Below are 50,323 nucleotides of genomic sequence, written 5' to 3'. Positions count from 1 at the left end.
GCTCTTTTTCCAGCGACGAGGAGACTGAAGCCAGGCCCGCGGAACGCGTCCGCCTGAAGCGAAATGTATAACAACCATCTAAATTTCTCGACAGCCTGACAGCCCCGCCATCCCGGCGGGGCTGTTTTTGTTTGATGTTAACCCTTTTCATTACGCTCCAACGCACTTTCATGTGCCGAAGCTTTTTTGCAGAATATCGATTGCTTAATTTAAATAAAAATAAGCTAATTGCGCTTAATTTAAAAATATTTCAATAATTAAATCTATTTAACTTTGTTTTAACCTTGCCTCTTTAGTATTAGGTCAAATGATTGAGAATAAAGGAGGAAAAGAAAATGGTTGAAAACAATTTTAAAATCACAGACGATCGGCAGCTTGGCAATTTCGATAGCCAGACTGTATTTAAACGCCCAGAAGCGCTAAGAGCTTCCGGCCCCACTGGTACAGCCATCGGGCTGAGCGAAAATCATGCCGGATCGCTGGCTTACCTATTCGGTTTTGTAACCGGGTTCCTGCTCCTTATTGTCGAAAAAGAAAATCGCTTCGTGCGTTTTCATGCGCTGCAGTCGATTTTGCTGTCAATCGCATTCGTAACTGTATTCACCGTCCTTGGGATGCTTCCAGTCATCGGCTGGTTATCAGGAGTGATCTTATTGCCAATTGGTTTGGTGCTTTGGATCATCCTTATGTTAAACGCCTCTAACGGCAAATATTCAAAAGTCTTCTACATTGGACAATTTGCTGAAAAGCAATTGCGTTAAAAGCATCACAAAATTCATTGGAAACAGAGGTGTCAGGAAATGGAGAGTACATTCAACGTCAAAGAATTTTTAAAGGCTTTGCGCAAGCGGCTTCCACTGATTATTATGGTGACTTTGCTGTTCGTTGCGTTAAGCGGGCTTGTCAGCTACACCATGATGAAGCCGATTTATCAGGCTTCGACGCAAATTCTGGTCAACCAGAATACAACGGCGGCGCAGCCGTTCAATACGCAGGACATTGATGCAAATATCCAATTGATCAGCACGTATAATGTCATCATCAAAAGCCCGACCATTTTGTCAGCGGTCATCGAAGAGCTTGGCTTAAACGAGACGGTCGCCGAATTGAACGAACGCATTACGGTATCGAATATCGAAAATTCACAGGTAGTGACGTTGGATGTGGAAGACGCCTCGATGGAAAAAGCGGTCTTGATCGCTAATACGACGGCATCCGTATTCCAGGCTGAAATTAAGAACTTGATGAAAGTCGATAATGTCAACATCCTGGCGCCGGCTATTGTACCGATTGATCCAGAACCAGTTAAGCCGGACCCGCTATTCAATATGGGTGTCGGGGCCATCATCGGGCTGATGCTCGGAACAGGGCTTGCCATTTTACTTGACCAGATGAACACCACAATCCGTACTGAGGAAGACATCGAAGCGATAGTCGGCCTTAATGTACTGGGCATCGTAAGCCGCACTGAGGGCGGCAAGGAAGAACGCAGATCTTCGACATTAAAAGATAAGAAGGAGTTGTTGGTAGATGTGGACAGCGAAAAAATCAAATCGATCGGTGGGACGAAAATTGGTGGTTCGTACTAACCCCCAATCCATAACTACTGAACAATACCGTACGATCCGGACGAATATCAATTTCTCTATGCCAGGCCCTGATACACAGACAATCCTCTTTACATCGGCAGCGAAAGAGGAAGGGAAATCGACAACTTCCTGCAATATGGCAATTGTGTTTGCCGAAGCCGGAAAACGCGTGCTGCTTGTCGACGCAGATATGAGGCGCCCGACATTGCACCATACCTTCCAGCAAGCGAATAAAGTCGGCCTGTCGAATCTTCTGCTGAAAAAAGGCAGGCTCCAGGATAGCGTGAAACGAAGCGGTGTGGTGGGGCTCGACTTGCTGTTATGCGGCCAGATTCCGCCAAATCCAGCTGAATTGCTCAGCTCTCCGGCGCTTGACTCATTAATCGAAGAGATGAAGGAAAAATACGATTTGATCATTTTCGACTCGCCGCCGCTATTGTCGGTAACCGATTCGAAAATCCTGGCGAATAAATGCGACGCTACTGTATTGGTCGTCAATACCGGCAGATCCGAGAAGGAAAGCGTCACTAAAGCAAGAGACGCGCTGGTGACTTCGAAGGCGTTCATCATGGGTGTGGTCATGAATAATTATGAAATCAGCAAAGATACTTATTATTACCAAGCTTACGGGGATTAATAGCAGCAGTAAAAAACAGAGATGAGATGGGGTAATTCAATTGACGATTAAGAAAAGATACCTTTCATTATTCTTCATCGATTCGTTGATTATTATTTCTTCTATCTATGCCTGTTATTTATTCTTATATCCGTATGCCAGTGTATTAACAAACGAAATGCTGTTCATCAGCACAATCACGCTGTTCATCGCGTGGCACTCGTTTGCCTGGCATTACGGTCTGTACCGGAAAATTTGGGCATATGCTTCAATCGATGAACTCAAGTCGATTGTCATGGCAGTGACGTTTACCATTTTTGTAGCAGCGGTCATGCAGTATACGTATTCTGCACAATTATATGTGAGAACGCTGATGCTTTCGTGGCTGCTGCTGGTTTTCTTTTTCGGAGCTTCGCGGCTTTCGCTGCGCTTGATCCAGGAACAGGCGATCAAACGTAAAGCGGTTTTGACTAGCCGGACAATGGTTATCGGTGCAGGACAGGCAGGAAGAATGATAGCAAGGCATATGAAGGATAATCCGGAATGGGGAAGAAATCCGGTAATTTTTGTGGATGATGACAAGAAGAAATGGGGACTTGAGATGCTCGGCATCGAAGTTGTCGGCTCAATCGACAATATCCCAGCTTATGTCGTAGACCACCGCATTGATCAAATCGTTATCGCGATCCCTTCATTATCCAAAAAAGCGATGGCGGAACTGACAAAAAAATGTTTGGATACCGGCGCGAAAACACAGACCATTCCGAGAATCGAGGATTTGATGACCGGGAAAATCCAGGTCAGCGATATCCGCGATGTGAAAATCGAAGACTTGCTCGGCCGCGAGGAAGTCAAGCTGGATATGCAAGCGATCAGTGAACAACTGAGCGGCAAGTCGATCATGGTAACAGGTGCAGGCGGCTCGATCGGTTCTGAAATCTGCCGGCAAATCGCCAAATTCAATCCTGCAGAAATCCTGCTTTTGGGGCATGGCGAGAATTCCATCTACACCATTGATATGGAATTGCGGGCAAAAGTGCCGAAAACGACGAAAATTGTGCCAATCATTGCGGATGTCCAGGATAGGGAGCGCATCTTCCACGTCATCAAAACACTCAAACCGGATCTCATCTATCATGCTGCGGCACATAAACATGTACCGTTGATGGAAGCGAACCCGCTGGAAGCGGTCAAAAACAATGTTTTCGGGACCAAAAACGTGGCTGAAGCCGCTGATAAGTTCGGTGTAGGAAGTTTTGTCATGATTTCCACAGATAAGGCCGTCAATCCTCCGAATATTATGGGGGCGACGAAACGCTTTGCGGAAATGATCGTACAGAATTTGGCTGTCAACAGCAAAACCACTTTTGCAGCAGTCCGCTTCGGCAATGTTCTGGGTTCACGCGGCAGTGTCGTTCCGTTATTTAAGCAGCAGATTGCAGCAGGCGGGCCGATCACCGTAACGGATGAAAATATGACGCGGTATTTCATGACTATTCCGGAAGCTTCTAGGCTGGTAATCCAAGCTGGGCTGCTTGCTTCTGGCGGTGAGGTGTTCGTTCTGGATATGGGCGAACCGGTGAAAATCGTCGATCTTGCACGGAACTTGATCAAACTTTCAGGATTCGAAGAAAACGACATCAAAATCCAATTTTCGGGCATGCGTCCGGGAGAGAAACTATACGAGGAATTGCTTGATGAAAGTGAAATACAGACAGATAAGATTTTCCCGAAAATCTATATCGGCAAGGCGACTCCAATCAGCCAAGTCGAGATGAGCCGTGTCCTGAAACAGCTTCCGGATTTAGGTCCTGAGGAAACGAAGGAGATCCTGCTGAAACTCGCTAACCGCAAGCGGCCGGAAAATGGCCAGCCGCCTGAATGGCAAGATCAATGGAAAGCGAAAGCAGAGGGCAAGTTCGCATAGGTTTTTGAGAAACCGTCTGCCATCCTTGATGAAGCACCAATACTACTAGAGAAAATACATTAAAGGAGGAAGTGCGGATGCGTGATTTGCCCATGAGAATATACGACAATTCGCCGATTTACTTCCAAAACCTTTTTGCGAGCGTGGAGGGATACAGAAGGACAAAAAGCCGATATGGCAACATTTACTTCAAATACCTGAAAGAATTGGGCAAACGGGATTATTCTGATGCGGTTTATGAAAAAAACTATCAGCAGCAGGAACTCCAGAAGCTAGTCAAACATGCCTTTGAAAAGAGCCCATTTTACCAGGATTTCTACAAAGGGATCGACATCAGCTCAATAAAAACAGTAGATGACTTGAAGAGATTGCCAGTGCTGGAAAAGGAGATGGTCCGGGAGAACATCACTTCCATGTACACCATCCCCGAAAACTCCGCCATCGTTTCCCATACCTTGGATTCAGCGGGCATTCCGCTGAAATTCCTGTTCACTAAAGAGGACATGCAAAAGCATATGGCGTTTCTGGATTTTTTCAAAAAACAGCATGGCGTCACCAACTTGGAAATGAAAAGAGCTTCTTTCAGCTCCAATCGCTTTATACCAAAGCGGCAGCAGAAAAAGGTGTTCTGGCGCGACAATTATTCAAGCAAACAGCGCTTGTATTCCGCTTATTATTGCAATGAAAAGAACGCAGGTTTTTTTGTGGAGAACCTGGATGGCTATCAGCCGGACTTCATCGATGGGCTGCCTTCAGCCCTTTATGAAGTGGCGAAATACATCAACCAGCACCGGATCATCTTGTCGTTCCATCCTATTGCGATTTTTTCTACCGCTGAAACCTTGACACCGCAGCACCGCCGGGAAATTGAAATGGCATTCGATTGCCCGGTCCGCAATCATTATGCTTCTACAGAAGGCGCGCCGTTCATAACGGAATGTCCGAAAGGCAGGCTGCATTATAATTTGAGCTCAGGCATCATCGAAACAACAATTGACAAGGAAATGATCATAACGGGCTTCAATACGTATGGAACGCCGCTGATCCGCTACAAAACCGGAGAACGCATCGATATGGCGAAAGATGGTGGATATTGCGAATGCGGCAGCTCTCATCCGGTCGTCCATCCTTTACAGGACCGGGGGGATGATTATCTCCAATCGAAAAGCAAAGGCAAATTCACGGCTTTGTATATGTCTATGGCCAGCAGCCGTTTTTCCGACAGCATCCGGAAAATACAATTTATCCAAAATTCGCCGGATGTCATCGACGTCATGATTGAAGCGGCGGAAAGCTATACGAACGCCATGACAGAATCGATTCATGAAGAAATGGTTTATATTTTTGGCAGCGACATGCGATTTAATATGCGCATCGTAGAAGAGATTCCTGTGCAGCCGAACAGTAAATTCCGGCTGGTGATCAACAACCTGAATGGATAACGAACTGCTTGCAAGAAAAATAGGCGTAATGCTGGAATTTGATGGGGTGATTTATTGATGAAGATTTTACCGATTGAGCAAAACCAAAGCACAAATCTTTTCATCCAGGCACCATACCAGAAGGAAAAGATTTTCCTTTCTTCTCCTCATATGACCGGAAACGAAATGAAATACATCAACGAAGCATTCGATACCAATTGGATTGCTCCAATCGGACCGAATGTCGACAAGTTCGAGGCTGAACTTGCTGCGTATACAGGAGCGGCAGCCGGGGCTGCACTGAGTTCTGGCACGGCCGCAATCCATTTGGCTCTTCATTTATTGGGTGTCGGCAAAGGGGATCGCGTATTTTGTTCATCACTGACATTCGTTGCCAGCGCAAACCCTATCTTATACGAAGGGGCAGAACCGGTATTCATCGATGCGGAAGAACAGACATGGAACATGTCTCCGGCTGCACTCCGCAAAGCCTTTGTGGCATCGGCAGAAGAAGGCAAATTGCCTAAAGCGGTCATTGTCGTCAATTTATACGGCCAAAGCGCGCAGATGGACGAATTGCTTGAAATCTGCAACGAGTATGGCGTTCCCATCATAGAAGATGCAGCGGAATCGCTTGGCTCTCTTTACAAAGGCCGCAGCAGCGGAACCCTTGGCAAGTTTGGCATCTATTCCTTCAATGGCAATAAAATCATCACGGCATCAAGCGGGGGAATGCTGATTTCCAATGATGCCCAAGCGCTGGTGAAAGCCAGATTTCTTGCTTCCCAGGCAAAGGATCCCGCACCGTATTATAAACACCATGAAGTTGGCTATAATTATCGGATGAGCAACATTCTTGCAGGAGTCGGCAGAGCGCAATTAGAGGCGATCGAAGACCGCGTCAATGCCCGGCGTGCAATTTATGCTAGGTACGCGGAAGCCTTCAAGGACATCGAAGCTATTGAATTCCAGCCGGAACTGGAAGATACGCGTTCGAACCGCTGGCTGAGCGCCTTCACGCTTAACACCGATATTACCGCATTGACGCCTGAAAACATCAAGCGCGCCCTTGAGACAGAGGAAATCGAATCCCGCAATATTTGGAACCCGCTGCACCAGCAAGAATTATTCAAAGATGCGCCATTCTACAAAGATGGCGATGGCGAAGCAGTCAGTGAAAAGATTTTCCGATGCGGCTTGTGCCTGCCATCCGGATCGAATATGACGGCCGCACAGCAAAATCGAGTGATCCGTGTCATTAAAAACCTGTTCAATAATTGATAAGGGAGCTGAGGGGACATTCCGTTGAGGGATGGCCCTTTTGCGATTCAAGTAAGCCATAGCCAAAATGAAGCAAGCGCAGCTCAACAGCTAGACTTGCTTTTTATTGGCGTCTTATTCTGAGAAATGGGGAGATGGCTATGAAATTTACTCAGCTTATAATGATGTTGTTATTGGTCATGCTGCTCGCGGCGTGTGGAGCGGAAACGCCGCCTGAACCGGAAGTGCCGGAAAATGGCGGGCAGCCGCCGGCAGAAGAACCGGAGGAACCCGCAGAAGAGCCGGTGGTGGAACCAGAAGAACCAGAAGAACCAGAAGAACCGGCAATCGAGGAAAGCGACCCTTACAGCTTTTTCATGAAAGATGGCACCACCGCTCATTTTAGAGGAGACGGAAACGAATATGCGCAGCTTACGGTCCGCACTGTTTTTCTGGAAGAGAACCATATCGCGGTCTACGAAGACAATGGCGGAACCACAATTCTAAAAGTTTTCCGGATTGCAGACAGCGCGGCCGACTTGGTTCTTGAGAAACCGGAATTCTATGAAGAATACAATCCGCCGCTAGAAGAGCTCAAATCCTTGCAACCGATTTCCCGCTACTTTGAATTGCCGATTGAAGCTGGTGATAAAGTTGACGGCTTAGAGGTGGTAGAGATTGATGTTGCTGCGGAAACACCTTACGCTAATTTCGAAAATGCAATTATGACCGAGAAACTTGAAGATGATGGTGCGACAATCCGCAATTATTACGTCGAAGGGCTCGGTGAAGTGAAACGGGAGTTTATCATGGGAGAAGGAGCGGATGAGTTCCGGGTGACGTCTTCTTTGGAGTCGATTGAATAAACCAGTAACCGGCCTGTGTGTTTACAGGCCATTTTTTATGGGATTATCCAAGAAATAAATGCCAAAAGCAGGAAAATGGTGTATTCTAGAATTCGATATCAAGCGCAAAGGAATGAAGAATATGAAGCACATGGTTACAGCGAATGATGTGGCGAAACTGGCCGGAGTATCCCAATCTTCCGTTTCACGGGTCTATTTTGAAGGAGCAAAAGTATCGGAGAAAACCCGTGCCAAAGTGCTGGCAGCGGCTGAACAGCTTGGCTATCGGCCAAATGAATTTGCGCGCAGCCTGATCACCAATAAGACCAAAATCATCGGCTTGGTGATGAAAGGGGTCGAGAATCCCTTTTATCCGCAAGTTTTGAAGCAATTCACGACCGCGTTTAAAAAACTGGGCTATAGTGTCTTATTTGTGCACACCCAAAATGAGGAAATCCAACCCGAAGATGTGGAAACATTGTTGAATTACAATGTAGCGGGCGTCATTATCACTGACGCTGCGATGTCGTTGAAAGTAGCTGAGGACTTCCGCTCAAACCGCATTCCGCTTGTGTTTTTCAACCGCAAATTAAACACGGATGAATTTTATTCGGTGTGCTGCAATAACCTGGATGCCAGCAGGAAAGTTGCGGAATACCTGATCAGCCAGGATGTAAAAGATATGGTTTATATTTCTGGCAATGGCAACACGTCGACGAGCCTGGAACGGGAAGCCGGTTTCATGGAAATCCTGCAGAAAACAGGGATTCCACATCGCAAATACGCTTCGGATTATACGTATACAGGCGGCTTTCAAACAGCTTTGGGCATCGTGGATGAAGGACGCGCTCCATCGGCCATTTTTGCAGCGAACGACATCATGGCGCTTGGCGTGATTGATGCATTAAAAAAGAAATCGCTGCGCATTCCAGAAGACGTAAAAGTGGTCGGATTCGACAACATCGATATGGCAGCATGGCTAGGTTACCAATTGACTACCTGGGAGCAGCCGATTGAAGAAATGGTGAAAAAAACAATCGAATACATTATGGCTGAAATCGCTGATTACACGGGGTTGGCGAAGGCTGTGGAAATCGATGGAAAATTAATCAAACGAAAAACTGCCTGAAAATTATTGACTTTCAAGATTAATTGCAATATTCTTCTTGTTAGCACGTGTTTTGCATACGTATTCAAAAAATGGAGGGAACTATTATGGTAAAAGTATTTAAAGCAGGTAAATCGCAAGAAGAAGTAAGTGCCAACGATTTTAAAGTATCTCAGATTGTTTCTGAAGCATTGAAAGACGTGGAAACGCGAGGTGACGAAGCAGTTCGTGAATTGTCGGAAAAATTCGATAAGTGGTCTCCTGAAGCATTCCGTCTCACTGAAGCGCAAGTAAATGAAATCGTTTCCAAAGTTCCTGACTCCGTGATTGAAGACATCAAATTCGCCCAAAAGAATATCAAGGCTTTTGCAGAAGCGCAGCTTGCTTCATTGAGCGATGTCGAAGTCGAACACATTCCCGGCGTTATTTTAGGCCATAAAAATATTCCCGTGAACAGCGTCGGCTGTTACATCCCAGGCGGCCGCTATCCGATGGTGGCATCTGCACACATGAGCGTGCTTACTGCAAAAGTTGCTGGCGTTAAACGTGTAATCGCTTGCACGCCGCCGATCAATGGAGAAATTCCGAATGCAACGATTGCTGCTATGTCATTAGCAGGCGCGGATGAAATCTATTTGCTTGGCGGAATCCAAGCAATGGCTGCAATGGCAATTGGCACTGAAACAATCGAAGCCGTCGACATGATTGTAGGGCCGGGCAATGCGTTTGTTGCAGAAGCAAAACGCCAATTATACGGCAGAGTCGGAATTGATTTATTCGCAGGCCCTACTGAAACTTTGGTTGTAGCAGATCATACAGCAGATGCTGAAATGGTCGCGACAGATATTCTTGGCCAAGGTGAACACGGACCGACGTCCCCAGGCGCGTTGATTACCACTTCTGAGAAATTGGCTGAAGAAACGGTCAAAGAAATCGAACGCCAGCTCGAAACTTTGCCGACTGCCGATGTCGCGCGCGTATCATGGGAAGATTATGGCCAGATCCTGATCGTCGACTCGATCGAAGAAGCACGCATCGAAGCGGATCGCCTGGCATTTGAACACGTAGAGATCCTGACGGAAAATCCGGATTATTTCCTGGAGAACATGACGAATTACGGTTGCTTATTCCTGGGGCCAGAAACCAACGTCGCTTACGGCGATAAAGTCATTGGCACCAATCACACTTTGCCGACAAAAGGCGCGGCACGCTACACAGGCGGCCTGTGGGTTGGCAAATTCATCAAAACCGTCACATACCAAAAAATCACGACACCAGAAGCAAGCGCATACATCGGTGAATATGCAGCACGCTTATGCCAGCTTGAAAACTTTGCAGGCCATGCAGAACAAGCATTATTGCGCGTAAGACGATACGGGAAAAAGTAATAGTTAATTAGGTGAGCTGATATTCTGCCAAACAGTCCCGCAAGGAAATGCGTTGCTCTTTGGCGGAATATCAGCTATTACAAAAACCCCATATTACATAAAAGCTATTTGGTATATCCCAAAGCTTGATGGAGGAAATTATATGATTGGCATGATTGGTTTATTTGGCGGATTGGCGCTATTGATTTACTTGACGATGAAAGGCATGAACTTGCTGATTGCGGCACCGCTGACTGCATTATTGGTGGGGATCATGAACGGGCTGCCATTGTTTCCGCAGCTTGCAGAAGAGGGCGCGGCCAACTTTCTGACAAATTACATGACCGGCTTCACGGGCTTTATCGCTTCGTGGTACCTGATGTTCTTGACAGGTGCGATTTTCGGTAAAGTGATGGAAGACAGTGGTGCAGCCGATAGTGTCTCGAAATGGATCGTCGGCAAGCTCGGCATGAAACGGGCGGCGCTCGCTGTCGTTCTTGCCTGTGCGGTATTGACGTATGGCGGCGTAAGCTTGTTCGTCGTGGCGTTCTCGGTGTACCCGATGGCACTCAGCTTGTTCAAGCAAGCAGACTTGCCGCGCCGCTTTATCCCGGCTGCCTTGGCTTTCGGTTCGACGACTTTCACAATGACGTCAGCGGGTTCACCTGAAATCCAGAACTGGATTCCGATTGAATTTCTCGGAACGACGCCGTACGCCGGCTGGGAAGTCAGTGCGATTGTCGCTGTGTTCATGATGGTCTTCGGCTATTGGTGGCTGAAAAAGATGATTGCAAAAGCCGTTTCGAAAGGCGAACGCTTCGTTTCGAGAAAAACAGATCCAACAGCGGATGCGCGGACGGAATTGCCGAACCCGCTACTCAGCATGGTACCGTTGCTGGTGGTTTTGATCATTTCGTTCATCTTCCACGATTCACTTGGCACATCGGCATTGATCATCGCATTAAGCGGCGGGATTGCCGCTGCATATGTGATCAACCGCAAATATTTCACGAATATCGGCAAAGCGTTTGGTGATGGTGCCCTTGGTGCAGTTATTGCCATAGCCAATACAGCAGCAGTAGTAGGATTTGGTGGTGTCGTCAAAGCGACTCCTGCATTCGAATCGGCTGTCGGCGTCATTACTGGAATTCCAGGCAGTCCGCTGATCGGCGGAGCGCTTGCCGTTGCCGTCATCGCAGGATTGACGGGTTCGTCTTCAGGTGGACAAGCAATTGCCTTGCCGCTGCTGGCTCCGCATTACCTGGATCTAGGCGTTGACCCTGAAGCGCTTCACCGGACGGTTGCCATTTCATCAGGCTCTTTGGATTCCTTGCCGCAAGGCGGTTATGTGGTCACGACAATCCGTTCGATTGCCGGCGAGACCCATAAGGATGCCTATCCGGCATTCGGAGCACTTTCTGTCGTGGTGCCACTTCTCGGCGCGGTTTTGGCAGTGGTGCTGTTCTCTTTAGGTTTATAAGATTCACGTGCCCAATGAGCTAGTTTTCAGCTAGTTTGTTGGGTATACTTTTTTTAGACTGACTATTTGGAAGAGGTGCAAAACATGGAAAAGATTTCGATTCTCGGCAGCGGCACGATGGGGCATTCCATCGCATTATCAGCCGCGTGGGCAGGCCAGACTGTGAAAGTCTATGGCATTAATGAGCAAGACCTGGAAACTGCAAACAACGGCCTCGCCAATAAACTCGGTGTGATGGTCGACAATGATTTATTCGATGAAGCGGATGCGAAGCGCATTAAAGACAGCATCCATTTCTCGACGTCTCTTGAAGAAACGGTCGAAGGTGCGACGTTCATCATCGAAGTGATCCCGGAAGTGCTGGAATTGAAGAAAGAAATGTACGCGAAGCTTGAGAAGCTGGTAAGTGAAGACGTCGTCATCGCAAGCAATACGTCGGGCTTCATGCCGAGCCTGCTGTCTGAAGATATGATCCATCCAAACCGGTTCGTCGTGACGCATTTCTGGAATCCGGGGCACCTGATTCCATTGGTCGAAGTGGTGAAAGGCAGCAAAACGGATGAAAAAACCGTACAGCGTGCGATGCAAGTTATTGCCGATATGAATAAGAAACCGATTTTATTGCAAAAAGAACTGCCTGGCTTTATCGGCAACCGGCTGCAGTACGCGTTGTTCCGTGAAGCGCAGGCGCTGCTGGATTCCGGAGCTGCATCAAAAGAAGATATTGATGCTGCGGTCACCTACAGCATCGGCCGCCGCTTGCCGGTGACTGGGCCGTTGATGACCGCCGATATGGGCGGCTTGGATGTATTCTCGGCAATTTCGAATTACCTGTTCGAGGATTTGGCGACGGACCAGCGTTCAGGCAAAATTTTGTCGGAACTTGCGGCAGACGGCAATCTGGGCGACAAGAGCGGCAAAGGTTTCTACGACTGGGAGCCTGCCGTATCCCGCAAACTCAATGCGGAGCGGGAACGGACGCTGATCCATTTCCTGAAAAACGATCTGCAGGCATTGGGGGAGGGCGAATAATGGGCGCATACTTTTCCGAACTTGCCGGCAAGACCGTCATTGTAACCGGCGGCAGCAAAGGGATCGGCCGGGACATTGCCCGGACTTTTGCGGAACTGGGGGCGAATGTGGTCATCTCCGGACGTAATCAGCAAGCGCTGGACGACGCGCTGCGCGAGCTGCATGGCTATAATCCGAGCTGCATCGCAGTGGCCGGTGATTTGAGCGAAGTTGCAGAAGTACGGAGGCTGATTGATACGGCAGCGGACACTTTCGGCACAGTCGATGTACTGGTGAATAACGCAGGCGTCAATATCGCAAAACCTGCAATGGACGTGACAGAGTCGGATTGGGATACGGTCCTCGATTTGAACTTGAAATCCGCCTTTTTCGCCAGCCAGGCAGCCGCTAAGTATATGCTGGCACAGAAAAGCGGTCGAATCATCAACATCGCTTCCCAAATGGCGTTTGTCGGCTATATCAAGCGTGCGGCCTATTGCTCGAGTAAAGGCGGCATGGTGCAGATGACCAAAGCGCTTGCTGTGGAATGGGCGAAAGACGGCGTGAAGGTCAATGCCGTCGCGCCGACGTTCATCGAAACAGAACTCACGGCGAAGATGTTCGAAGACGAAGCATTCAAGAAAGACGTCGAAAACCGCATCCTGTTGGACGGATTGGCGCGGCCGAAAGACATTTCAGGAGCAGTGCTGTACCTGGCATCTGATTTGGCGAATTTCGTGACCGGCGAAACGATTAAAGTAGACGGAGGCTGGACCGCTATTTAAAGCATAAAGGTGCAGCCAGCCAATTACTCATTATTGAAAAGACGGTGAAAACGATTTGTTTTCACTGTCTTTTTTGTTTTTATGTGCCTGACTGTAAAGGGTGGCTTCAAGGACTCTTTTGAGATAAATGCGCTTTCATGGGAGATTCGTCTCAGCCTAAAGTCCGAATATTACAAGAAAAATCAGAAAAGTCTTTCAATTGGTGTTAAACGCTTTATAATGAACAATTATAAACAAAGGGAGATGAGGCAATGGCGAACCTAAGAAACGACTCTTTGCATCTGCATCGGGAACATCAGGGAAAACTCGAAGTCCGTTCAAAAGTGGCGGTCGGAAATGAAAGGGAGTTAAGTCTCGCCTATTCTCCTGGGGTAGCAGAACCGTGCAAGGAAATTGCGCAGGACACGGGGAAAGTCTACGAGTATACGATGAAAGGCAATACGGTGGCAGTGATTACAGATGGCACTGCAGTGCTCGGGCTTGGCAATATCGGCCCTCATGCAGCGCTGCCGGTGATGGAAGGGAAAGCGGTGCTGTTCAAGGAATTCGCAGGTGTTGATGCTTTTCCAATCTGCTTGGACACGACAGATGCGGAGACAATCATCCAAACCGTTAAACTGCTGGAGCCCGGTTTTGGCGGCGTCAATTTGGAAGACATTTCAGCGCCAACCTGTTTTATCGTCGAGCAGCGTTTAAAAGAAGAAATGGGCATCCCGGTATTTCACGACGATCAGCATGGAACGGCCGTCGTGACGCTTGCCGGATTGATCAATTCCTTGAAGCTGGTAGGCAAAAATGTCGACGAAGTGAAAGTGGTCGTCAACGGCGCAGGAGCTGCAGGGATTGCAGTCGTCAAGCTGTTGAGCAAGTATGGTTTCAGCCAATTGATCATGTGTGATACGAAAGGCGCGATTTTTAAAGGGCGTTCCTACGGAATGAACCCGTTCAAGGAAGAGGTCGCAGAAATGACCAATTATGGACGTTCTGAAGGCAAACTTGGAGAGGTTATCAAAGGGGCGGACGTCTTTATCGGCGTATCGGCAGAGGGAGCTTTGAGCGAAGAAATGGTGGCGTCGATGAATGCTGAACCGATCATTTTTGCGATGGCGAACCCGAATCCGGAGATTCTGCCCCACGCGGCAAAACGTGCAGGGGCTCGCATTGTAGGCACGGGGCGATCCGACTTCCCGAACCAAGTCAATAACGTTCTGGCGTTCCCAGGCATCTTCCGGGGTGCACTGGACGTCCGCGCCACTGAAATCAATGATGCGATGAAAATTGCGGCAGTGGAAGCGATTGCCGGGCTGTTGGAATTTCACGAACTCCACGACGAATACGTCATTCCAGCGCCATTCGACCTGCGCGTTGCGCCTGCAGTAGCAGCCGCAGTAGCGCAAGCGGCGATTGATACGGGAGTGGCTAAGCGGCCAATTGGCACGAATGCCTCCGCTGCACAGGAAGCTCTTTCAGGAAAAAGTATATAATAGAAGAAAGCCGCCCATTCATCTTTTAGAATGGGCGGCTTTTTTCTGGAATTTTGGATTGCATCAGCATGTGTGAATTTATTTCACCAGCTCAGGAGTCTTTGTTGCGCGTCGGACTTTTTGCAGAGCCTGTTCGAGGTCTTCCAGCAAGTCGTCACGGTTTTCAAGGCCGACCGATAACCGCAGGACGCCGTCTGTGATGCCGCGCTTTTCGCGGTATTCTTTCGGCATTGACGCATGGGACATCGTCGCCGGATACGAAAGGATGGTTTCGACGGCGCCTAAACTTACCGCGAAAACCGGAATTTCGAGGCTTTCCACAAAAATGCGTGCGGCATCTTTGTCCTTCAGGCGCAGCGATACGACTGCGCCTGCATCGCGTGCCTGGCGCTCATGGATCGGATTGCCGGGATGGAACGTGAATCCGGGATAATAGACTTCTTCCACGGCGGGATGGCTATGCAGATATTCCGCAATGACACGAGCGGAAGCAGATGATTGCTTCAAGCGTGCGCCAAGCGTTTTGATGCCTTGGATCAAAGTATAAGAATCGTGTGCTCCTAAAACCGAACCGAAGGTATTTTGAATAAAACCAAGGCTATCCGCCAATTCCGGATCTTTGACGACTGCGAGCCCTGCGATAATGTCACTATGGCCTGAAAGGAATTTCGTCGCACTGTGCAAGACGACGTCTGCCCCCAAAGCAAGCGGGTTCTGATACATCGGCGTCATGAATGTATTGTCGACGAATGTCAGGCAGCCATTGGCTTTTGCTAATTTAGCTGCAATTTCAATGTCGGTGATATTCATGACCGGATTGGAAGGTGTTTCAATGTATACGACTTTCGTATTGGGCTTGATTGCTGCGGCCATTTCGCTGAGGTCAGTCATGTCGACAAAGCTGTAGGAAATGCCGAATTTGGTAAGCACTTCCGTTACAAAACGGTAAGTGCCGCCGTAGACATCTTCCGATACAAGGACGTGATCGCCAGCCGACAGCAGCATGAATGCGGAGGAAATGGCAGCCATGCCGGAAGCGAAAGCGAATCCGCGTGTACCGCCTTCGAGTTTGGCAATGGTTTCTTCCAGTTTTAACCGTGTAGGGTTCCCGGAGCGGCTGTAATCGAACGGTCCGAATTCGTCAAAACTTGGCTGATGGTAGGTGGAAGACAAATGAATCGGAACATTGACCGCTCCGGTTTCTTTGTCGACGCCGGCAGCGTGGATGAATTGGGTTTCCAAATGTGTCATAGATGAAGGACCTCCTTGTCCAGTTTTGCGAATGCTTGCGTCAGATCGGCTGTCAGGTCTTCACTTTCTTCGATGCCAACGGAAAAGCGCAGCAGGCGGTCGCAAATTCCGCGGCGCGTCCGCTCTTCATAAGGGATATCGGCGTGCGTCTGGGTGGCAGGATAAGTGATGAAACTTTCCACACCACCGAGGCTTTCAGCGAACGTGATCAGTTCCAGGTTTTCCAGAAACGGCCCGACTAATGCGGCGTCTTGCAAGCGGAATGACAGCATGCCGCCTTTGCCGGGATACAGGACATCCGTAACTGAAGGATGATGTTCCAGAAATGCGGCAGCTTCGCGTGCATTTTTTTCGTGCTGTTTCATGCGAAGCGGCAGCGTCTTCAAGCCGCGGATCAACAGCCAGGAATCGAACGGCGACAACACTGCGCCAGCTGAGTTGTGGAGTACGCCCAATTTCTCGCAAAGCGCTTCGCCTTTAGCGGCAACCAGGCCGCCGAGCACGTCATTGTGGCCGCCGATGTACTTTGTCGCGCTGTGCAAGACGATATCTGCGCCTAATGCGATCGGCTGTTGAAGATAAGGCGTTAAGAAGGTGTTGTCGGCAATGAGCAGCAAATCATGTTTTTTAGCCAGTTTTCCGTAAGCGGCAAGGTCGATTTCCTGCATCAATGGATTAGTCGGCGTCTCGATGAACAACGCTTTCGTTTTATCGGTGATCAAGCTTTCAGTATGGCTGACGTCATGGAAATCTGCGTAGACGGTGCGGATATTGTAAATTTCCGAATAATGCTGGAGCAGGCGATAAGTGCCGCCATAAATATCTTCAGGCACCAATAATTCGTCTTCCGGCCGGAACAGCGACAGCACCAGCTGGATTGCCGCCATTCCGGAACTACAGGCAAAGCCGGCATCCGCACCTTCAAGAGCGGCGATGCCTTCTTCCAGCACGGAACGCGTCGGATTTTTCGTGCGCGTATAATCATAGCCGGTCGATTTGCCGAGCCCTTCGTGTTCATACGCAGTCGATAAATAAATGGGGGTGCTGACAGCGCCTGTCGTTTTATCTGTTTTATTGCCTAATTGCACTAATTGGGTTTCAATGCCGAATTTTGTCATGGGAATCATCCTTTCAAAATGAAAAAACAGGGGCTTTCTTCTCGAATAAAGAAGAAAGCCCCTGTTTGGGAACAAATTCTTCTCATCTTCTAAGCCGAAGCCTATTGGAATTAGCACCGTAGCCAAAAGGCTGGTTGCTGAGACTTCACAGGGCCAAATCCCTCCGTCTCTCTAGATAAGAAATAAATTATGAAATTTTATGTGTGTTATTTGGATAAAGATTACTTTAATACACTAGAGCAAATATTACAAGAGAAAAGTGGAAATTGTTAAAAAACTAACAGCCAGCAGGCAGAAATAAAGGAACTGAAAGTGCACAGCTTTTCGAAGAAGCTTTGTATTGCTGTTAATTCGTATGTCGAAAGGGTATACTATACAGTAGAATTTAGCGGAAAGGGGCTTTTCGATGTATATTGTAACGTCCACTGTAACGGTGCCGGAAGAGAAAACAGATGATTTGATCGCCATTTACCAGCAACGGTCCCGCCGTGTGGATAAGGCTGAAGGATTTGTTTCTTTCCGGCTGATTCAGAATACGAAAAAATTGAACGAATTGACGGTGCATCTTGAATGGGCATCGAAAGAAGCATATCTCCAATGGGTGAGAAGCGACGAGTTCAAGGAAATCCATGAGCTTGAAAAGCATTACCCGGACCAGCAATTGGCAGGCATAGCGCCGAAAGTCCGCCAATACGAAGTGGTGGCCGAATGAACCGGGATGTAAAAATACAAATTGCTTCGAATACGGCTAAAAGCATCTACGAAGCGTATCCGAACTTATGGGAAAGATTCGGGGAGCGCGGCTTTTTGCGCACCGAAGAAGATAATATGCATCATCTTGATCATCTGGAAACTGCGTTCGAACTGCAGGACCAACAGGTTTTCATTGATTACAGCAAATGGCTTGAAACGGTGTTGACAAGCCGCAACGTTGAAACAGCTTTGATTGTCGATAATTTTGAACGGCTCATCAATGTTTTGCCCGGAAATGTGAATGCCAAAGAGGAAGAGTTTATGATTGCGTGCTTAGCGTGTGCAAATAAAGAGCTTTCCGCCCGGTAACCTTAAGGAGGTGGAATCTATGATTCATCCAGTGCAATTAGCGGAATTATTTCTAGAAGGCAATGATCGGGACGCTATCGGACATATCCGTACATTCCTGAAAACCCATAGCCAAAAAGATTTATATGATCAATTGCTGACGCCGGCGATGTACCATGTCGGCGAGCTGTGGGAAAATAATGAGATAACCGTTGCCGATGAACATTTAGCAACGGCGATCTGCGATTTCGTCGTAACTGCGGTTGAAAATCGTGGCCAGGCCGAAGTAGGCGAGGCGCGGAAAGTGATGGTGCTCGGACCTGAAGGCGAAGACCATTATATCGGTTTGAAGATGGTTTCTAGCTTGTTCAGGGAAAATGGCTGGTCAGTCAAATACCTGGGGCCGAACATGCCGCTCAGCCACGCTGTCGAAGCGGCAACTCGCTGGCAGCCGGATGTTATCGCGTTATCCGCAGCACTTGTCTACAGATTGCCGACGATTAAAGCGTATATCAAGGAATTTCTTGCACTTGAACCGGCGCCGACGGTCGTATTTGGCGGCAGAGCAGTGTCAAAAGCCAATATGGCTGCGCTGCATGAACAAGGTGCAATTGTCATTAAAGATTTAGACCAGTTGGAACGCTGGCTGACGATGGGAGAGGAACCGCAAGATGAATACGGGATATCAATTTGACGGTTTGCCACTCCCGGCGATTCAATTGAACAATAGCCTTTCCGTAATAAGCTGCTCGCAAGAGGCAAGCAGCTTATTCGGAGATTTCACCGCCTTAAGAGACATTGTCGATGAAGGCAGCCTGAAAAAAGCAGGGAATTTGTTGAAGCCTCAAAAGACACCGATTAAATTCGAATTGAATTTCGTGACAAAAGACTTAGAATTGATTTTGGCTGATGTTTATGGGAAATGGGACAGCGACTTCAGTTTATCTGTCATCATTGTTCCGAAGATGGATGAAATGTCTGGTGTTTCAACTCAGCTGCGCCTTTTGCAGAATCGGCTCCGTGAAACGGATTATGATTTATTCCAGGAAAAGGAGCTGACGCTCAAGCTTTTGGAGCGGGTACGCCTTCTTTCTGCGCCATGCATCCAATTGAACCAACAGCAAGTGCTGATTCCGCTGTTCGGCGATCTGACAAAGGCGAAAGTGATTGCCATCAGGGATCCGCTGCTTGAAAGCATCCATAATTTCAAAGCGGAAACGGTGCTGGTCGATTTTACAGCAGTCGACCGGATAGATGAGAAAGGGCTCGATGAATGGGAAGCGCTGCTCCAATCCTTAAAAGTGATGGGCAAAGAATGCATCATTACAGGATTGAAGCCCGAGCACGCGAAAAGCTTGCACTTGATGAACTCACGGCTGACGATGCGTTTTTCAGCGTCGCTGCTGGGTGTGCTCTCGGGTAATAGATAAAACCGGCTCCTGGAAAGAGGGCCGGTTTTTCTATGCGCTGAGCAGGAACTGTGAAGAAAAAGGCAAATACCGCTACACTTGTAAAAGTGAGGAGTGATGAACAATGGCAAATAAAAAATTTGAAAACATCCCGTTGGGAGTGTTGGACTTGGCACCTATCAATAAAGGCAGCGATGCGGCTCAATCATTCAAGAACAGTGTCCGCTTGGCTCAGCATGTAGAGGAATTAGGCTTCAGCAGGCTGTGGCTGGCTGAGCACCACAATATGCCAGGCATCGGCAGTTCAGCGACATCGGTGCTTATTGGCCATATTGCGGGGCAAACGGAGCGCATCCGTGTCGGTTCAGGAGGCGTCATGCTGCCGAACCATGCGCCGCTTGTCATTGCCGAGCAATTCGGTACGCTTGAATCGTTGTATCCTGGCCGCATCGACCTTGGATTAGGGCGTGCGCCAGGGAGTGACCAGGCGACAGCTTATGCGCTGCGCCGTACCTTGCACAGCAGCGGCGATGAGTTTCCGCAGCAAGTAGAAGAGCTGCAAAATTATTTTTCTGAAAATCCAAAAGGCAGCGTCCGCGCTTTCCCAGGAACCGGGTTGGACGTGCCGCTGTGGCTGCTCGGTTCGAGTGGATTCAGTGCGCAGCTGGCAGCAATAAAAGGCTTGCCGTTTTCTTTTGCCAGCCATTTTGCACCGGATTATACGATGCAGGCATTGCAGCTTTACCACCAGAATTTCAAACCATCCGCCGCATTGAAGGAGCCGTATGCCATGGTTGGCGTCAATGTTATTGCAGCGGATACGCAAGAACGGGCTGAATGGCTGGCAACATCCAGCCAGCAGCAGATGTTTGCGCTGATGAGAGGCATGCCGACCCATTTCCAGCCGCCGATCGATGACCTGGAAGCGGTTTGGTCTCCGCGTGAAATTTCCATCTTCAAAGAAAAACTGGCTTCTGAGTCGATGATTGTCGGCACACCGGATGTGGTACGCGAAAAGTTGCGGAACTTCATCCTGAAGACCCGGGCAAACGAAGTCATCGTCAATTCCCAAATTTTCCACCTGGAAGACCGGCTGCGTTCTTACAGCATTGTCGGCGATATGATGGATTAAATACGATGTCCCTGCTAAAGCAATCGCTTTAGCAGGGATTTTTTTGCACAAAATAAAAACACCGCCAAGTTTTGGCGGTGCTGCAAGCGCAAGTTATTGGAGCCGTTTAGCTTGCTGCGCTTCATTTTTGATTTCTTTTGGTGCGTCGTCATCCTTCGCGTTGGAATAGTCTGGTGCTCCTTCGCCGATCATGTTCTGGGCAGCATTATAATCTTCTTCGATTTCACGCGGAGTTTCCTGCGGATCGATTCTGATTTTTGCCATGGAAAAGACCTCCTTTCCGCTGATGTGTAAGTGATTGCCAGTGAAGGAAGGTGGACGTCTATATGCTTTTATTATACTGATTATTCCGTTAACAATAAAGCTTCAATGCTTAGGTTGAAAAAAATCCGCCAGAGCTGTGGCTCTGGCGGATTCTGAAACTGTCAAGAAACTTAGATAGTTGTTTTGCATGTCGCTTCAGGCGGACGCTTTCCGCGGGCCTGGCTTTAGTCTCCTCGTCGCTGTCGCTCCTGCGGGGCCTTCAGCTCAGGCTTTGCCCGCTGGAGTCGCCGCCTTCCGCTTCATTCAAAAGTATTTCTTAATAGCGAGTTATTTCTTTTACTAAAGAACACGAAAGATACACTTTCTGCAGTTTCTTTCCTGTTCTTCAGATATGTAGCAAAACAGCGGAGACGCCTGCGGGAAAGCGAGACAGCCGAGACCCCGCAAGGAGCGAAGCGGCTGAGGAGGCTTGGCGCTCGCCCGCGGCAAGCGCAGCTGTTTTGCGGAATATCGACTCTATCAGAAAAAGGATTTACCTTTCTCAACAAGTTGAAAACCCGCCAGAGCTGTGGCTCTGGCGGGTTCTAATTATTGCTGTTTGGTTGCTTCGGCATTCAACAGGATGCTCTCGAAATAGACAGCAGGAGAACTTTCCTGCCATTCCTCTGCTATCGCTTCAGCGGTATCAGGAGATGCGCTATAAGCCATTTCTGTGCGCAAGTCATCAGTGAGGGGAATCTTCATCATCGGACCTTGCGGCGTCAGCCAGTTCAGCCGTTCGCGTGGATTTTGAGCGGCATGCGAGATCCACGCCTCCTCGTCTTGCGGCGTGCTGAAAAAGGGTTGCGGCGACAACATGAACCAGCTCTCAGCCTGATGCTTCGGCGGAAGCCAGAAGTTTTTCAGGAGTTTTCCTTCTTCGATTGTGAATTCCGCTATTTCATGGCGCAATTCTTTGACCGGATCGCCATTCCCAAGCTTCAGATTCCGCGAAACGTAAATATTGCCTTGCAGGATTTCAGTAGAGTCCATAGCGATGATGCCATATGGACGGGAAGTCGGGTCGTTGCCGTATTCCGGATCTGTTGTGCGCATGACAGGTTCGGTGTTCCAAGAACGCACATCTGGATCTCCAATGCCTGCTGTATTCATAGAGACGACGAATGGCAGCCAGCTTGTGTTTTCAAGATGATCGAAAACAATCGTGGTGCCATTGTCCAATTGGCGCTCTGTCAGCGTATAGCTGCCGAGCGGCAAGCTGAAGAGGGTAATATTGCGCTTGCCGTCTGCGTCCGGTTCTGCCAGCGTAAAGAAAGCGGGTTTTTCAATTTCCAGCTTTATATCGCCTTGCGAATAGATTTCTGTTGTATTGGTCATGAACATCATTCCGGTGAACATGATGAGCACCATGAAAAATGCGACTGCAAATAAAACAATGATTTTCCTTAACATTCGGGGACACCTCAATTTTTTTCTTCATCGTTGATTATAGCATGGCTGCATGGGGAGCTGAGGCGGGAAATGGCAAGGGGATATGAACAAATCGACAAAAAAAGATGCCCCGGAAGGCATCTTTTCATAAAACTTTTTCTAAAAAATCACGGGCACGCTCGGTTTTCGGTGATGCGAAGAATTCCAGCGGCTTGCCTTCTTCAACGAGGATGCCATGATCCAGGAACAGCACGCGGTCGGCGACTTCCCGTGCAAAGCCCATTTCGTGCGTAACAACCGCCATCGTCATGCCGGATTTCGCCAAATCTTTCATAACGTCAAGCACTTCTTTGACCATTTCCGGATCAAGTGCGGAAGTCGGTTCATCAAACAGCATCAATTCTGGTTCCATTGCAAGCGCACGGGCGATTGCGACACGCTGTTTCTGGCCGCCGGAGAGGCTGCTCGGATAAGCTTTTTCTTTCTCAGCTAAGCCGACGCGCAGCAATAATGCGCGCGCTTTTTCTTCGGCAAGTGATTTGCTCTCGCCTTTCACTTTCATCGGGGCGTAAGTCAGGTTTTCAAGCACCGTCAAATGCGGAAATAGATGGAAATGCTGGAACACCATCCCGATTCCTTGGCGGATTTTCTGGACGTCCTTTTTCGGTCCTGTCAGATCTTGGCCATTGATGATCACTTTTCCGGATGTAGGGATTTCCAGCATGTTCAAGCAGCGCAGAAACGTCGATTTACCCGAGCCGGAAGGGCCGATGATGGAAACCACTTCACCTTTTTTGATGTCGGTACTGATGTCTGTCAGCACTTCGTTGGAGCCGAATTTCTTGTATAAATGTTCCACTTTAATCACTTTGCTTCAGCCTCCGTTCAAACATTCTGCCAAGTACGGTCAATCCCATGACCAGGCACCAGTAAATCAAGCCGACAAACAGCAGCGGTTCGAAGTTGCGGAACAGATCGGAGCCGACCACTTGTGCGCGGCGCATCAAATCGAGATAGCCGATTGTCGAAACAATCGCAGATTCTTTCGTCAATGTGATGAATTCGTTCATCAAAGCCGGCAGGATGTTTTTCAATGCCTGCGGCAGGATAATGTCTTTCATCATCGCGCGGTAGGGGATGCCGAGCGCTTGCGCAGCTTCCATCTGCCCTTTGTCGACCGCTTGGATGCCGGCGCGGATAATTTCAGAAATATAAGCCGACGAGTTCAGGCCGAATGCCAAAATCGCAGATAAGAAAGGCGAAATGTCATAGCCGGTCAGCTGTGGAATCGAGTAGTAGATGATCATCAATTGCAAAATCAGCGGCGTGCCGCGGAATATCGATGTATACGCGTCTGCGAACCAGCGCAGCGGTTTGATGGAGCCGATTTTGAACAATGCCAAAATCGTTCCCAGAATCGAACCAAGGATGATTGCGACGATGACGAATTTTAAGGTGACCCAAATCCCTTCTAAGATAAAAGGAATATAAGGAACCATTTGTGAAAAGTCCAAGTTCATAAGTTACAACTCTTTTCTGTTGGAAATTCATCCCGCAAAAGGGGATGTCCTAATAAATAGTGAGCGGCGGACTAGGCCCGCCGCTCAAAAGAATGTCTTTATTCTTCAATCTTCCATTTTTTCTTCAATTCTTCCATTTCGCCGCTTTCTTCCATTTCAGCGAGGACAGCGTTGACTTCTTCTACCAATTCGCTGCCTTTCGGGAAGGCCACAGCCATCCCTGGTGAAGAAGTTGTCGGATCATCGAATGCGCCCAAGTCCTGCGCTTCGATATAGCCTTTTGCCACTTCTTTGTCCATATAGGCTGCATCGATGCGGCCGGACAGGATTTCCTGGATCAATGCGCCTGAATCATCCAGCGCTTTCAACTCGAAATTGATGCCTTCTTCTTCAATAATGGCGTTAGCGCCTTCTTCCTGGATTGTTCCAAGCTGAACGCCGACTTTTTTGCCTTCGAGGTCTTCAAGCGTTTTTACGTCAGAATCTTTCGGGGTTACGAACATTTCTCCTGAGAAGTGGTATTCTGTCGAGAAATCAACGTTTTCTTTGCGGGCGTCTGTGGCGGACATGCCGGCAATGACCATGTCAACGCGGTCGTTCTGCAATGCGCCGATCAAACCGTCGAATTTCATGTCCGTGATTTTCAATTCGTAGCCCATTTCTTCAGCGATGCGGTTAGCCATATCGATGTCGAATCCGACGAATTCACCGGATGCATCGCGTGATTCGAATGGCGGGAATTCAGCTGAAGTTCCCATTTCCAGGACTTTGTCTTCTTCAGACCCGCCTGAACCGCCGGATTCTGGAGTGTCGCTGCCGCACGCTCCAAGAAGCAAAGCGGATGATGCAAATAAAACAGCCAATGTGTGTTTTTTAGTGATGTTCAATGTTGTTTCCCCCTGTATGAGTATATTTGGATAAATATTCATCTGTATGCATTTTAACAAAAATCACGGAATTTGCAAAGTTTTATTTTCAAAGAGGGCGACAGGTTTTGGATTTTCGGATTCTGGCGTATAATGGCGGAGAATGGAGGGGGATTATGAAAAAACTATTGCTTACAGGATTCGAACCGTTTTTGGCTTTTACCGTCAATCCGACGATGCGGATCGTTACTGAATTGGATGGACAGGAAATCGGCGGCTTTTCGATTGTCAGCAAAGTTATGCCGGTCGATTTTAATTCGTCGGGGCAGCATTTATTGTCATACATCGAAGAAGTCGAGCCGGACGCGGTCATTTCTCTTGGGCTTGCGGCGGGCCGCTATAAAATCACGCCCGAACGCATTGCCATCAATGTCAAAGACGGCGAGCCGGATAATGAGGGGCACAAGCCGGTGGACGAACCCATCAGGGAAAGCGGCAAGCCGGCATACCTCACGACCTTGCCGGCAAGGCAGATGGTTGATCGGCTCAAAAGCGAAGGGCTGCCAGCGGACATTTCCAATACAGCTGGCGCTTACTTATGCAATAACGTCATGTACGAAGGCTTGCATTACGCGGAAAAGATGAAACCGGACATGCTCACGGGTTTTATCCACATTCCGGCTTCGCATGAACTTGGAATCGAACACGGCAAAATCCCCAGCTGGTCACACGCGGACCTCGTCAGGGGCATAAAAGTCTGCATTGAAGTACTGGGAGAACAATAAAAAGCAGCCGTCTATGGCAGACGGCTGCTTTTGCATGGGGGCTATTAACCGGCGATCGCTTCGTTCAGTTCAATCAGCGTGCCGGCGGGATCTCTGAAATGGGCAACTTTGCCGCCCTGGCCGCCTTGGACTGTCGGGGAAGTGATGAATTTCACGGAATGCCTTAATCTTTCGTAAGCGGCTTCTGTGTTTTCGACTTCAAAAATGACGGTTCCCAATGGGGATGATGCAACCAGGGAATCGGGAGTTGGCGCGATGAGGCTCCGTTCGGCCAATTCCACCGTGCAGTGATTGAATTGCAGGTCCGCGGCTGCGGAATTCTCGTCTCCGGATTTCACGTCGAAGCCCAGGACATCACGGTAAAAAAGAAAGCATTCTTTATAATTATCCACCAACAGGCGGGTGTGTGTCAGTTCCATTAAATTTCCTCCTGCAGATTAAATGATTTCCCAGTGGCGCTGCTCTGCGACAGCCCGCAAACGCGGTTCCGGCCGCACTGCGACAGGATTGCCCACAAGCTCAAGCACGGGCAAATCGGAATGGCTGTCTCCATATGCGGAGCTGTTCGCCCAATCGACATCTTCGCCTGCCAGCGCCTGTTTGATTTTTTCGGTTTTCAACGGGCCTTGGATATGTGAAATCTTGGCACGGTGGTCGAGGATGTTTTGTGCATAAGGAATTTCCGTGCCGATGATGGTGCGGATCGGCAGATTTTCCGTCACGGCATGCAAGAGCGGAGTGAAAGCACCCGATACAAGCATGATGTAATCGCCGTTCTGCACGTGGCGCTTCAGCCGCTCGACGACTTCAGGATTGAAATCGCCATGCATGCGGTCAGCGATTTCGCGGAAATAAGCTTCCAGTTCATTTTGTGTGAAGCTTTCAAGTGCCGCCAAATAAGCCTGCACCGAACTTTCCCGCATTTTCTTGACCGACACGAGCTTCAGTTTCGAGCCGATATAAGGCGGCATGATCGCGCGGTAAAATTGGCGGTAGCGCTTGCTGTGGAGAGGGTGGTTCTTCAGGTGCTCCATCATCAGCCCGAAAGTTTCTTTGGAATAAAGTGTTCCATCAAAATCGAAAATCGCAACGCGCATGGCATTCACTCCGGTTCATTAATTTTTTCCTTTCCCCATCATAACGGAAAGGCGCGGTCTCGGCTAGGGCAGGTTTATCCAGCTGGACGCCAGGGGTATAGGAAAAGAAATTATGCGGGAGGGTTTAATTATGGACATACAGCGCATTACAGTGGGATACGTTGAATTGACAGAACCGGAATCGGAACAGCTTTTCAATAAAGTGAAAAAAGACAAAGGCATCGACAGCTACGATGGATTGCAGGACTTGATGGAGGATTTCGATTCGCGCGTCATTGAACCTGCAGCGGTTATTGCAGACGATGAGTCCGGAAAAAGCAGCAAAGGAACGCGTTTTATCGAGGTATTCAATACGGTTAAAGACGATACCGTCTACCGCATCAAATCCTCCGACCAAACATGAAAATGAAAGATGGCAAGGCATTCCAGTGAGAACTGGGATGCCTTTTTCAGTGGGGATTTTAAGTATTATTCTTCTGCGAAACGAAATACTGTCCCATCACTCGCCAATACGATCCGCTAGCATCGTAATACTGTCCTAATAATGACAAATACTGTCCCAGCAGCGCCAAATACTGTCCGCAAGCAAAAAAGGCGCCCTCGAAAGGACGCCCCGGAAAACTCTATTCGTCTTTATTGGCGCTGCAGCGTTCACATTCGTAGTTGATCGATTCCCGCTGCTCTTTGATTTCACAACCGCATTCCTGGCATTCTTTTTTAGGGCGCATTCCGTACGTCTGCATGTTTTTCATAGTGATCTCCTCCAATTAGGTTAGTTTAGTAGTTGATACCCTGGCAGCGTCAAAAACTCGGCAAAATCACTTTGCAATGTGAGTTGAGTAAACAACTCGCGCGCTTCTTCAAAATGTCCGGATCGGTATTTCTCATCACCAACGGCTTCCCGGATCTTGCGATCTTCCTGTTCCGTTATTTCGTGGAATAAACTCACGGTGATTTTTCGGCCATCGTCGAGAACGCCTCTCGGATGGCGGATCCATTGCCAGACCTGGGAGCGGGAGATTTCGGCTGTGGCCGCGTCTTCCATCAAATTATTGATGGGAGCAGCACCGTTGCCGGACAGCCAGGATGCGATGTATTGGATGCCTACGGATATATTGGAGCGCAGGCCGTCTTCTGTAATGGTGCCTGCTGGAACTTCGAGCAGGTCTTTAGCCGTGACGTTGACGTCTTCCCGCTGTTTGTCAATTTGGTTGGGCGCCGGCATATGCGCGTCGAATTCTTCCATTGCCACGGCAACCATTCCTGGATGCGCGACCCAAGTGCCATCGTGGCCGTCAATCGCTTCGCGGCGCTTGTCTTCACGCACTTTTTGGAATGCGGCCTCGTTGGCTTCGGGATCGCCTTTGACCGGAATCTGTGCCGCCATCCCGCCAAGAGCTGGAGCTCCGCGCCTATGGCAAGTCTTGATGCAAAGCTGCGTATAAGCCCGCATAAATGGCACGGTCATGGTGACTTGCGACCGGTCAGGGAAGAGGTATTCTGGCCGGTTGCGCATGCGCTTGATGACACTGAAAATATAATCCCAGCGGCCGCAGTTCAGGCCGGCTGAATGATCGCGCAGTTCGTAAAGGATTTCATCCATTTCAAATGCCGCAAGAATGGTCTCAATCAGCACCGTCGCCCGGATCGTGCCTTGAGGGATGCCGATTTCGTTCTGCGCGAAAACAAAGACATCATTCCAAAGACGCGCTTCCAGATGGCTTTCGAGCTTTGGAAGGTAGAAGTAAGACCCTGTCCCGCGCTCGATCAATTCTTTGGCATTGTGGAAAAAGTAAAGGCCGAAGTCGACCAGGCTGCCCGAAATCGGCTTGCCGTCGATTTGAATGTTCTTCTCCAGCAGATGCCATCCGCGTGGCCGTACCATGAGCACAGCCGTCTCGGGATTGAGCTTATAGGCCTTGCCCGTATCCGGTGCTTCAAAGTCGATTTTGCGCCTGACCGCATCAGCCAAGTTCACTTGGCCATCGATAACATTGAACCAGTTCGGCGCTGTCGCGTCTTCAAGGTCTGCCATGAACATCTTCGCACCGGAATTCAAGGCGTTGATGAGCATTTTGCGGTTGGTTGGACCGGTGATTTCAACGCGCCGGTCCTGCATGTCAGCAGGCAATGGCGCAATCGTCCAATTACCCTCACGGATATGTTTCGTTTCGGGCAGGAAATCGAGCGGCTTTCCGGCATCGATTTCCTGCTGGCGAAGCTGCCGCCGTTCCAGCAGCTCTTCGCGGCGCGGATTAAACTGCACATGCAGTTTTTCAATGAACTCCAAGGCTTCGGGCGTCAAGATCTTGTCCATCTGCGGGACTGGCCCGCCTGTGATTAGAATCGTCGATTTTGTCAGCAAAGGGATCATCCTCTCATTTCGCCGCTGTGAATTGGGCTGCTTCTGTAGAACCGCTCATGGCCGTTGTCGAGCTTGTGCCGCCGGAAATAACCTGCGACACTTCGTCGAAGTAGCCGGTGCCGACTTCACGCTGGTGTCGAGTTGCCGTATAGCCTTTTGCTTCATTGGCGAACTCGGCCTGCTGCAGTTTCGAGTATGCGGCCATGCCATGGTCTTTGTAATCGTGCGCCAGTTCGAACATGCTGTGGTTCAAAGCATGGAAGCCTGCAAGCGTAACGAACTGGAATTTATAGCCCATCTTGCCAAGTTCGACTTGGAATTTCGCGATGGTTTCTTTATCAAGCTTCGCTTCCCAGTTGAATGAAGGCGAGCAATTGTAAGCAAGCAGCTTGCCAGGGAACTCGGCATGGATCGCGTCCGCAAATTGCTGAGCTTCTTCCAAGTTCGGATGCGAGGTTTCACACCACACCAAGTCTGCGTACGGCGCGTAAGCCAAACCGCGCGAGATGGCCTGGTCGATGCCGGCGTTTGTCCGGTAGAAGCCTTCTGGCGTCCGTTCGCCGGTGATAAATTGATGGTCGCGCGGATCGATATCGCTTGTGATCAAGTCAGCCGCGTCTGCATCAGTGCGGGCGATAATCAATGTCGAAACGCCAAGCACATCAGCTGCCAAGCGGGCAGATACAAGGTTTCTTACCGCATTTTGCGTCGGCAGCAAGACTTTGCCGCCCAAGTGGCCACATTTCTTTTCCGAAGCGAGCTGATCTTCAAAGTGGACGCCGGCAGCGCCAGCTTCGATCATCGATTTCATCAATTCGAAGACATTCAGCGGTCCGCCGAATCCAGCTTCCGCATCCGCGACAATCGGTGCATACCAGTCAAAGCCTTCCGTATTTTCAACGCTGTCGATCTGGTCTGCACGCTGCAATGCGCGGTTGATCTTTTTCACTACGTCCGGCACGGAATTGACGGGATATAAACTTTGGTCCGGGTACATCTGGCCAGCGGAGTTGGCATCCGCCGCTACTTGCCAGCCGCTCAAGTAAATGGCTTGCAAGCCTGCTTTCACTTGCTGCACGGCCTGGTTGCCGGTCAATGCGCCAAGTGCGTTGACGAAATCCATTTCATGGATTGACTTGAAGAGGCGTTCAGCGCCTTTTTTCGCCAGTGTATGTTCAATGAGCACCGAACCGCGCAGCTTCACGACTTCCTCTGCCGTATAGGGGCGTTCAATGCCGTTCCATCTGCTGTCCTGCTCCCAGCTCTTTTTCAGTTCCTGTGCTTGCTGTTGTTTGTTCGCCATATCCAATCCATCCCTTTCGAATAAAAGTTTTTATTAACTGTATTAATACAGTTGTTGTTGATGTATATTAATATATAACAGAATAGTTTGACTGTCTTGAAAATTGGATAAAAGCGGATATGCAGCGACTAAAGCGGGGTTTTCACGATAAAAGCAGGCGGAAGGGGATCGGAAGGATGGAAAACAAAATATTGGAGCAGATGGGTTCGATTATTGGCGACTGGGTGCCGAAAGAGGCGTCAATCGCGATTGCGGCAGAAGGTTGTTATATCTACTATAAAGCGGGCGCCTATGACCTGAGGATTACGGAAGGGCAACCGGTCATAGCAGGAAGCATAGCGGCGCGGACCGGCAAGGAACAGCGGCGTGTCGAGATGCTGGTGGAAGAGTCGGTGCTTGGCACAGCGTATTATGGAATCGGCTATCCTGTTGAAATAGATGGCAAAAACGGTGTTGTCGTCATCATTCTGCCGCCAGATTTTGCTGTACGGAGATTGCAGCCATTGAAATTCCTGACAGGAAAACTGGAAGAAGCGTGGCGGCCGGTTTCGGTGGAGCGTGTTTCTCACATTGAAAGCAGCCAGAAGAAAACGTGGTTCTATACAGAAGATGACACTTATTGTTCGATTCATACCTTGAAAAACCTGCGCAATCAATTGCCGGACTTTTTCCTGCCAATCCACCGCGCTTATATTGTAAACATCCATCATATAGAAGAGATCACCCGCGATATGGCTTCGAACTACCAGCTGACGATGAAAGACGGCTCCGTCCTGCCTGTCAGCCAAAACTACGCGGCAAGCGTCAGAGGGAGGCTCGGATTTTAAGTGGACAAAGTTACAACCGACGCGATTAATAAAACCTTCCATAGGGTAAAGTCCCTATAAATGAAAGGGGCTGGCGCGTAATGGCGAATGAACAATTTTTCCATTTTGAAGACGATGGCGCAATACCGAACAATCCGGCGCTGAATGTTTTATTCTACCCCGCTGCATTCAAAGAAAATCCCCAGGAAATCGAAGAGGTGTTCAACCGCCATAATTGGCTCAATAGTTGGAGGGGCGGGGTTTTCGATTACCACCATTACCACAGCAACACGCATGAAGCGCTCGGGGTCAGCGCAGGTTCAGCGACCTTGCAGCTTGGCGGAGAGCAGGGCGAACAAGTGAAAGTGAAAGCCGGCGATGTCGTCGTGCTGCCTGCAGGCACTGGGCATAAAAAGATCGAAGCGTCTGCTGACTTTGAAGTCATCGGAGCTTATCCGAACGGCGTCAGCTATAATTTGAAGACCGGCGCCCCCGAAGAAAGGCCATACGTGCTTGAAGATATCCAAAACACGCCGCTGCCGCAGACCGATCCCGTTTTCGGCAAGAACGGCCCGCTGCAAGATCAATGGAAATAGGAAATCCCGAACCGCAAAAGCGGTTCGGGATTTTTTTAGGTGGCGGGTTCGACAGGGACACCATCGAATGCCGACTGATAGATTTTGCGGATATCCGATTCTTCGAGCGGCAGCGGGCTTCTGGCAAGAATCCGTTTTTGCTTGACGCCATCCGCTGTCAAACTGTCGAGCGCAGACTCCGGCACATCGAAACCGGACAAGGTCGAGGGGATGCCTACGTCTTCAACAATGCGCTTCAACTCATCGACGCATTTATAGGACGCTTCTTCTTCGGACAAGAAACTTGGGTTGCCGCCAAGCGCTTCAAGGATATCCGCCATGCGTTTCGGACAGCTCTTGCGGATATAGCTCATGACGTAAGGCAGCAGAACGGCATTGGAATCGCCATGGGGAATGTGGAACTGGCCGCCGAGCGGATAAGCGAGTGCATGGACGCCCGCGACGCCCGCATTGAAAAATGCCAATCCAGCCAAATAGCTGCCGTGGCTCATATCAGTGCGCGCTTGCTTGTTGCCGCCATCTTTGACGGCTGTGCGCAGAGATTTCGAGATAAGCCTTATGGCGTGCAGCGCCAAGCCATCCGTCGCAGGGCTGGCATTGATTGAAATATAAGCTTCAACTGCGTGTGTCAAAGCGTCGATGCCGGTCGCGGCGGTCACTTTCGGGGGTACTGAAACCGTCAGTTGCGGATCGACAATCGCAACACTCGCAATCATATTGTCGTGCGTGATGACATCTTTGGATGATTCGAGCGATAATACGGCGATGCTCGTCACTTCGGAACCTGTGCCGGAAGTTGTCGGAATCAGGACAAGCGGCAATGCTTTGTGTTCAATTTTGCGCGTTCCGGTCAAGTTCAGGTAGTCTGCGACCGGCCCTTCATGCGTCGCCATGATGGCTGCGAGTTTTGCCAGGTCGAGCGCGCTGCCGCCGCCGACCCCGATGACAAGATCAAAGCCGTTGCCGCGTATGAACGCTGCCAATTTCTCGCCGGTTTCCAGATGCGGTTCCGGTACGACGTCGGTGTAGAGCGTGACTTCATAGCCCGCGTCCCGCACCGGCTTCGACACTTGATCGGACAAACCGATTTTTTCGAGCATCGGATCGGTGACGAGGAGGATTTTAGTTGGCGCAAAGCGCTCGAGCTCCGGAATCAGCTGTTCGAGTGATCCCCAGCCGGTATAGCTTAAGGGAGCGAAAACCAATTTAGAAAAAGTCATGAATCATGTCCTCCATTATTCGTAATAGCCTTCAGTGGATTTTCGGAATTTGCTGAACTGCGCTGCGTCGTGCCCGAACCAGACGTCGGAATTCGTTTCTTGCGCAATTCTTCGAATGCGCTCGACGGTCGAGTTATAGCCGACTGAATCGTAGAGGATGCCCGGCGGTTTTACAGGCGGCCCGTAACTTTCTGCGGTGTAGATGGCATCTGACGCAAGAATGATCCCGCCAGTTTCCGGCAAATTGATTTGCAGCCCTAGCATTCCCCAGGCGTGTCCGCTGCCGAAGTTCAGGAGATGGATGCCTTCAGCAAGCTTCAAGCCGTCTTCCGTCCGGCGCACCGTTTTCCATTGGAGGTTATTTTTGATCCAAGCGTCGATATCCCCCCAGATATATGCGCCTTCTTTGGTGTTTCGTGCGTATGTTTGGAGAGCGCCGTTCAATTCGTCTTCATGGACGATGATGGTGGCGTTCGTGAAGAGTTCGAGACAACCTGCGTGGTCTAGGTGAAGGTGGGAAGCCACGACGTACTTGATGTCTTCAGGGCGTACGCCGAGTTCTTCCAGGCGATGGTGGAGGTAGCACTCTTCCGGCATATCGAGCGGGAACAGCGATTGGGTCGCAGTGCCCCAGCGCCCGTTTAAGCCGGTGGACTCCGGATTGCAGGCGGTGTCAAAAAGGATTTTCCCATCCGGATGATCGATCAGGACGGTGTAAACGGGGAACTTCACCAGCTCATTCGGCACATTCGGGTTTTCCGCGCTTGCCGGGTTGTGCATGGAAATCATGTAATTCTTGTCCATGCTGAGCTGGCCATTATCCATTACGTACAATTTCGGGTTCGGTTTGATAATTCCTGTCATTAAAAAAGCCTCCCTTCAGAATGATTCCATAATATCATAATTTTCTGATTACTAGAAATGATTTCCTGCCTTTACGTAAAAAAATCCCCCTGCCGATGTGCGCAGGGGGGAGTTCAGCCGGCGAATACCGGCGTGAAGAATTCGCTGTAAAGTTCTTGCAGGATTTTCGTTTCGTCTTTTTGCAATACGCCGAACACCAAGCTGACTTCTGATGAGCCCTGGTTGATCATTTCGATGTTGGCGCCTGTGCGGGCGATGGCTTGAGTTGCTCTGGCAGCGAGGCCAGTAGAGTATTTCATGCCTTCGCCGACGAGGACGACCATTGAAAAGCCGCCGCTGAATGAAACATCGTCTGCATGCAATTCATTTTTGATGCGGTCGACGATGCGTTGTTCCTTGCCTGGCGTCAATTGGTAACTTCTGACGATGACGGAAAGGTTGTCGATGCCGGAAGGGATGTGTTCATAGGAGACTTGTTCATCTTCCAAAATTTGCAGCAATTTACGCCCGAAGCCGATTTCACGGTTCATCAAATATTTGCTGACATAGAGCGTGGAAAAACCGCTGTCGGCTGAAATGCCTGTAACGGGCCGTTCGGAAAAATCCCGCTCTGCAACAATCATCGTTCCTTTGGAAAAGGGATTATTCGTATTTTTGATGCATACCGGAACAGATGCTTTAAAAGCAGGCATCAATGCTTCGTCGTGAAGCACAGCGAAGCCGGCGTAAGATAATTCACGCATTTCCCGGTACGTCATTTTCTCGATTTCGGCCGGATTATCCACCGCTTTCGGGTTTGCCGCAAACACACAGTCGACGTCAGTGAAATTCTCGTAAAGTTCCGCACCTACTGCTGCAGCCAGAATAGAGCCGGTGATATCCGAACCGCCGCGGTCGAATGTGCGGAGCATGCCAGTTTCCGTAAAGCCGAAGAAACCCGGGAAGACGCAGATCGCTTGGCGGTTGCGGAGTTGGGAAAGATTGGCGTATGATTCCGCTAATGCTTGGACGCGTGCCGGCGGATTATTAACGACGAGTCCCCCATCTTGCGGGTTGATGTATTCGGCAGGAAGGCCGATTGAAGTTAAGTATGCTGCGATCAACTTAGCGGAATTGTCTTCACCGCTCGCTTTTAATTGATCAAAATACAAGGAAGGGTTTTCTTTCGATGCAGCCAAACGGCGAGCAAGATCATCGGCTATGATGGAAGTTATGCCATCATCAAGCCCAAGGTCTAAAGCAATATCCCGGTAACGGGCCAGTACATCGTCCAATGCTCTATCTACCGGTTCGCCGGCCAGCGAGGCATTTGCCAGCCGGATCAGCAGATCTGTCACTTTCACATCATTGTCAAACCGTTTGCCGGGAGCGGAAACGACGACGATGCGGCGGCTTGGATCCGCTTTGATGATGTTTGCCACTTTTTCTATTTGTGCGGCGCTCGCGACGGAAGTTCCGCCGAATTTACTTACTTTCATCTCATCAGATCCAATCTTTGTGGGAGTAAGGGGTTGCTTTCGAATTTATATAATACTATAATGTCCTTATGCAAAAAACAACTGTATTTTCACAGTGTACACAGCCTAGGGGGAATCGTCAATGAAAAATGAAATTTCAATCGGATTATTAGGACTGGGGACAGTAGGCAGCGGTGTAGCCACCATCCTGCAGCAGCATCAGCAGGATTTACGCCATAAATTGGGCGTCCAGGTAACCATCAAAAAAGTCCTTATCAAGGATATTAACAAAGAAAGACTATCCAGTCTGGATCCGTCTGTGTTCTGCACAGATATTCATGAATTATTGAATGATCCTTCATTAGATATCATTGTCGAAGTGATGGGCGGTATCGATGGCGCTAAAAATGCGATTGAAGAAGCCTTGAAAGCCGGCAAACAGGTAGTGACAGCGAACAAAGATGTCATGGCAGAATATGGCCATGAATTATTGAAGCTCGCCGATGAACAGAAATGTGATTTGTTTTACGAAGCGAGTGTAGCAGGCGGAATTCCAATCATTCGCACGCTTGAAGATGGACTTGCTTCCGACCGCATCAGCAGCTTGATGGGGATCGTCAACGGCACGACCAATTTCATCCTGACAAAAATGAAGAAGGAAAATATGAGCTACGCAGATGCACTCGCCGAAGCGACAGCGCTCGGCTACGCGGAATCAGATCCATCAGCTGACGTCGACGGACTGGATGCAGCACGGAAAATGGTCATCTTGTCATCGCTGGCGTTTTCCACCGAGGTCCATCTCGATGATGTGCTCGTCCGGGGCATGAAAGAAATCCGCGACGGCGACCTCGATATGGCAGCGGATTTCGGCTACACGATGAAGATGATCGGTTCTTCGAAAAAAGACGAAGATGGAATTGAAGTGGCCGTAGAACCTGTATTTATGGCGAATTCACATCCACTGGCATCTGTGAACAATGAATATAACGCAGTTTATATCCACGGCGACGCGGTCGGCGAGACGATGCTGTACGGTCCTGGAGCCGGTTCTTTGCCAACTGCGACTTCAGTCGTTTCTGATATTATCGCCGCTTGCCGCAACCTATTGCTGGAAGTCAATGGCAAGCGGGTCCATTCGGCGCAGCACGAGCGGGTCATGAAGCCTGAATCGAAGCAGTTTGCGAAGTATTTCCATCGCGTTTTGGTTACGGATGAAGTGGGGGTCTTATCGAAAATGACGTCGATTTACGGCAAGCATGGCGCAAGCATCCAATCGGTCATGCAGCATCCAGCACAAGAAGAAGGCAAAGCGGAATTGGTTTTATTGACACACCGCATTTCCCGCCAGCAGCATTTGAACGTGCTCGGCGATTTGGAAGGGACCGCTAGCGTCATCAGCCATTACCGCATTGAAGGGGAGGAATCTGCATGAGATGGCCTGGATTGATCGAACAATACAAAGAGTGGCTGCCGGTCACTGAAAATACACCAGCTTTGACATTGCAAGAAGGCAACACGCCGCTTGTCCGCTTGGATAAATTGTCTGAACGATGGGACATCGATTTATACGTCAAGCTTGAAGGGGCGAATCCGACAGGCTCGTTCAAGGACCGCGGAATGGTCATGGCGGTTGCGAAAGCGAAAGAAGAAGGGAAATCGGTGCTCGTCTGCGCTTCGACAGGCAACACATCGGCATCGGCTGCCGCTTACGGGGCTAGAGCCGGCATGCGGACAATCGTCGTTATTCCGGAAGGGCGCATCGCACTCGGAAAATTGGCGCAAGCCAAAATGTACGGCGCTGAAATCCTGGAAATCAAAGGCAATTTCGACGAAGCGCTGCGCATGGTCCGTGAAGTTGGGGAAGAAGCCGGCATTGCATTGGTGAATTCGGTGAACCCATATCGCTTGGAAGGGCAAAAGACAATTGCATTTGAAGTGATTGACCAGCTCGGGAAAGTTCCGGATATCTTCGCGTTGCCGGTCGGCAACGCCGGCAATATTTCCGCTTCATGGAAAGGCTTCAGTGAATACGCAGAAAAAACAGGGGCAAAACGGCCAGAATTATTGGGCGTTCAGGCATCGGGAGCGGCGCCGATTGTCCATAATCGGGTGTTCGACAACCCGGAAACGGTGGCAACAGCGATCCGCATCGGCAATCCGGCGAGCTGGAAGCTTGCGCTCAACGCATTAGATGAATCCAGAGGCACAATTTTGGAAGCGACAGACGAAGAAATTTTGGAAGCTTACCAAATGCTGGCTTCGACAGAAGGCGTTTTTGCAGAACCGGCATCTTGTGCATCGATTGCCGGCATCAAAAAACAGGTGGAAAATGGCAGCATCCAAAAAGGCGCAACGATTGTTGCTGTATTGACGGGCAATGGGTTGAAAGATCCTGAAACTGCGATTGCGGTCAATGCCGACAAGGCACAATTGGTCCCTGAAGACATGGAACGTTTCTGGGAGGATTTGAAAAAAGGGGTTCAGGTATGATGTGGACGGATTTTACAGTCATCGTACCGGCTTCGACGGCAAACTTGGGGCCGGGCTTCGACTCGATCGGCCTAGCTTTGGACCTCCAGTTGACGATCCACGTTTCCCGTGCTGAACAATGGCACATTGAATACAAAGATGACAGCTACAGCCATTTAGCTGGCGCAGCCCAAAATTTAATCGTCGAAGCGGCAATGCACACTGCCTCTAAACTCGGCCGAACCTTGCCGCCGGCTAAATTGGTAGTGGAGACGGACATCCCACTCGGACGAGGCCTCGGCAGCAGCGCCTCCGCCATTGCTGGGGGCATTGAAATCTGCGTGCGTTTGCTGGGAATTGATATGCCGATGAAAGAAAAAGTGGCGATCGGTACCGAAATGGAAGGGCATCCTGATAATATTTCCGCTTCGCTTATGGGCGGATTGACAATTTCCTATGCAGAAGGCGAGGACTTGGAAGTGGTACACATTCCGGATGCTGCTATAGGAGTAGTGCTGATGGTGCCGCCGACTGAATTTCTGACTTCGGAATCGAGAGGGCTGCTGCCAGAAAGCCTTGCATACGGTGCGGCAATCTCTAGCAGTGCGGCCGGCAATGTTTTAGCAGCCGCATTGGTGCGCGGCGATTGGCGGATAGCAGGGCGCATGATGGAAAAGGATGCTTTCCACGAACCTTTCCGGCAAAGCAGATTTCCGGATTTTGCCGAGATTCGCCAGGCCTGCCGGGCGGCAGGGGCATATGGTTCGGCTATCAGTGGAGCTGGCCCCTCATTGTTCATCGTGGCCCCCGAAGGCCGGGAGCAGGAAATCTGCAATTCTTTGAGTGAACAATTTCCACATTACGATTGCAGTTTTACTAAACCGAGCCCATCTGGCATAAAATCATTTGAGACAGTGGTATAATCAGCATAAAAAGCGGTCCGAGAGATATCCCCGGACCGCTTTTTTGCGTTTATCAGATTTTGATGGAAATGTATTTGGTTTCAACAAAAGCTTCGAGGCCTTCTTGTCCGCCTTCTCGGCCAATTCCACTTTCTTTCATGCCGCCGAATGGCGCTTGAGCGGTTGACGGCGCACCGTCGTTCCATCCTACAATGCCATAATCGAGGTTTTCAGCAATATAAGTACCGCGTGTCATGCTGTCAGTGAAGAAATAAGCGGCCAGGCCAAAGCGTGTATCATTTGCCAGCTTAATTGCCTCTTCATCTTTTTCGAATGTCATGATCGGCGCGACTGGTCCGAACGTTTCTTCGTGCATGACCAGCATGTCGGAACTGGCATTCACCAGCACCGTCGGATTATAGAAATAGGAATCGTTTTCCGTTGAACCGTCTCCGCCGATCAATACTTTCGCTCCTTTGGAAACTGCGTCCTGAACATGCTGCTGAACTTTTTCATAGCCGTCTTTATCGACCAACGGCCCAATCGTCACGCCTTCATCCATGCCATTTCCGACCTTCAGCTTGGAGGTCGCTTCCTGCAGGCGTTTGGCAAATTCATCAGCAATTCCCGATTGGACATAGATCCGGTTTCCGCAAACACAAGTTTGGCCAGCGTTGCGGAATTTAGAAGCCACTACGCCTTCTACAGCCAGATCGAGATTTGCATCATCGAGCACGATAATCGGTGCATGGCCGCCCAGTTCAAGAGACAGGTTAAGCATCGTTTCCGAACTCTGCTTCATCAATTCCTTGCCGATTTCGGTTGACCCTGTAAAGGTTAACTTCCTAACGTCGGGATGGCTGGTGAAGACTTTGCCGATTTTGCTGGCACTGCCTGTGACCAGGTTAATGACGCCTTTCGGGAATCCGGCTTCCTCCGCCAACTCAAACATGCGCACGGCAGTGAGCGGCGTCAGCTTCGCTGGTTTGGAAACGAATGTACATCCCGCTGCTAGCGCAGGCGCCATTTTGCGCGCCATCATTGCTGCCGGAAAATTCCATGGGGTGATCGATACCACAACGCCTACCGGCTGTTTATTGATTTGGATCCGTTTGCCTTCTTTGCTTGCCGGAATCGTTCGGCCGTATAGCCGTTTGCCTTCTTCAGCGAACCAGGAGATGAATGAAGCGGAGTATTCAACCTCACCAATAGCTTCAGCAAGCGGCTTGCCCATTTCCTTCGTCAAGATCTCGCCGACTTCTTCTTTATGTTCTAATAGTAAGTCGTGCCATTTCATCAAAAGTTCAGCGCGTTCATAAGCAGTCGTCTTGGACCATCCGGGGAATGCTGCAGCAGCAGCTTCGACAGCAGCAGTCGCTTCTTTTTCACCGCCGTTCGGAACCGTTCCGACTTGTTCACCGGTTGCCGGGTTCATGACGTTGATGACGCCGTCACCTTCTGTGTTCCATTCACCATTGATATAGTTTTTGCCTTCCATTCATGCAGCCTCCTTCAATTTATAACTATTCTATCCACATACCTCTACTGGCAATAAATAAACCCGTAAGCATTTAGGGAAAAATTAAATACAGGAAAATTCATAAAGCATAAACCGCAATCTAAAGCCATTGTAAACGTTATCAAAACAATTGGCAATTTCTAAATTGTGCATTTATTCTATTTTCTTGCGCAAATAATTATGCTAAGATGGCAACAATCCTTTATTGAAGTAAAGGATTTTGGTGGATATTGAATAGGAGGCAAAAAAGCATGGCTCAAATGTTGGCATTTTCGATTTTAGCATTTATTTTGTTTATCGGCGAAGTCGTTTCGATTCGCACAAAAGCATGGATTCCTTCTATTTTTATTAGTGGATTTTTATTCCTGCTGGGATATTGGACATTCTTCCCTCCAGAAATCGTAGCGATTGCAGGCATTCCACCGGCTGTTGTCACGGTGCTTATTTATCTCTTAATCACTAATATGGGTACATTGCTGTCGGTTCAAGAGCTGAAAGCGCAATGGAAAACCATTTTGATCGCTTTGTCCGGAATCTTGGGGATTATTGCGGCTCTGTTCGGCATCGGTATGCTGCTGTTCGATTTCCAAACAGTCGTAGTGGCGATCCCGCCATTGGTCGGTGGTGTCGTTTCAGCATTGATCATGTCCGAAGGGGCAGAGGCAGCAGGCTTGCCGACGTTAGCGGTTTTCGCCATCGTCATCTACGTTATGCAAGGCTTTGCCGGTTACCCGCTGACGTCGATCATGCTGAAGCGTGAAGGCCGTTCGTTATTGGAAAAATACAGAAACAACGAATTGTCTTTAAAGCAAAGCGGACCAATAGATGAAAAGGCTAAACCGAATGAAGAGGTGCGCGAACCGAAAATGTTCGCCAAAATACCACCTGAATACAATACGGATTTCTTCAAATTTTTCCGGTTGGCACTTGTCGGCTATGCAGCATACTTGGTATCTACTTTGGCTGCTCCTTATGTGGAAATCAGTCCATTCGTCCTGTGCTTATTCTTTGGAGTAGTTGCGCGCAGCATCGGTTTCCTTGAACGCCACCCACTCCAAAAAGCCAATGGATTCGGTTTCGCCATCCTTGGATTGCTGTTATTCGTCTTCGACGGATTGAAGAATGCAACGCCAAGCATGATGCTTGAAATCATTTATCCGCTTGTTACTTTGATCGCATTAGGGGTAGCGGGTATGTATGTGTTTTCTTTCATCGTCGGAAAACTGCTGAAAGTCAGCAAAGAAATGGCTTTTGCCGTGTCCTTGACGGCGCTGTACGGATTCCCGGCGGATTACGTCATCACCGTGGAAGTCATCAATTCCCTGACAAAAGATGAGAAGGAACGGGAAGTGTTGACGAGCCATATGCTGCCGCCGATGCTTGTAGCTGGATTTATCACCGTGACGATTGTTTCTGTCATTTTAGCCGGGATATTTGTCGGCTTCCTATAAAAATGGAGGTTCTTACTAATGATCAATGAAACCATCAAAAAAGCGATTCAGGACAATAGCGATGAAATGATCGATATCCGAAGAAAGCTCCACAGCGAACCGGAATTATCGTGGGAAGAATATAACACGTCCGAATTTGTCTACAATTATTTGACAGGGCTTGGGATTGATTGCTGGAAAGCAGAGCCTACTGGCGTAATAGGTACATTTAAAGGCGGGAACTCTGGCAAAACCGTAGCACTGCGTGCAGATATGGACGCTTTATCGGTGCACGAATTAAATGAAGATCTGCCATTCAGGTCAGCCCAAGCCGGCAAAATGCATGCTTGCGGACACGATGCCCACACAGCGATGCTTCTTGCTGCGGCGAAAGCGCTTGTTGCTGTCAAAGAACAGCTTCCAGGAAGCGTTCGATTCATCTTCCAACCAGCAGAAGAGGTGGCGACAGGAGCAAAAGCGATGGTCAGCCAAGGGGCTGTCGACGGAGTGGATGATGTTTTTGGCATCCATATCTGGTCCCAGATGCCGACACATAAAGTGGCATGCCGGCCAGGGCCCTCCTTCGCATCCGCGGATATTTTCAAGGTTCATTTCAAAGGCCAGGGCGGCCACGGGGCGATGCCGCAAGACTGCATCGATGCAGCTATCATCGCTTCTTCTTTTGTCATGAATGTGCAGTCGGTCGTCTCCCGGACGATTGATCCGCAGCAGCCGGCGGTGGTGACGGTCGGCAAAATGACCGTCGGCACACGTTTTAATGTCATTGCGGAAAATGCGGAACTTGAAGGTACCGTACGCTGTTTTGATCCGGATATCCGCGATCATATTGAAAAACAATTGAAAATTTATGCTGAGCACACTGCTGCTGTTTATGGCGGCACAGCTCATGTGGAATATATCCGTGGCACCCAAGCGGTGATCAACGGTGCAGAAAGCGCGGAGCTGGTCCAGCAGGTGGCTGTCGAAGCATTCGGCGAAGGTTCAGTGTACGATGAAAAACCGACAATGGGAGGGGAGGATTTCTCCTTTTACTTGGATGAAGTTCCGGGCAGTTTTGCATTGGTCGGCAGCGGGAACGCTGGCAAAGATACCGAATGGGCTCATCACCACGGAAAGTTCAATATTGATGAAGATGCGATGGCAACCGGTGCGGAATTATACGCTCAATACGCCTGGGCATACTTGACCAAATGACTGAAAGCAAAGGGGCATGACTATGGCTTTAGAAAATCCGGTTTATGAAGACTTAATGAACGGCTACGATCAGAACTTGGATCGTTCAGGAATTAAAGGAGAGCGGCTGGCAAAGCGCCTTTATGAACTTTCGAAAATCGGTTATACCCAAATCGGGGGCGTACGGCGCCCTGGTTTGTCTGACGAAGAAAAAGAAGCGAAGGAATTAGTGAAACAATGGATGGCGGAAGCTGGCTTCTCCATAATCGAAGATGGAGCTGGGAACGTAATTGGCCGCTTGGAGGGAAAAGACAATGCCGCCAAAGCGATTGCGTCAGGATCACATTTGGACAGTGTGCCGAATGGCGGAAACTTTGATGGTCCGCTTGGCGTTTTGTCAGCATTGGAAGTCGCGGAAGCGTGGAAGGAAACTGGATATGTGCCAGAGAAACCCTACGAACTGATCATTTTCACGGACGAAGAAGGCTCTCGCTTCAATAGCGGGTTGACTGGCAGCCGGGCAATGGCAGGCGACATCACCGAAGAAGAAATACAGCAGCTGCGGGATTACAATGGAGAAAACCTGGAGCAGGTGCTCGAACATTATGGCAGTTCCCTGGGTGCTTTTAAAAAAGCAAAGCGCGATGTCAGCGAATTGGAATTATTTGTTGAAGTGCATATAGAACAAGGAAAACGCTTGGAACAAGAAAATCAGCCGGTAGGCATCGTCAGCGGCATTGCCGGCCCAGCCTGGCTTGAACTGGAATTTACAGGTGAAGCGGGCCACGCTGGGAATACACCGATGATAGGACGCAAAGATCCGTTGGTAGCGGCTGCTGAATTTATACACGGCATTCCCGATTTTCCAGCACAAGTCAGCGGTACTTCAGTCGCAACTATCGGAAAAATGGAAGTGTTTCCGAATGGCATCAACGTTATCCCGGAAAAAGTTGTTCTCCACGCTGACATCCGTGATATCAAAGAAGAAACGCGGGACAAGCTGCTTCAACAGATTAAACAATACGCTGAAGAAGTTGCCGGACGCCGCAATGTACAGTTGGCTATTAAGCAAAATACCAAAATCATGCCGGTGCCGATCGAAGAAACATTAAAGCGGAAACTGGAAGAGTCATTGAACGGGCTTGGCATAAAACCTGTCCATATTCCGAGTGGTGCTGGGCATGACGCAATGGTGCTCGGGCGTTATATTCCAGTGGCAATGCTCTTTGTCAGAAGCAAAGACGGCATCAGCCATAATCCGAAAGAATGGTCCTCGTTGACTGATTGTGTATATGGAATCCATGCTTTGAAAGATTTTATTGAAAACGCGATGAAAGATTGAAAAAATGAGTCCTGTCCTCTAAGACAGGGCTTTTTTTTATTTATTTTCACTAATATGAGGTAAACTATTAAAACTATAGAACAATATTCTGAATATGTTGAATAAATAAAGTAATTTAGGGTATATATGTAAATAAGATAATATAAAAGTTAATAAGTGGGAGGCGAGATAAAATGTCAGCCAGACATAACATTTACGAGACTCGGCCATTTAGAGAACAGAAAGTCATGAAGCAATGCATTAATTGTTTTGCAGGAGAACCAGACCGTATCGCAGAAATTGGACAAGCATTCATGGAATATTTTATGGAAAATGCAACTGCTGATGGCGTGCTGTTTAAAACGATAAAAGAAATCACAACGGATATGGATATACCGCATCAAACTTTATCCAAAGTGTTAAAAGCGCTTGAAGCTAATCGGATCATTTATCGGCGAAACGGCATTATCGGATTATGGGAGGATTAACAGGTGTAAGCCGCTTCTTAATTGAAGCGGCTTTTTATTATGTGGTGCCATCTCCCATTTATTACTATTCTATTGTCAGCTGTTCTAGCGATGTGGGGTAGATTTTGGATTTCAATAGAGAATTTAAAATTTTTAAAAGTGTTGAGTGCTTCTTTTATATACAGCAAGGCAAGAACGAAATGCTTTGATATTCAAAGGAATTTCATTGTATAAGGCTAAGAAACTAATCTTTTAGAATTTTTCGAAGTAGTTAAAAAGAACCATTACTTTATTTGTAACATAAATTTAAATTATACTAGTAGACTAATTACTTAAAAAATTCAAAAAAATTTAGTAATTTTTCATGATAAGAGTAGATTGTACTAAAAAAGTGTGATATAAATGAACTATAATTATCTGAATTTTAAGAAATGATTTCAATTGTAAGTCTTTTTGCTTAAAAGGAGGTATATTGCATGGGTAAAAAATCGCTTGTATTGAATATCGTCAAAAACTTAAGAATGCGCATCAAGATGATTTTATCGATTTCGCTTTTATCAGTTGCCCTCGTATGGATCTTAAACAGCTTTATCATTGTTCCTGAATACCAGGCGACTACGCAGATCTTCATCGAGCAGCCCCCTGAAGCCGCTCAGATGGCTGATGGACCTGCAATGGGCGCAGGCCCGGCCATAACCGATACCTACAGCGTGATTGTCAGAAGCCCTGAAATCCTGAGAAAAGTGATTATTGAATTGGGGATGGAAAAGGAAACGAATATTTCAGAGCTGCACGAACAAATCGTGGTCACTAGGCCGGCTGATTCACAAGTGTTGAATATCACTGTAGCGGGAGAAGATAAAATCAAAGCCGCAGCAATTGCGAATTCCTTAGGCGAAATCTTTATAGAAGAAATTCCGAATCTGACGCAGACGACCAATGCCGTTATCATCTCCAGTGCTTCGGAAGTGCCTGAGTCGACTTTATTTGAAGAAAATACGGTATTCAGCTTGGGGGTCGCAGGGGCTTTTGGATTAGTAATAGGAATTCTGCTGGCTTTCATTTTGGAAATGCTAAATACGGTATTTAAAACAGGAAAAAAAGAAAACCAATCTTCTGTGAACAAGATACAGACGGTATTCAAATAGGATTCAGCTGATAAAACAGGGGTGAGCGGGATGTATGAGGTGATTTCGATACAGGAAGGGATGCGCTGGAAGGAAATTCTGGATTTGATGCGGATAAGGGATGTTTATTATTCTAGCCATTATTTCTTTAGTGCATTGAGTTTGGATCCTGGCGAAGCACTGATGTTTTACTATTCCGACGAAGACGGCAGCATCGTATACCCTTACATTAAGCGCCGGATAGATGGGGAGCCTCTTGTTTATTTCGATATTACGACTCCATTTGGATATGGGGGGCCAGTAGTTCGGGAAAGTGGGGATCCCATTGCATTAGTGGAGAAGTTCCTGGAAGCATTTTCCGGCTATTGCCGGGAGGAGCGAATTATAGCAGAATACATCCGTTTTCATCCATTATTCGGCAATGCCGCTTATTTTGAAAAACATCTGAAACTGTTGCCGCTATATGAGACATACACCATCGATTTAGCTAGGTTCTTAAAAGATTCCGAAGTTCCAGCGCTTAATAATCCAGAAGAGCCAGTCATTGAAGTTAAAAAACTGGGAACAGTCCGCCACATGTTCGAATTCCTGGTGCTTTATTATTCAGAAGTGAGAAGGCGAGAAGAAGCGGACAGCTACTATTTTTTCACCGAGGACTATTTTGAAGCGCTTATAAGCAATATGGGTCCAATCTTGCATTTGTTCGGCGCTTATCGCGACAAAAAACTTATTTCTGCCTGCTACATATTGGCAGAGGGAAACACGGTCTACCAGCATTTAGATGGAACGCTTGAAGGGGAAGAGGCGACAGGGACGACAGAGATTCTCCAATTGAAAATCGCCGAATGGGGAGCTGATAACAATATGGCTTTCTATCACCTGGGCGGAGATTTCAAAATGGAAAAGGCACAAATCTTGCCCACCAAAAAAAGTTTAGCCAATCTGCAGCCGGACATGTTCTATATCTGCGAAAAAATCCATAACACTTCCGTTTACAAAGAACTGAACATTCCTGAAGAAACGGATACGATCAAGCGTTACCGGAATGTCTGATGCCATACGCCTTATAATAAAATAATTTTTTTCAAAAGCCAGGGGAGGTTTTTTATGAGATACTTACAGTATAAAGGACTCATTGAAAGAGAATATAAAAAATCCTTAAAGAAAATTATGTATGGGCTTTGCGTAGAAAAAGGGTTGAACGCTTCGGATGGAGCAAAAACGCTGGGCATCGCGAAAGAAATATTCGTCTACTGGCGCCATTATTATCGATTCGAAAGAAAGCAATTGCTATTCGATCAAACCGTAAGGGATTTAGACAGTTTTCAAGATCTCTATGCCGAAGACGTCAAATCGATGAACCTTAGTAAAAAGCTGGAGTTCGAAGACGAAGCGTCAATTCAAGGCTTAGAAGAAGTGATTGTCCATATGATCGATTATTATAAGTACCTGCATTATAAAAGTTCCGGGATGTCGCTTGATGCTGCGAAACTGCCTTTATTTGAATTCAGCCACAATGTTGTTGAAAGGTATCGCACAGGGGATTTAGTGTATGAAGCGAAGTCGCATAATCAGCATCTCGATCAATAACGATTAAGCAAAAGGATAGGATGAAAAGAAGTGCAAGCATTTACTGAAAGAGCAGTCGAAATCATCAAGAATATCCCAGAAGGGAAAGTCATGACTTATGGCCAGGTTGCTGCTTTTGCCGGGAGTCCAAGAGGGGCTAGGCAAGTCGCGAGGCTATTGCACAGCATGAGCAGCAAATATGGACTGCCGTGGCATCGGGTAGTGAACGCAGCCGGCCAAATTGTAATCAGCGACGAAGAATCCCGGTTTGCCCAACAAGCATTTCTCGAAGAAGAAGGCGTTGAGGTCAAAGCATCAGGAAAGGTCGACTTGCGCCTTTATAGATTCGAACCTCAATAACAGGCTATTCCTGATTGCTGGCAAAAAGGGAGCAGCAAACTACATATTAATGTACCGCTTTGAATGCAATCGAAGTTTATCAGCAGAGCATACGGGGTATAAACCTCCAGTATGCTTTTTTAGCTTAGGCTTTGTTAGCGGACTCTTTAAGTAGACAGTTAAACAGTGAGCCTTAGGGAAAGAGGGAATAAAATCATGAAAAACAAGAAAAAGCCGGTTATCGGCATTACAGCAAGAGTTGAAAAGGATCAGACGTACGCTCTTGATCCGGTTTATGGAAAAGCGATTTTACAATCCGGCGGCCTTCCGCTGATTGTACCAATAGTAGATGAAGAAGATATTCCTGCACTATGCGAACGCTTGGACGGTCTCATCGTCACGGGTGGAGGAGATATTAACCCGACATTATACGGAGAAGAACCGCATTTGAGATTAGGCGCGGTATATCCAGGTAGTGACCTTTATGAGAAAGAGCTGATTTTGAATTTCTTGAAGTTGGATAAACCTTTCATCGGCATGTGCCGGGGCTTGCAAATGCTCAATATTTCATTGGGCGGCACTAATTATCAAGACTTGGAAAGCCAATTTGAAGGAACGCTTTATCAGCATAAACAGATGGCGCTTCGTACCCACCGCACCCATTCAGTGACCTTGGAAGACGATAGCCAGCTCTTAAGCATCATGGGAGAAAAAAGCTTCCATGTGAACTCTTTCCATCACCAAGGTGTTAAAGATGTTTCCAAAGAATTGAAAGTTGCAGCGCGTGCAGCCGATGGCCTGGTTGAAGCCCTTGAAAGCGATAAATATCAATTTGTCATGGGAATCCAGTGGCATCCTGAAGAATTTGCTGTAGAAGGCGACGAGGCTTCTAAAAAGCTTTTTGATCGCTTTGTCAAAGAATGTGCAAGAGATAAAGATCAAAACCAATAATCTCTGGGCGTCCCAAACATGGGACGCTTTTTCAATTCCATATAGACGAAAGCTGCGCTGTTTAGCAACTCTTTTTTAAGCTGCTGGAAAATGGTAAACTGAATTCATCCTAAAAAGTGGAGGTTATGCAATTGACAGTTAAAATAAACACTAAATTCATCCAAGAGTTCGTGGAGACAAATGAACTTGCTGCATTAGAAGATTTCGTGGCAGCATCTCACAAGAAAATTCACGATAAGACCGGTGCGGGAGCAGAATATTTAGGCTGGCTGGATTGGCCATCAAAAATGGAGGAAGCTGAATTGAGCCGATTAGAAGAGGCTGCAGAAAAAGTGAAAAGTGATACTGATGTGCTAATAGTCATCGGCATCGGCGGATCTTATCTTGGCACAAAAGCCGTTCAAGATTTATTGCTGCCAGCATTTGGTGCAGGCGGAACAGAAGTGATTTTCGCGGGCCACAATATCAGTGGACGCTATTTAGAAGAATTGCTGTCTCATATCGAAGGGAAAAAAGTGGCATTGAATGTTATTTCTAAATCTGGTACTACAACAGAGCCGGCAATCGCGTTCCGCATCCTCCGCAAATGGATGGTTGACGCTTACGGAGAAGAAGCCGCGAACCGCATTATTGTGACTACTGATGAAAAGGAAGGGGCATTGCGCAAAGCAGCTGATAAAGCTGGCTATACTTCTTTCGTTATTCCTGGAGATATTGGAGGACGCTATTCGGTCCTGACATCTGTCGGTCTTCTGCCATTAGCGGTAGCGGGCGTGGATATCCGTTCGCTTTTGGAAGGCGCAGCATTGGCAGAGAGTACTTTAGCGAATCCAGCATTGATGGAAAATGATGCATATCTTTATGCAGCTTATCGCCAAATCCTCAATTCGCGCGGCTACTCGGTAGAAGTCATGGCAAGTTTCGAACCGGCGATGGCAGGCATCAATGAGTGGTGGAAGCAATTATTCGGTGAAAGTGAAGGGAAGCAAGGTAAGGGTGTTTTCCCGGCATCTGTCATTTACTCAACTGACTTGCATTCTATGGGCCAATATTTGCAGGATGGGCGCCGTATGCTTTTTGAAACAATGGTTAGCTTTACAGAAGACCAAAATCAGACGGAAATTCCATTCGATGAAGAAGATGGCGATGGCTTGAACTACCTTGTGGAAAAATCTCTGCATGAAGTGAATCAGACAGCTATGGAAGCAACTGCATTGGCACACGCAGAAGGCGGCGTACCAATCCTTTCGCTGGAGGTGCCGAAACTCGATGCACAGCATGCAGGATACCTTCTTTACTTTTTCATGAAGGCTTGTGCAATGAGTGCATATCTTTCAGGCGTAAATCCATTTGACCAGCCAGGCGTTGAACAATACAAACAGAATATGTTCGAATTGCTTGGAAAACCTGGATACGAAAAATGAGTCATATAAAAAACGGCAGCTCACGTGAGCTGCGTTTTTTATATTCGATTGTTAGTTAGGCTTTAAAAGATTGCTGGACGGACCAAGGTTCAGGGATGCGGCTTTGAGCAACCTCTGTCCCAACAGACCAAGGTTCAGGGATGCGGCTTTGAGCAACCTCTGTCCCAACGGACCAAGGTTCAGGGATGCG

At 48.4% G+C, this 50,323-nt stretch carries 51 protein-coding genes and 1 riboswitch; of the genes, 35 read left to right on the top strand and 16 right to left on the bottom strand.

Annotated features, from left to right (window positions below; translation table 11 throughout):
- Window positions 1–335 precede the first annotated feature (335 nt).
- From EGV91_RS01660 to ystJ, 13 genes are all read left to right on the top strand, one after another.
- On the top strand, window positions 336–761 hold the full coding sequence (locus tag EGV91_RS01660; protein ID WP_241666082.1) for a DUF4870 domain-containing protein: 426 nt from the start codon (window positions 336–338) through the stop codon (window positions 759–761).
- A 39-nt stretch (window positions 762–800) separates the two neighbouring features.
- On the top strand, window positions 801–1,589 hold the full coding sequence (locus EGV91_RS01655) for a YveK family protein (protein ID WP_135500443.1): 789 nt from the start codon (window positions 801–803) through the stop codon (window positions 1,587–1,589).
- The gene (locus EGV91_RS01650) at window positions 1,576–2,226 is read left to right on the top strand and encodes a CpsD/CapB family tyrosine-protein kinase (RefSeq protein WP_416145090.1); all 651 of its coding nucleotides are present in this window, start codon (window positions 1,576–1,578) and stop codon (window positions 2,224–2,226) included. The genes EGV91_RS01655 and EGV91_RS01650 overlap by 14 nt, the downstream gene beginning before the upstream one ends.
- A gap of 40 nt (window positions 2,227–2,266) precedes the next feature.
- Window positions 2,267–4,132: a nucleoside-diphosphate sugar epimerase/dehydratase gene (locus tag EGV91_RS01645; protein WP_135500441.1), complete on the top strand. Its 1,866-nt coding sequence runs from the start codon at window positions 2,267–2,269 to the stop codon at window positions 4,130–4,132.
- A gap of 77 nt (window positions 4,133–4,209) precedes the next feature.
- Complete coding sequence (locus EGV91_RS01640; protein WP_135500440.1) at window positions 4,210–5,574, top strand: phenylacetate--CoA ligase family protein; 1,365 nt, start codon at window positions 4,210–4,212, stop codon at window positions 5,572–5,574.
- Between the two features lie 150 nt (window positions 5,575–5,724).
- Complete coding sequence (locus tag EGV91_RS01635; RefSeq protein ID WP_241666084.1) at window positions 5,725–6,834, top strand: aminotransferase class I/II-fold pyridoxal phosphate-dependent enzyme; 1,110 nt, start codon at window positions 5,725–5,727, stop codon at window positions 6,832–6,834.
- 140 nt (window positions 6,835–6,974) lie between these two features.
- Window positions 6,975–7,679: a hypothetical protein gene (locus EGV91_RS01630; RefSeq protein ID WP_135500439.1), complete on the top strand. Its 705-nt coding sequence runs from the start codon at window positions 6,975–6,977 to the stop codon at window positions 7,677–7,679.
- 121 nt (window positions 7,680–7,800) lie between these two features.
- Window positions 7,801–8,787 (top strand): LacI family DNA-binding transcriptional regulator, encoded by a 987-nt coding sequence (locus EGV91_RS01625; protein WP_158290557.1) that lies wholly within the window; start codon window positions 7,801–7,803, stop codon window positions 8,785–8,787.
- Between the two features lie 86 nt (window positions 8,788–8,873).
- On the top strand, window positions 8,874–10,154 hold the full coding sequence (hisD, locus tag EGV91_RS01620) for a histidinol dehydrogenase (protein WP_135500437.1): 1,281 nt from the start codon (window positions 8,874–8,876) through the stop codon (window positions 10,152–10,154).
- 142 nt (window positions 10,155–10,296) lie between these two features.
- Complete coding sequence (locus EGV91_RS01615; protein ID WP_135500436.1) at window positions 10,297–11,613, top strand: GntP family permease; 1,317 nt, start codon at window positions 10,297–10,299, stop codon at window positions 11,611–11,613.
- Window positions 11,614–11,697: 84 nt separating this feature from the next.
- Window positions 11,698–12,645 carry a 3-hydroxyacyl-CoA dehydrogenase family protein gene (locus EGV91_RS01610; RefSeq protein ID WP_135500435.1) on the top strand — a complete coding sequence of 316 codons (948 nt, stop codon included), beginning with the start codon at window positions 11,698–11,700 and terminating at the stop codon, window positions 12,643–12,645.
- Window positions 12,645–13,409, top strand: coding sequence for an SDR family NAD(P)-dependent oxidoreductase (locus EGV91_RS01605; protein WP_135500434.1), 765 nt, complete (start codon window positions 12,645–12,647; stop codon window positions 13,407–13,409). Before EGV91_RS01610 ends, EGV91_RS01605 begins: the two co-directional genes overlap by 1 nt.
- A gap of 251 nt (window positions 13,410–13,660) precedes the next feature.
- Window positions 13,661–14,893 (top strand): NADP-dependent malic enzyme, encoded by a 1,233-nt coding sequence (gene ystJ / locus EGV91_RS01600; protein WP_135500433.1) that lies wholly within the window; start codon window positions 13,661–13,663, stop codon window positions 14,891–14,893.
- Window positions 14,894–14,971: 78 nt separating this feature from the next.
- On the opposite strand, the gene metC is transcribed toward ystJ, so the two are convergent.
- Together metC and EGV91_RS01590 are read right to left on the bottom strand one after the other, a co-directional pair.
- Window positions 14,972–16,144 (bottom strand): cystathionine beta-lyase, encoded by a 1,173-nt coding sequence (metC, locus tag EGV91_RS01595; protein ID WP_135500432.1) that lies wholly within the window; start codon window positions 16,142–16,144, stop codon window positions 14,972–14,974.
- Entirely contained in the window at window positions 16,141–17,262 is a 1,122-nt protein-coding gene (locus EGV91_RS01590) for a methionine biosynthesis PLP-dependent protein (RefSeq protein ID WP_135500431.1), read from the bottom strand. Before EGV91_RS01590 ends, metC begins: the two co-directional genes overlap by 4 nt.
- Before the next feature lie 79 nt (window positions 17,263–17,341).
- Window positions 17,342–17,444: riboswitch (SAM riboswitch) on the bottom strand.
- A 224-nt stretch (window positions 17,445–17,668) separates the two neighbouring features.
- Between EGV91_RS01590 and EGV91_RS01585 the strand changes: the two genes are divergently transcribed.
- From EGV91_RS01585 to EGV91_RS01565, 5 genes are all read left to right on the top strand, one after another.
- On the top strand, window positions 17,669–17,974 hold the full coding sequence (locus tag EGV91_RS01585) for an antibiotic biosynthesis monooxygenase family protein (protein ID WP_135500430.1): 306 nt from the start codon (window positions 17,669–17,671) through the stop codon (window positions 17,972–17,974).
- Complete coding sequence (locus EGV91_RS01580; RefSeq protein WP_135500429.1) at window positions 17,971–18,324, top strand: hypothetical protein; 354 nt, start codon at window positions 17,971–17,973, stop codon at window positions 18,322–18,324. Before EGV91_RS01585 ends, EGV91_RS01580 begins: the two co-directional genes overlap by 4 nt.
- A 19-nt stretch (window positions 18,325–18,343) precedes the next feature.
- Window positions 18,344–18,997, top strand: coding sequence for a cobalamin B12-binding domain-containing protein (locus EGV91_RS01575; RefSeq protein WP_135500428.1), 654 nt, complete (start codon window positions 18,344–18,346; stop codon window positions 18,995–18,997).
- Window positions 18,975–19,733 carry an STAS domain-containing protein gene (locus EGV91_RS01570; RefSeq protein ID WP_135500427.1) on the top strand — a complete coding sequence of 253 codons (759 nt, stop codon included), beginning with the start codon at window positions 18,975–18,977 and terminating at the stop codon, window positions 19,731–19,733. The genes EGV91_RS01575 and EGV91_RS01570 overlap by 23 nt, the downstream gene beginning before the upstream one ends.
- Before the next feature lie 103 nt (window positions 19,734–19,836).
- Window positions 19,837–20,844 carry an LLM class flavin-dependent oxidoreductase gene (locus EGV91_RS01565; protein ID WP_135500426.1) on the top strand — a complete coding sequence of 336 codons (1,008 nt, stop codon included), beginning with the start codon at window positions 19,837–19,839 and terminating at the stop codon, window positions 20,842–20,844.
- A gap of 93 nt (window positions 20,845–20,937) precedes the next feature.
- Here EGV91_RS01565 and EGV91_RS17090 read toward each other — a convergent pair whose 3' ends face one another.
- From EGV91_RS17090 to EGV91_RS01545, 5 genes are all read right to left on the bottom strand, one after another.
- The gene (locus EGV91_RS17090; protein WP_158290556.1) at window positions 20,938–21,108 is read right to left on the bottom strand and encodes a hypothetical protein; all 171 of its coding nucleotides are present in this window, start codon (window positions 21,106–21,108) and stop codon (window positions 20,938–20,940) included.
- Window positions 21,109–21,696: 588 nt separating this feature from the next.
- A complete protein-coding gene (locus EGV91_RS01560) occupies window positions 21,697–22,560 on the bottom strand; it encodes a hypothetical protein (protein WP_135500425.1) in 864 nt (287 codons plus the stop codon).
- A 124-nt stretch (window positions 22,561–22,684) separates the two neighbouring features.
- Entirely contained in the window at window positions 22,685–23,407 is a 723-nt protein-coding gene (locus EGV91_RS01555; RefSeq protein WP_135500424.1) for an amino acid ABC transporter ATP-binding protein, read from the bottom strand.
- Window positions 23,400–24,059: an amino acid ABC transporter permease gene (locus EGV91_RS01550; RefSeq protein WP_135500423.1), complete on the bottom strand. Its 660-nt coding sequence runs from the start codon at window positions 24,057–24,059 to the stop codon at window positions 23,400–23,402. The genes EGV91_RS01555 and EGV91_RS01550 overlap by 8 nt, the downstream gene beginning before the upstream one ends.
- Window positions 24,060–24,157: 98 nt before the next feature.
- Window positions 24,158–24,940, bottom strand: a complete 783-nt coding sequence (locus tag EGV91_RS01545; protein WP_241666083.1) for a transporter substrate-binding domain-containing protein — start codon at window positions 24,938–24,940, stop codon at window positions 24,158–24,160.
- Window positions 24,941–25,101: 161 nt separating this feature from the next.
- Here EGV91_RS01545 and pcp point away from each other — a divergent pair, with 161 nt between their 5' ends.
- Window positions 25,102–25,710, top strand: a complete 609-nt coding sequence (gene pcp, locus EGV91_RS01540; RefSeq protein ID WP_135500421.1) for a pyroglutamyl-peptidase I — start codon at window positions 25,102–25,104, stop codon at window positions 25,708–25,710.
- 44 nt (window positions 25,711–25,754) lie between these two features.
- Here pcp and EGV91_RS01535 read toward each other — a convergent pair whose 3' ends face one another.
- On the bottom strand, window positions 25,755–26,129 hold the full coding sequence (locus tag EGV91_RS01535) for a VOC family protein (protein WP_135500420.1): 375 nt from the start codon (window positions 26,127–26,129) through the stop codon (window positions 25,755–25,757).
- A gap of 18 nt (window positions 26,130–26,147) precedes the next feature.
- Complete coding sequence (locus tag EGV91_RS01530) at window positions 26,148–26,807, bottom strand: HAD family hydrolase (protein WP_135500419.1); 660 nt, start codon at window positions 26,805–26,807, stop codon at window positions 26,148–26,150.
- A 130-nt stretch (window positions 26,808–26,937) separates the two neighbouring features.
- On the opposite strand from EGV91_RS01530, the gene EGV91_RS01525 reads away from it, so the two are divergent.
- Complete coding sequence (locus EGV91_RS01525; protein ID WP_135500418.1) at window positions 26,938–27,210, top strand: hypothetical protein; 273 nt, start codon at window positions 26,938–26,940, stop codon at window positions 27,208–27,210.
- 220 nt (window positions 27,211–27,430) lie between these two features.
- On the opposite strand, the gene yhfH is transcribed toward EGV91_RS01525, so the two are convergent.
- The 3 genes from yhfH to aceA are packed head-to-tail and all read right to left on the bottom strand — an operon-like array spanning window position 27,431 to window position 30,475.
- Complete coding sequence (yhfH, locus tag EGV91_RS01520; protein ID WP_135500417.1) at window positions 27,431–27,559, bottom strand: protein YhfH; 129 nt, start codon at window positions 27,557–27,559, stop codon at window positions 27,431–27,433.
- A 20-nt stretch (window positions 27,560–27,579) separates the two neighbouring features.
- A complete protein-coding gene (gene aceB / locus EGV91_RS01515) occupies window positions 27,580–29,181 on the bottom strand; it encodes a malate synthase A (protein ID WP_175580252.1) in 1,602 nt (533 codons plus the stop codon).
- 4 nt (window positions 29,182–29,185) lie between these two features.
- On the bottom strand, window positions 29,186–30,475 hold the full coding sequence (gene aceA / locus EGV91_RS01510; protein WP_135500415.1) for an isocitrate lyase: 1,290 nt from the start codon (window positions 30,473–30,475) through the stop codon (window positions 29,186–29,188).
- Between the two features lie 176 nt (window positions 30,476–30,651).
- Between aceA and EGV91_RS01505 the strand changes: the two genes are divergently transcribed.
- Together EGV91_RS01505 and EGV91_RS01500 are read left to right on the top strand one after the other, a co-directional pair.
- Window positions 30,652–31,302: a LytTR family DNA-binding domain-containing protein gene (locus tag EGV91_RS01505; protein ID WP_135500414.1), complete on the top strand. Its 651-nt coding sequence runs from the start codon at window positions 30,652–30,654 to the stop codon at window positions 31,300–31,302.
- Window positions 31,303–31,382: 80 nt separating this feature from the next.
- Window positions 31,383–31,877, top strand: coding sequence for a cupin domain-containing protein (locus tag EGV91_RS01500; protein WP_135500413.1), 495 nt, complete (start codon window positions 31,383–31,385; stop codon window positions 31,875–31,877).
- A 35-nt stretch (window positions 31,878–31,912) separates the two neighbouring features.
- On the opposite strand, the gene EGV91_RS01495 is transcribed toward EGV91_RS01500, so the two are convergent.
- From EGV91_RS01495 to EGV91_RS01485, 3 genes are all read right to left on the bottom strand, one after another.
- Window positions 31,913–33,097, bottom strand: a complete 1,185-nt coding sequence (locus tag EGV91_RS01495) for an iron-containing alcohol dehydrogenase (protein ID WP_135500412.1) — start codon at window positions 33,095–33,097, stop codon at window positions 31,913–31,915.
- A 15-nt stretch (window positions 33,098–33,112) separates the two neighbouring features.
- Window positions 33,113–33,961: an AhlS family quorum-quenching N-acyl homoserine lactonase gene (ahlS, locus tag EGV91_RS01490; RefSeq protein ID WP_135500411.1), complete on the bottom strand. Its 849-nt coding sequence runs from the start codon at window positions 33,959–33,961 to the stop codon at window positions 33,113–33,115.
- A 113-nt stretch (window positions 33,962–34,074) separates the two neighbouring features.
- Window positions 34,075–35,439, bottom strand: a complete 1,365-nt coding sequence (locus EGV91_RS01485) for an aspartate kinase (RefSeq protein ID WP_135500410.1) — start codon at window positions 35,437–35,439, stop codon at window positions 34,075–34,077.
- Window positions 35,440–35,560: 121 nt separating this feature from the next.
- Between EGV91_RS01485 and EGV91_RS01480 the strand changes: the two genes are divergently transcribed.
- Genes EGV91_RS01480 through thrB form a run of 3 tightly spaced genes read left to right on the top strand, consistent with a single transcriptional unit; the run spans window position 35,561 to window position 38,813 of the window.
- Entirely contained in the window at window positions 35,561–36,853 is a 1,293-nt protein-coding gene (locus tag EGV91_RS01480; protein WP_135500409.1) for a homoserine dehydrogenase, read from the top strand.
- Window positions 36,850–37,911: a threonine synthase gene (gene thrC / locus EGV91_RS01475; protein ID WP_135500408.1), complete on the top strand. Its 1,062-nt coding sequence runs from the start codon at window positions 36,850–36,852 to the stop codon at window positions 37,909–37,911. Before EGV91_RS01480 ends, thrC begins: the two co-directional genes overlap by 4 nt.
- Complete coding sequence (gene thrB / locus EGV91_RS01470) at window positions 37,908–38,813, top strand: homoserine kinase (protein WP_135500407.1); 906 nt, start codon at window positions 37,908–37,910, stop codon at window positions 38,811–38,813. Before thrC ends, thrB begins: the two co-directional genes overlap by 4 nt.
- 52 nt (window positions 38,814–38,865) lie before the next feature.
- Here the strand turns inward: thrB and EGV91_RS01465 are convergent, their stop codons facing one another.
- Window positions 38,866–40,290: an NAD-dependent succinate-semialdehyde dehydrogenase gene (locus EGV91_RS01465; RefSeq protein ID WP_135500406.1), complete on the bottom strand. Its 1,425-nt coding sequence runs from the start codon at window positions 40,288–40,290 to the stop codon at window positions 38,866–38,868.
- 272 nt (window positions 40,291–40,562) lie between these two features.
- Between EGV91_RS01465 and EGV91_RS01460 the strand changes: the two genes are divergently transcribed.
- The 10 genes from EGV91_RS01460 to EGV91_RS01415 all read left to right on the top strand — a co-directional run bounded on the left by EGV91_RS01460 (window position 40,563) and on the right by EGV91_RS01415 (window position 50,133).
- A complete protein-coding gene (locus EGV91_RS01460) occupies window positions 40,563–41,762 on the top strand; it encodes a hypothetical protein (protein WP_135500405.1) in 1,200 nt (399 codons plus the stop codon).
- Between the two features lie 18 nt (window positions 41,763–41,780).
- A complete protein-coding gene (locus EGV91_RS01455) occupies window positions 41,781–42,956 on the top strand; it encodes an amidohydrolase (protein ID WP_135500404.1) in 1,176 nt (391 codons plus the stop codon).
- A 16-nt stretch (window positions 42,957–42,972) separates the two neighbouring features.
- Entirely contained in the window at window positions 42,973–44,277 is a 1,305-nt protein-coding gene (locus tag EGV91_RS01450) for a M20 family metallo-hydrolase (protein WP_421958235.1), read from the top strand.
- 173 nt (window positions 44,278–44,450) lie between these two features.
- Window positions 44,451–44,744, top strand: coding sequence for an RPC34 RNA polymerase subunit family protein (locus tag EGV91_RS01445; protein ID WP_135500402.1), 294 nt, complete (start codon window positions 44,451–44,453; stop codon window positions 44,742–44,744).
- Window positions 44,745–45,199: 455 nt separating this feature from the next.
- Complete coding sequence (locus EGV91_RS01440) at window positions 45,200–45,871, top strand: YveK family protein (protein ID WP_135500401.1); 672 nt, start codon at window positions 45,200–45,202, stop codon at window positions 45,869–45,871.
- Window positions 45,872–45,901: 30 nt separating this feature from the next.
- Window positions 45,902–46,903, top strand: a complete 1,002-nt coding sequence (locus EGV91_RS01435; protein ID WP_135500400.1) for a GNAT family N-acetyltransferase — start codon at window positions 45,902–45,904, stop codon at window positions 46,901–46,903.
- A gap of 54 nt (window positions 46,904–46,957) precedes the next feature.
- Window positions 46,958–47,440, top strand: coding sequence for a hypothetical protein (locus EGV91_RS01430; RefSeq protein ID WP_135500399.1), 483 nt, complete (start codon window positions 46,958–46,960; stop codon window positions 47,438–47,440).
- Between the two features lie 30 nt (window positions 47,441–47,470).
- Window positions 47,471–47,779 carry an MGMT family protein gene (locus tag EGV91_RS01425; protein WP_135500398.1) on the top strand — a complete coding sequence of 103 codons (309 nt, stop codon included), beginning with the start codon at window positions 47,471–47,473 and terminating at the stop codon, window positions 47,777–47,779.
- 195 nt (window positions 47,780–47,974) lie between these two features.
- Window positions 47,975–48,709, top strand: a complete 735-nt coding sequence (locus tag EGV91_RS01420; protein ID WP_135500397.1) for a gamma-glutamyl-gamma-aminobutyrate hydrolase family protein — start codon at window positions 47,975–47,977, stop codon at window positions 48,707–48,709.
- Between the two features lie 125 nt (window positions 48,710–48,834).
- On the top strand, window positions 48,835–50,133 hold the full coding sequence (locus EGV91_RS01415; RefSeq protein WP_135500396.1) for a glucose-6-phosphate isomerase: 1,299 nt from the start codon (window positions 48,835–48,837) through the stop codon (window positions 50,131–50,133).
- The last annotated feature ends 190 nt before the right edge of the window (window positions 50,134–50,323 follow it).

Origin of the sequence: Planococcus koreensis, from assembly GCF_004761975.1 — a bacterium.
In the GTDB taxonomy this organism is placed as follows: domain Bacteria; phylum Bacillota; class Bacilli; order Bacillales_A; family Planococcaceae; genus Planococcus; species Planococcus koreensis.
Note: the sequence above shows the minus strand (reverse complement) of the source record. Positions and strands in the feature narration are given on the sequence as shown.

Bases quoted from the DNA above. Each gene is read 5' to 3' on its own strand.
- pcp (WP_135500421.1), top strand. From the start codon at position 25,102: ATGAAAAAACTATTGCTTACAGGATTCGAACCGTTTTTGGCTTTTACC.
- EGV91_RS01655 (WP_135500443.1), top strand. From the start codon at position 801: ATGGAGAGTACATTCAACGTCAAAGAATTTTTAAAGGCTTTGCGCAAG.
- EGV91_RS01485 (WP_135500410.1), bottom strand. From the start codon at position 35,439: ATGAAAGTAAGTAAATTCGGCGGAACTTCCGTCGCGAGCGCCGCACAA.
- thrB (WP_135500407.1), top strand. From the start codon at position 37,908: ATGATGTGGACGGATTTTACAGTCATCGTACCGGCTTCGACGGCAAAC.
- EGV91_RS01590 (WP_135500431.1), bottom strand. From the start codon at position 17,262: ATGACAAAATTCGGCATTGAAACCCAATTAGTGCAATTAGGCAATAAA.
- EGV91_RS01440 (WP_135500401.1), top strand. From the start codon at position 45,200: ATGGGTAAAAAATCGCTTGTATTGAATATCGTCAAAAACTTAAGAATG.
- ystJ (WP_135500433.1), top strand. From the start codon at position 13,661: ATGGCGAACCTAAGAAACGACTCTTTGCATCTGCATCGGGAACATCAG.
- EGV91_RS01530 (WP_135500419.1), bottom strand. From the start codon at position 26,807: ATGCGCGTTGCGATTTTCGATTTTGATGGAACACTTTATTCCAAAGAA.
- EGV91_RS01525 (WP_135500418.1), top strand. From the start codon at position 26,938: ATGGACATACAGCGCATTACAGTGGGATACGTTGAATTGACAGAACCG.
- hisD (WP_135500437.1), top strand. From the start codon at position 8,874: ATGGTAAAAGTATTTAAAGCAGGTAAATCGCAAGAAGAAGTAAGTGCC.
- aceA (WP_135500415.1), bottom strand. From the start codon at position 30,475: ATGGCGAACAAACAACAGCAAGCACAGGAACTGAAAAAGAGCTGGGAG.
- EGV91_RS01430 (WP_135500399.1), top strand. From the start codon at position 46,958: ATGAGATACTTACAGTATAAAGGACTCATTGAAAGAGAATATAAAAAA.
- aceB (WP_175580252.1), bottom strand. From the start codon at position 29,181: ATGATCCCTTTGCTGACAAAATCGACGATTCTAATCACAGGCGGGCCA.
- EGV91_RS01420 (WP_135500397.1), top strand. From the start codon at position 47,975: ATGAAAAACAAGAAAAAGCCGGTTATCGGCATTACAGCAAGAGTTGAA.
- EGV91_RS17090 (WP_158290556.1), bottom strand. From the start codon at position 21,108: ATGGCAAAAATCAGAATCGATCCGCAGGAAACTCCGCGTGAAATCGAA.
- EGV91_RS01560 (WP_135500425.1), bottom strand. From the start codon at position 22,560: ATGTTAAGGAAAATCATTGTTTTATTTGCAGTCGCATTTTTCATGGTG.
- metC (WP_135500432.1), bottom strand. From the start codon at position 16,144: ATGACACATTTGGAAACCCAATTCATCCACGCTGCCGGCGTCGACAAA.
- EGV91_RS01610 (WP_135500435.1), top strand. From the start codon at position 11,698: ATGGAAAAGATTTCGATTCTCGGCAGCGGCACGATGGGGCATTCCATC.
- EGV91_RS01495 (WP_135500412.1), bottom strand. From the start codon at position 33,097: ATGACTTTTTCTAAATTGGTTTTCGCTCCCTTAAGCTATACCGGCTGG.
- EGV91_RS01455 (WP_135500404.1), top strand. From the start codon at position 41,781: ATGATCAATGAAACCATCAAAAAAGCGATTCAGGACAATAGCGATGAA.
- EGV91_RS01460 (WP_135500405.1), top strand. From the start codon at position 40,563: ATGGCTCAAATGTTGGCATTTTCGATTTTAGCATTTATTTTGTTTATC.
- EGV91_RS01580 (WP_135500429.1), top strand. From the start codon at position 17,971: ATGAACCGGGATGTAAAAATACAAATTGCTTCGAATACGGCTAAAAGC.
- EGV91_RS01635 (WP_241666084.1), top strand. From the start codon at position 5,725: ATGACCGGAAACGAAATGAAATACATCAACGAAGCATTCGATACCAAT.
- EGV91_RS01435 (WP_135500400.1), top strand. From the start codon at position 45,902: ATGTATGAGGTGATTTCGATACAGGAAGGGATGCGCTGGAAGGAAATT.
- ahlS (WP_135500411.1), bottom strand. From the start codon at position 33,961: ATGACAGGAATTATCAAACCGAACCCGAAATTGTACGTAATGGATAAT.
- EGV91_RS01505 (WP_135500414.1), top strand. From the start codon at position 30,652: ATGGAAAACAAAATATTGGAGCAGATGGGTTCGATTATTGGCGACTGG.
- yhfH (WP_135500417.1), bottom strand. From the start codon at position 27,559: ATGAAAAACATGCAGACGTACGGAATGCGCCCTAAAAAAGAATGCCAG.
- EGV91_RS01605 (WP_135500434.1), top strand. From the start codon at position 12,645: ATGGGCGCATACTTTTCCGAACTTGCCGGCAAGACCGTCATTGTAACC.
- EGV91_RS01535 (WP_135500420.1), bottom strand. From the start codon at position 26,129: ATGGAACTGACACACACCCGCCTGTTGGTGGATAATTATAAAGAATGC.
- EGV91_RS01640 (WP_135500440.1), top strand. From the start codon at position 4,210: ATGCGTGATTTGCCCATGAGAATATACGACAATTCGCCGATTTACTTC.
- EGV91_RS01550 (WP_135500423.1), bottom strand. From the start codon at position 24,059: ATGAACTTGGACTTTTCACAAATGGTTCCTTATATTCCTTTTATCTTA.
- EGV91_RS01465 (WP_135500406.1), bottom strand. From the start codon at position 40,290: ATGGAAGGCAAAAACTATATCAATGGTGAATGGAACACAGAAGGTGAC.
- EGV91_RS01660 (WP_241666082.1), top strand. From the start codon at position 336: ATGGTTGAAAACAATTTTAAAATCACAGACGATCGGCAGCTTGGCAAT.
- EGV91_RS01575 (WP_135500428.1), top strand. From the start codon at position 18,344: ATGATTCATCCAGTGCAATTAGCGGAATTATTTCTAGAAGGCAATGAT.
- EGV91_RS01500 (WP_135500413.1), top strand. From the start codon at position 31,383: ATGGCGAATGAACAATTTTTCCATTTTGAAGACGATGGCGCAATACCG.
- EGV91_RS01480 (WP_135500409.1), top strand. From the start codon at position 35,561: ATGAAAAATGAAATTTCAATCGGATTATTAGGACTGGGGACAGTAGGC.
- EGV91_RS01565 (WP_135500426.1), top strand. From the start codon at position 19,837: ATGGCAAATAAAAAATTTGAAAACATCCCGTTGGGAGTGTTGGACTTG.
- EGV91_RS01615 (WP_135500436.1), top strand. From the start codon at position 10,297: ATGATTGGCATGATTGGTTTATTTGGCGGATTGGCGCTATTGATTTAC.
- EGV91_RS01415 (WP_135500396.1), top strand. From the start codon at position 48,835: ATGCAATTGACAGTTAAAATAAACACTAAATTCATCCAAGAGTTCGTG.
- EGV91_RS01585 (WP_135500430.1), top strand. From the start codon at position 17,669: ATGTATATTGTAACGTCCACTGTAACGGTGCCGGAAGAGAAAACAGAT.
- EGV91_RS01625 (WP_158290557.1), top strand. From the start codon at position 7,801: ATGAAGCACATGGTTACAGCGAATGATGTGGCGAAACTGGCCGGAGTA.
- thrC (WP_135500408.1), top strand. From the start codon at position 36,850: ATGAGATGGCCTGGATTGATCGAACAATACAAAGAGTGGCTGCCGGTC.
- EGV91_RS01450 (WP_421958235.1), top strand. From the start codon at position 42,973: ATGACTATGGCTTTAGAAAATCCGGTTTATGAAGACTTAATGAACGGC.
- EGV91_RS01570 (WP_135500427.1), top strand. From the start codon at position 18,975: ATGAATACGGGATATCAATTTGACGGTTTGCCACTCCCGGCGATTCAA.
- EGV91_RS01445 (WP_135500402.1), top strand. From the start codon at position 44,451: ATGTCAGCCAGACATAACATTTACGAGACTCGGCCATTTAGAGAACAG.
- EGV91_RS01630 (WP_135500439.1), top strand. From the start codon at position 6,975: ATGAAATTTACTCAGCTTATAATGATGTTGTTATTGGTCATGCTGCTC.